Genomic DNA, 57,671 nt, shown 5'->3' on the forward strand with positions numbered 1-57,671 from the left:
TTGGGGGACGGACAGCTGAAGCGCTGAAGCTTTCGGTTGAGCAGATGAAAGGACAGGTGGAATTCGTTGGCATCGGCGAATTGGCGATGGAACGTTCCAGCTGGAGACCTGGTACCGTCCCTATTTTCTAAGACAAAACACAGAACCTCTCTCGGCTGTCCTTGTGACATGAGGGAGGTTCTTTTTGTCTTAGTAGCTCCTGCATTATGCGTATACAGTAAACAGGCCTGCCTTTGTCACAGGGCAGCAAAATAACTGATAATACCGTTCGCTACTGCCTCGGCAATCGCTGCTTGTCCTTTACGGGTGGTCAACATCAGCCGGTCTTCCGGATTGCTCATAAATCCGGTTTCTACAATTACAGCAGGGACATCGGTTGTGTTAAGCAGATAGAAGGGCTTGCCAACCGTCACTCGGTTGGTTCGGCTGTATAGCTGATTCAACTCGCGCTGGATCGATTCAGCGAGCAGTGAGCTTCTGCCTTCGGCCTGATGCAGCACAATTCCGCCTCGGCTTCTCGTATTTTTACTCCAGTTGACGTGAATGCTGACAATGACCTCTGTCGGGATTTCCTTGCTGAGCTGTTTACGCTGAGCCAGATCGCGCTGATGCCTGGACCTGCTGCGATGCCAGCGATTGTCGTCACTGAGCGCGTAATCTCCATCCCGATTCAGTACGGCGTGGAAGCCTTCTTTGCGAAGCAGCATGAATAACCTTCTGGAGACTTCCAGGTTGATGTCTTTTTCCAAAATGTCGCCATGCGATGTTCCTCCGTCAATTCCGCCATGTCCTACATCAATCAAAATGACATCATACGGAAAGGGATGCAGACCATGGAGCGGATACGCATCCTCCCTTTTGTTTGCTTCCGATGCGGAGGCGGGATAGGGAGAAGAAACGGTATCCTTGCTTGTCCCGGGCTGAATGCGTGGAGGCGTGTAGGCAGAGCTTCTCGAAATTTCAGCCAGCCGCAGCTTCAAATGGGCTGACTTTAGCCTTGATGGCCTGTCAGATATCTGGTGTATGGTTAATGGGAACTGCTGGGTAGCGACCGAGGCAATATCCAGCAGCGGGACTGCTGCAATGGTCCACGCAAGCATGGTTAGGATGGCTTTAATCAAGATCGATTCCTTCCTTCGATTCAATATCTGTCACGATGGGCGAAGATCCGCCTTACGCTCTTAGAATGTACACTTTCGGGAAAAACATGCCGAGTGGGTCAAGTCCGTCTAAAAGCGCTTGAAACTGCGCAAACTGATATTAGGGATGCGGAAAAACCAACAAGGAGTTGAAGACGATGGCCAGCGGTGATGAGTTGATTAAATACATTACGGAGCGTTTTGTCACCTATATGGATACGCCCCGGGAGGTACGCCGGCAGGAAAAAGGGAAGGTAAAGGAACCCTGGACGAAAAAATGGTTCGGAATGATACCATTTTCGGTCTCTTTATGGAAGGATGACATCAAAACCAGACGAAGTGGCAAAAAACATAAACAGTCTCAAGGATGAGATGATAACCATTACTCGTTATGTTCATGATCGGGAGGGGCGTTGAACGATAATACCCCGTGTGTGGCGATATCCGGCATGTGGTTGATACCACCGTGGGGCTGATTCGCCATAGATGTAAATTGGCGGTTCTGTAAGCTTGTGGGAGTCGTGGATTTTAAAAAAAGGGCGCTGACTGCAGTACAAAGTCAGCGCCCTTTTATGGTGAAAATAAAGATCATTCCGAATTCCGAACGTCACTCAATGCCGTGGAAGCGCGTGAAACACCCCATGTCCGGCAAGGCTTGAGGCTGGAAGAAAGCGCATGGTATCGGCTCCTTCCAGCGTGACTGCAGTATAAATCACAGCGGCTCCATTGTCTGCATCATGCCATCGCTGCCAGCCGTTCAAGGCGAAGGGAGCTTCATAGGCTGCGTTCCGAGAGCCGGCTGAGAATACTAGCGATGAGTGGGCCTGGAGAAGCTTCCGAAGCTCACTGCTGCTTCGGGCCTGCAGGCTGGGCGTGGTCACCCACAGCAAATTGCTGTATGAATCGCTCGCCTGATTGGCCAGCGAAGGTGTCTCCGGGAGCCAGACCTGCCGTGCATCGAATTTTACTTTTGCTTGGGCAGGGGGAAGGGCAGATTCGTGCGAAGCCGAGGCGGCTTGGCCTTTGCTTAGACTATCATCGGGTTCGACCGGCAACGCTTGCCCGGTAAAAGCGCTGATATGAAGCACCTTCTTGTCCGGCAGCCTGATATCCCACACCGGTAAGACACCGCTGTACCCTCGTTCGATGACGCTTCCTTCGGGCAATCCCGCGTTGCCTTTGAGCAGCCCTTCGGCTGCGAGACGCTCATATAACGGCGCCTGACTGAACGGAAGCGTAGAGCCGATTCCGTATTCAGTCAGACTGTAGCCGCCGTCTTCCACAGCGGTAATAATTAGATAGCCTTGCGGAAGCCCGCCTTCGGATAGCGTCACCAACCAGCCATGCGTTCCCGGACCGAGCGGGGTAAATTCAAGCTCGGCTTCAGACCAGGCTGTGAATGGAGCATGGCCGGATAAATGGTCAACGGTCTGTTCAGCGAAGGCAACAAGGCTGTCCGGCACTGCCGCAGCTAAATCGAGTCCGGACTTGTCAGCGATCGGGAGGTCAGCGATCCGGAGGTCAACGGATCGAAAGTCAACGGATCGAAGGTCAGCGGATCGCAAGTCAATGGATCGCAAGTCAGCGGATCGTGGCTCGACAGTCTGGCGATCAGGGGTTCGGATATTGGCAGTCGCTTGGTGAGCAGTCCAGAGTGAAAATACCGGGTTATCCGCAGGAATGACTTGCCCGGTCGATGAGGTGCCGCCTGCGGCGTGCCCTTGGGCAGCGCCTGTGCCTGTCGCTGCCGACACCTCGCCTGCGATCGGGGATGCCAGCAAGGCGGGCGCGAGGGTGACAGCGCATAGCAGCATCCGCCCGAAATAGGATTTAAGCGTTCGAGACAGCATCATGGAAGTCGGTTGCCTCCTTTTGTCGTCAACAATTGGATGTTGCGTACCTTAGGATGGAGTTAGACGATGAACCCCTCTATATACGCCCAGTATATCGGACAAGCTGTGCAAAGGCTGTTACAAGCTGTCGGGGTACCGTCTCAATATGAGGTTCTAAATTTGCCTTGATTTGTAGAGCGTGGTCAGGAAGAGGCGCTCACGGGCGAACACAGATGAAACAGCCCGCTGGTTATGGCGGATAAGCTCACTTTAGGCTCGTACTGCCACTGCATCTCCGATTTGCGGTTCTCATACTGCTCGGCAATCAAGGCTTTTTTCTCCTCATCTTCTTCCTTGAGCAGGTCTTCATAATAACCGTCAATGACGGCCAATTCCTGCTTAAGCCGCTCGCGCGCCTGAGCGGCCCATCCATAGTCGAGCCTGCTTAATTTCTCAATCAGGTAGTCTTCAAGCAGCGCAGCAGCTTCCGTCAGCGTCAGGACGGCTGGCTTGACATGGACACGCTCCGGCAATCTGGGATGCAGCTCCCGGCCCTCAAGCACGGCCGGAAAATGCTCAATAATCGCCCGGCTCGACATAGAAATGCCGAGAAAATGCAGCTCCTCCCGCTTCAAGTCACAGCTGAATTCCACCTTGAAGCAGACGCCCAGCCACTGCTCATAGGCGGTCGAGCGTCCTCTCTGTGCCGCCGGGGCTGATGGCTGCTGGAACAGATAGACGCACTTTCCTTCCTCGCGGGCCGCGTTCCATATTTGCGCCAGTCTGCTGCTTCCGTAAGTGACATCCTCGCGCTGGATTCGTCCCGGGCCAAGCACAGGAAGGAGAGGCGCTGTGCCATAGTACCGTGACAGCACCGGGTCCTGGCCTTGCCCGGCGGGCGAAGCGCTGTTCTTCTGCTGCTTGGCCAGCGCTTCGTCATACTTGGTCGGATCGAATACAAAGGTAAAGGACAGCGTCTCCGCCGGAGCGCCGGTACGTTCCACGAAGCCCCAGTAATACGGGCGATTGGTCAGCATTTTGTCGGCCTGGGGAGACAGCTTGACGGTGACATGCTCAGACGATTTCTCGATCACGCTGCACTCGGTGGCCTCCAGATACGTCATGAAGTGTTCCTGAACCTCCTGCGGCGTCATGGTCATCTTTAGGCTTCCTCCTCTCGTAATGGCTCCGATATGTTTTGCTGCTCCAGATCTCTGCGGATGTGCTCCAGCGAGTCGCCGAGGCTGTGAAGGCGCTGCCGGATCTCGTCGTCGTTGCCGGACTCCAGCATAATTTTGTAGAGGCTTTTCTCAATCGATTCCTTCTTCTCATACCGCTCCAGAATGACATCCAGGCCGCCGATCACCATCTCGAACATGTTGATCTTCTCGTGGAGCAGGTTCAGAATATGCTCCTCAATCGTCCCAGAGGTTGAAAGGTTGAATATTTTGACATCATTCGTCTGGCCGAGACGATGCACCCGCCCGATCCGCTGCTCTACGCGCATCGGATTCCAGGGCAGATCGAAATTGATCATATGGTGGCAAAATTGCAGGTTGATGCCTTCGCCGCCCGCTTCCGTGGCAATCATCACCTGTGCGCGTCCGCGGAACAGGTCCATCATCCAGTCTTTTTTGCCCCGGTTCATCCCGCCGCGATAAGGCACGGATATCAGTCCGTGATCCCGGAAATAATTAAGCAGATATTCCTGAGTGGCCCGGTACTCGGTGAATACGATCACCTTTTCGTTCATCTCGCGGATCAGCTCAATCGTTTTTTCCGCTTTGGTGTTGGCTTTAATGTTCTTGATCAGGTAGACAAGCTCCCAGATCTTATCGCGGAGCGGTGAGTCCTCAGGCAGCTTCTTCGACAGGTTCACCAGCGTGACAAACACGGCATCCCTGCTGCTGCACACCTCCCGCTGCAAGGTGACAAGCGACAGCATGCTGCTCAGATTGCCGCCAGCTGCCTGATACTGATCTTTAACAAAAGAGGTGACGCCGTCATACAGCGCCTGTTCGTCAGGGGAAAGATTGAGTCCGACGTTGCGGACGGTACGTTTCGTGAACGCTACGTCGCTCTCCCCGCGGCGGTTGCGGATCATCACTTTGGACAGCTCGTCCTTGAGCTGATCCTGGTTCTTCGGCTTGCGCTTGTCGACGACGAAGTTGGCGGCGAACTGACCCTGCCCGCCGAGCTGGCCGGGCTTGAGCAGAGTGATGAGATTAAACAGCTCGCTGAGATCGTTTTGCACAGGTGTCGCCGTGAGCAGCAGGCAATATTTTTTGCGCAGCTTTTCGATGAATTTATAGTTGGACGTTTTTTTGTTCTTCAGTTTATGCGCCTCATCGATGATGAGCATGTCGTATTCCCGATTGAGCAAAATTTCCGAATGCGGATCGCGCTTGGCGGTGTCCATGGAAGCGACCACAATGTCGTTTTCCCAGGAGTACATTTTCTTCTGGGCCACGGCCGGAATGCCGAATTTGGAGTTCAGCTCACGGACCCATTGCAGCACGAGGGAGGCGGGAACGAGGATCAGCACTTTGGATACGAGCCCGCGGACCATATATTCTTTTAAAATAAGACCGGCTTCAATCGTTTTCCCAAGTCCTACTTCATCGGCCAGAATCGCCCTTCCAGACATTTCGAACAGGACGCGTCTGGCGGTATCCGTCTGGTGCGGGAGCGGAGACAGATCGCCGATATGTTTCAAGCATTGCAGCTCTTCAAAGCTTGTAACGAGACGCGATTTCTCTCCCTCGACGGCCAGCTTGGATAGACGCCAGTCGCCCCAGGGGCCTCCCTTGTCGAGGCGGCTCTCCAGATCCTCCAGCCACGACCGGTCATGGTGTATGGGAACCGGAAGGCGATTGTCCGGATGGCTGCCGACAGGTTCGGCAGGGCGGTTATTCATAGGATTCTCCTCCTCATGATGAAAGTTTCCAAGACAGCAGTACCCCTAGTATGGACGAAAACAGAAGGGTTCATAACTGTGGCGCCTTTTTGGCAGAAGGGAGGGGCCCAAAATTCACAACTTCGGCATAGCCTGACCATATATAGTGTAGTATAATGATTCATACCTACAATATATGGTGTGTACGGCCGCAGATTTACGTTTAGCCGTATACATACTAGGGTAAGTTGTATTCGAATCAGGATAACCGGATTTAGATCATACTAATGTAGTCATGGGAGGTCGTAGCTCTTGGGTACTTTACAGAATAATCGGCTTGAAGGACTTAGCGAGAAAATCTTTTTGGATCGATATGCGTGGAAGGATGCGGATACTAGTCATGCCAAAGTCGGCGATGTCGTGCTGGTGCTGACAAAGGATGATCCGAAATTTCCGACGAAGGAAGTCGGAGAGATTGTGAAGCGGGAGGGGCGCTCCGTCACCGTCAAGACGCGGAAGGGCGAGCTGGTGGAATCGGATGTCGAGAAACTGACACTAACGATTGAGAAGACGCCGGAAGAGATGTGGGACCGGCTGGCATCGGCGATGGCATCGGTGGAGGCCACACCGGAGCTTCAGGATGAGTGGCGTCAGAAGTTCCGTCATGTTCTGGATGACTGGAAGCTTGTGCCGGGCGGCCGGATTGCGGCCGGAGCGGGTGCGAGCGATGAGCTGACCCTGTTTAACTGCTACGTCATCCCGTCTCCGAAGGATAGCCGCGGCGGCATTATGGAGACGCTGACCGAGATGACGGAAATTATGGCACGCGGTGGCGGGGTTGGCATTAACCTGTCGTCCTTGCGCCCTCGGCGGGCCATTGTAAAAGGGGTTAACGGTTCATCCAGCGGCGCCGTATCCTGGGGCGGACTGTTCAGCTACACAACCGGGCTAATTGAACAGGGCGGCAGCCGCAGGGGCGCATTGATGCTGATGATGAATGACTGGCATCCGGATATTCTGGATTTTATTACAGTCAAACAGACGATGGGGCAGGTGACAAACGCCAACCTGTCCGTGTGCGTCAGCAATGACTTCATGAAGGCGGTCAAGGAGGATCTGGACTGGGAGCTTGTGTTCCCGGACACGACTTCTCCGGATTACGATGAGGTGTGGGACGGAGACCTGGACAAATGGAGAAAAGCCGGACGTCCCGTCATTTCGTATCAAACGGTGAAAGCACGCGACATCTGGCATACGATCATTGAGTCGGCCTGGAAGTCCGCTGAGCCTGGCGTTGTATTCATGGAATATTACAATCAGATGTCCAACAGCTGGTATTTCAATCCGATTATTTGTACCAATCCATGCGGCGAACAGGGGCTTCCGGCTTGGGGCGTCTGCAACCTGTCGGCCATCAACCTGTCGAAGTTCTATGACGAAGACAAGCATGATGTGGCCTGGGATGAGCTGGCCACGACGACCCGTTATGCGGTGCGTTTCCTCGATAATGTGATCGACCGGACACCGTACCATTTTGAAGAAAACGAACAGAATCAGAAAAAAGAGCGCCGCGTCGGACTGGGCTCGATGGGATTGGCCGAGCTGATGATCAAGCTGAAGATCCGTTACGGCAGTCCGGAATCGCTGGAGTTTCTTGATAAGCTGTATGGCTTTATTGCCAGAGAGGCATATCTGTCCTCGGCCGATATTGCGGCAGAGAAAGGTTCGTTTGAGGCGTTTGATGCCGAGCTGTACTTGCAGAGCGGCTTCATGAAGAATATGACGGAGGTGTACCCGGAGGTTGCGGATGCTATCAGGGAAAAAGGTATTCGCAACGTCACCGTCATTACCCAGGCGCCGACAGGCAGCACAGGAACGATGGTGGGCACGTCAACGGGCATCGAGCCTTACTTTGCCTTCAAATATTACCGCCAAAGCCGGCTTGGCTTTGACGAGCAGTTTGTGCCGATCGCACAGGAGTGGCTGGACAGCCACCCTGGGGAGCAGCTGCCGGACTATTTCGTAACGGCGATGGATCTTTCTGCGGAGGATCATATCCGGGCGCAGGCGGCTATCCAGCGCTGGGTGGACAGTTCCATCTCGAAGACGGCCAACTGTCCGGCTGACTTTACGATTGAAGATACGAAGCGGCTGTATGAGCTTGCCTTTGATCTCGGCTGTAAAGGGGTTACGATCTACCGCGACGGCAGCCGGGATGTTCAGGTGCTTCAGACGGAGAAGAAGGATGACAAGGGCACAGCAACGATAACGGCAGCTTCTCCGGAAACAGCGCTGGAGCAAGGAGCCGTAGGTCAGGGCAGCGAAGAGGCCGGCGGGGTGAAGCCTGCGGCAGCGGCCACGCCGGAACCGGGTTCAGCGGCGGAATCAGCAGACGCAGCCTCCGCGGGATCAGAGGCAGCGCAGACCGCATTCCTCGCTTCGTCCTCAGCTTCAGATCAAGCTCCGGGCAAGAGCGGTCTCGACAGAAACTACCAGAAGCGTCCGCAAGTGCTGCGCGGGGCGACTTACAAGATGAATACGCCGTTTGGCATGGCTTATATTACGATCAACGATTTGAACGGCACACCGGGTGAAATCTTCCTGAATGTGGGCAAGGCGGGCTCGGATGTGTTTGCGATGGCCGAAGCTTTGGGCCGCGTCTGCTCGCTGTTCCTCCGCTATGGTGAACATGGCAACAAGGTTGAGCTGCTCATCAAGCACTTGAAGGGCATTGGCGGTACGGGCGCGATCGGTTTTGGTGCGAATCGTGTGGAATCGATCGCTGACGCCGTGGCGAAGGCGCTGGAGACCCATGTTGCAGCCGGAGCGGATACCGGGCATGACCCTGCTCCGGTAGCAGCAACCACCGAGAGCGCTCCAGGGACGGACAGCGAAGAGAGCTTGGCTGGGGGTGCAGCAGCATCGTCCGGAGCAGGCTACAGCGGCGGATATCCGTCCGGCAGTTCCATGTCGCTTGACCTGTGCCCATCCTGTGGCGGCGCCTCCTTGATCAACATCGAGGGCTGCAAAACCTGCAGCAATTGCGGATACAGCAAGTGCTCGTAAGGACAACCGCATCCGAGCCTGTTCGAGGCTCCTGTGAGGTGTCAGAATGTTTACGTAGATTTTCAGAAGTAAAGAGAAGATGCATGAAGATAGTTATAAGTAAAGCGACTAAGTGAATGACTAAGTGAACCAAGTGAATGACATTCGGGTTTAAACGAAGAGGGGCTGTTTCATCGTCCCTCTTTTTTTATTATTGTCGCTTTTCAATCATGCCGCTTGTGACGATGATATCTGTTGGCGATCCCGGCTCTACCGTGCTGAAATGATATTTGATGCAATGGCCTGTTCAGATTCTGTCCGGCTCGGAGCTTCGTTTGCTCATCCGTAAGGAATTGTACCCCGAGGCAGGGATTGTACCTTTCCCTTGCGAATAGTGAAGTGTATCATCAAGTTACTTATATTTGCAAACGCTTTCTTTTTTGAGGAGGGTACATATGCAGCGTTTATGGTCCAAGTTCTCCCCTGTGTTCCGAAGATTTCTAATTTCTTACCTGATTGTGTTGCTGATCCCGCAAGTCGCTGGTTATGCATCCTACAAGGCCTCGATTGAAGTCGCGAAATCAAGCTCCATTGAAAACAGTTTAAGTTCCTTGAATTTGGGAAAAGAAATCATCGAGCGCCATCTGGTGGAGGTGGAAGCCTTCACGAAGCAGCTGGCGATCAACCAGGATTTGTACCGGCTAATCGCTGATCCGAAGCCGCTCGACAGCAACAACGTTTACGGCTTGGGGCGCATGCAGCGCAGCTTGTCCATGTACAGCAGTACAAACGACTACCTGTCCAATTTCTTTATCTACATCCGCAATTACAATGCCATTATTACGCCGAACACCGTCTATTATCGGCCCGAGCATTATTACGCTGAGAATCGGCTTGAAGGATGGACATTCGAGGAGTGGGAAGAGGCCGTATTGAAGAAACCGCATCTGAATGAGCTGATGCCGCTCAAGAAATATAGGAGGGAAATCCGTGATTCGGTGTTTGTCGAGACGCCAGCCATCACGTTTCTCCAGTCCATTCCACTCAACAGCTTCAACAATCCGCAGGCGATGATCGGCGTTCTGATCGATGAAGATCATATGGGCAGCCTGCTGCAAAATATCGTAGACCAATACGGCGGTTGGGCGCTGGTTGCGGACCGGGAAGGCAGCCTGATCTTATCACGGGGAATCGACGAAAGTGAGGCCAGACGCTATATAGGGGCCCCGGCAGGCGAGAATGGCGAAGTCAGCCCCACAGAAGACGGCCGGCTGTTGATGTCGATCCGGTCTGACCTGAACGGGTGGACCTATATGGCTGGAATACCCGAGCAGGCGCTGATGACAAAGGCCGATAGAATCAAGCAGGTGACGATCACGTTTACGCTGGCCGCGCTGGTCATCGGCTTGCTGATCGGACTGCTGCTTGCTTATCGGCACAGTGCTCCCATCCATTCACTTCTGTCCGTGTTTCGCGAACAAAACCACGCCTCCCGGGAGAAGATCAACAACGAGTATGATTTTCTGGCCGGCAACATCGCAGCTCTGATTGCAAACAACAAATTGCTGGAGTCCTCCCTGAACGATCAGCTTCCGCTGCTTAGGGACGCGTTTATCAAACGGCTGTTGACAGGCGACTTCTATACGATGCGTGAGCTTGAGGCGGCTTCCGGCCAAACGGGTGTCCCGCTCCGCGGCGAGCGCGGCCGTGCAGGTATTCTTAAAGTGTCCGGATATGGAAGCGCTGACAGTGAGGAAATCATCCAGGAACTCAGCGTGGCGCGGCTGATCGTTCGTCAGGCCTTTAGCCGGCTGGATCACGACGTGCTGGTTACGGATTGGGGCTCAGACCAGATCGCATTCGTGCATCCTTTGGGCGAAGAGCCGATAGACGACATGAATGATCATATGGAAGCCGCTTTGCTTGAATTAATGGACTCCGTATATCGGCAACATCGATTGTCGATCACGATCGGGCTCGGTTCACCGTACGATGCGTGGAATGACGTGGCTGACTCGTTTAATGAAGCGCAGCAAGCGCTGGAATACGCCATCCATACCGGAGCGTTCGGCATGATCCGGTTCGAGGATATGATGAAAGCGACGGAGCTGTACTACTATCCGATTGAATCCGAACAACGGATGCTCAACATGCTGAAGGCAGGTGAACTTGAGGAGGCAAGCCGCCTTCTTGACCAGCTGTTTAGCCGGAATTTTGAAGAAAGGGAGCTGTCGTACGAAATGACACAGCAGTTTGTCATGGAGCTCAGGGGCACCTTTTTGAAGCTGGCGGAACAGAAGATATTCCATGACGAGTCGCTGACCGATCATATCAAGCACCAGATTACAGCCGTTTCAACGACAGATGGGGTCAGTCAACTCAGGGACAGGTTCGGAAGGCTGGTTCATGATATTTGTACAGACATTCGTAAGAAAAGAAAGGACATGTCTGCCGAGACCGTGGGCGAGATCATCCGTTACATCCATGAGCGCTATTCCGATGCGGAGTTGACGCTTTACCGGCTCGCGGAGCATATCGGTAAGCCCGAAAAGTATATCTCCCAATTGTTCAAGGAACATACGGGAAAGAATCCTTCGGACTATGTTGAACTGGTGAGGATCGGCAAGGCAGTTGAACTGCTGCAGCAGAACCATTTGACGATTGACGAAATTGCTGCACAAGTGGGGTATAACAGCGCCCATTCATTTCGGAGAGCCTTCAAGCGGGTTCGCGGCGTGTCTCCGAGCGCATTCCGGCAAATGGCCGAATAGGGAGACGACGGTTACGCCAGCCTAGGAGGCAGTCCTTGCTCTGACCACCGGATCGACGTGTTGGCGGATGTTTTTTATAGAATTCGGTAAGTGAAAAAACGAGTGAAATCAAGGGTTTGAGGGCATCCATATCCGGAATTGTACGCTGTGGAAGTAAGTGTGCCTTTACGAAGTCTAGCGTGCAATTTTATGATTACGCACAAGAAAGCGCTGTCAAAAAGTGTTCTCACTTTAACGGCAGCAATTACATCGAGGGAGGGATGGAACTGAGTACCCTATTTTCCAAGTCCAAAACAGCCGGAACTCCGAGCAGCAAACGCTCGGAAATCAGGAGAGTCGCTTACCGAAGCTTCAGAAGACATTGGCAGCTGTATCTGCTGATTATTCCGCCGGTGTTGTACTTCATCATCTTCAAGTACTTGCCGATGGCAAACGCCGTGCTTGCTTTCAAGAACTATAACGTGGTGAAAGGGATTTGGGGGAGCCCATGGGTCGGCACGCAGTATTTCGAGATGTTTTTTCGCAATCCGGCGTTTGCGACACTGATCAAGAACACGCTGTACATTTCGTTCTATCAGTTGATCGTCGGGTTTCCGGTCCCCATTCTGCTGGCGCTGGCTTTGAATGAGGTGAAAAGTGCAAGGTTCAAAAAAACCGTGCAGATGGTCACCTATGCGCCATATTTCATATCCACGGTCGTCATGGTGTCCATCATCATGCTGTTCCTGTCCCCACGACTCGGGATCGTGAACACGATCGCGGGTGCGCTAGGCTTCGAAGCGATCAATTATCTTGGAGAGCCCGGCATGTTCCGCACGATTTACGTGCTGTCCGACGTGTGGCAAACGATGGGCTATTCCGCCGTCATTTATCTTGCTGCGCTGGCAGGGGTTGACCCGTCATTGTATGAAGCGGCGAAGGTGGACGGCGCCAATCGGTTCCAGAAGATTCTGAACGTCGATCTCCCCGGCATTATGCCGGCAGCGGTCATCATCCTGATTCTTAGCGTAGGCAACATCATGGCGCTCGGCTTCGAGAAAATGTACTTATTACAAAATCCGCTGAACTTGTCCACGTCGGAAATCATCTCCACCTATGTGTACAAAATCGGATTGCTAAACGCGAACTATAGTTTCGCCACGGCGGTCGGACTGTTCAATTCCTTAATCAACCTGGTTCTGCTCCTGGTCGTCAACACGATTGCCAGGCGGGCTTCCAATACCAGTCTCTGGTAAATTTTGTGAAAGGGGTTGAGTGACATGAAAACATGGCAAACCCACTCTGGAAGCCGGCAGCGCACAAGGATCAAGGAGTCGCTAGGGGACCGCATCTTTCTGACTGTGACCTACATCATGCTGACCTTGGTATTAATCGCTGTCTTGTATCCGCTTATTTACATCGTAAGCTCTTCCCTGAGCAGTCCAAGCGCCGTCTCTGCGGGCAAGGTGTGGCTATGGCCGGTCGACATGACGCTGGCAGGGTATGAGGCGGTGTTCCGGAACGGCCAGGTGCTGACCGGTTATGCCAATTCATTGTTTTATACCGTGGCCGGTACGTTAATTAGCGTATCCCTGACGATTATGGTCGCCTACCCGCTGTCGAAGAAGTCCTTCTTCGGCCGCACGCCGCTTATGATTTTCATCACCTTTACCATGCTGTTCTCCGGCGGCTTGATTCCGACCTATCTGGTTGTTAAATCAATGGGCCTGATCGATACCCGCTGGGCACTGCTCATCCCGAATGCTGTTTGGGTATGGCAGGTCATTATCGCCAGAACCTTCTTTCAGACCTCGATCCCGGATGAGCTGTCTGAGGCGGCGGATATCGACGGGTGCAGCGACATCCGCTACATTTTCAGCGTCGTTCTTCCCCTTGCCAAACCGATCATCGCCGTGCTTTCGCTCATGTATGCGGTGGGGCAGTGGAATGCGTATTTCGACGCCTTGATCTACTTGAAATCGCAATCGCTCTATCCGCTTCAGCTCATTCTCCGCAGCATTCTCATCCTGGGCAGCGGAACAAGCAATATAGATGCCGGGGAGATGGTGAGGCAGCAGCAAATGGCCGAGCTGATGAAATACTCGCTCATTGTGGTGGCCAGTCTTCCGGTACTGGTGATCTATCCGTTCGTGCAGCGCTATTTCGTGCAAGGCATGCTGATTGGCTCTGTAAAGGGCTAAATCGAGGGCAGAGCCCGTTACATTTCATTATCCATTCATGAGGGGGAGATTGATTTGAGAAAAACAGGAACTCGTCTGCTTGTTCTCATTCTGACGCTTAGTTTCGTGCTTGCCGGATGCTCCGGCGGAAATGACCGTGCAGGGAGCGAAGAAGGCGGCATGCCGGATGCCGGACAGAAGGTAACAATTAACGTATTTGCCCATCAAGCATCGGATGTGGACCTAGGGACCAACAAGTTTACGAAAAAAATGGAAGAGCAGTTTAACATCAAATTCAACTGGACAACCGTTCCATTCGACGGCGCGGCCGAAAAACGGCAAATCTCGCTTGCGTCCGGCGATTATCCGGATCTGTACTTGCTCATTCCATGGGTAGACCGCTTCTCGCAGACGGACTTGCTGAAGTTCGGACAGCAGGGGGTAATCATTCCGCTGAACGACCTTATCGACGAGCATGCTCCGCACATTAAGGAAGTGCTGGAGAACAACGAATATTACAAGGCGATGAACACCGCGCCGGACGGCAACATTTACGGATTGACCGGCTTAAACGAATGCTTCCACTGCTCCTATCCGAATAAAATGTGGATCAATACGAAGTGGCTGGATCAGCTCGGGCTTGAGCAGCCGAAGACGCCGGAAGAATTCAAAGCGGTTCTCGAGGCCTTCAAGACGCAGGATCCGAACGGCAACGGCAAGGCGGATGAAGTGCCGCTCAGCGGATCTGTCGAGAATTTCGGAGTTCACGTGATCCCGTATCTCATGAACGGCTTTATATACAACGACGACAGAACATACCTTATCATGAAGGATGGCCAGGTGGACACCGCTGCCAACAAACCTGAGTGGCGGGAAGCACTGGGCTACATCAAATCGCTCTATGATGGAGGGCTTATTGACCCAGGGGCTTTTACACAAAATGCAGGCGCATATAAAAAAATCGGGGATAACGCGGACGCACAGCTGCTAGGTGCCGGGGCAGGCATGCATCCCGCCTTGTTTATGACTACGGGAGAAGACGCGCCGTACAGCAGGGATTACAATCCGCTTCCGCCCCTGCAAGGCCCGCATGCCAATTATGCAACATTCAACTATCCGATTGATCCGGGCGCATCCTTCGTCCTGACGAATAAAGCTAGCAAAGAGACGCAAATCGCCGCCATTCGAATGCTGGACTATTTCTATACGCAAGAAGGCGCGATGCTTTCCTATCTTGGTGAAGAGGGCGTAAGCTGGCGCAAGCCTCAGGATGGAGAAATCGCACTGAACGAAAAAGTAGAGCCGCTTTATAAATCGATTCCGCTTGAATCCGGGGAGCAGCCTCGCAATGACAATTGGGGCGCACTGACTCAATATAACCACCATCGGGATTATCGTGATGCTGAAGTCCAAGGCACGGATATTTTCGCTGATGACGGCTACGAACGCCGTCTTTACGAGGCAACGCTATTGATGGAAGGCAAGGAGCCGCAGGAAATCTTCCCGCACTGGGCGCTATGGGTCGACCCGTTGGTAGCCGACGAAGCCAGCATGATGCAGACGAACATCAAGGACTATGTTGACCAGAACGCTTTGCTGTTCATCACCGGCGCTAAAAGTCTGGATAAGGATTGGGATGATTATGTGAAAGGGCTGGAAGGTCTCAACATGCAGCGTTATATTGAAATCATGCAGGCTGCCTACGATTCATCAACCATATCGAAGTAAATGGTTGTAGCGGGATAAGCTTGGGTTCATGGGGACAGGAGTCTTCGCTCAGCATGCGGGGGCTCTTGGTTCCATTATGCGGAATTTGGTCATGGTTATTCTTACGGTGAGATGTTATAACAAGGAGGAATGGAGGTGGTGTTCGATGCGCATTGACGCCCATCAGCATTTTTGGAAGATCGAACGCAACGATTACGGTTGGATTACGCCTGAAATTCCGGTGCTTTACCGCGACTATCTGCCCTCTGACCTCAGGCCGCATTTGCAGAGGCATGGCATCGGCCAAACGATTCTGGTCCAAGCGGCGCCGACGATCGAGGAGACCGAATATATTCTGAAATTAAGCGAAACGGCCGATTTCGTCGCCGGCGTGGTCGGCTGGCTGGATCTGGAGAACCCTGCGTTTATGGAACAGTTCCGCCGGTTTAACAGGCATCCGAAATTTATCGGGTTTCGTGTCATGATCCAGGATATGGCGGACCCGAACGTCATTTTGTCGCCCACTTGGATAGAAGCGCTTTCATACTTTGCGGAACAGGACGTTCCGGTCGATTTGCTGGTACTGGCTGACCAACTGCCACAGCTGGCCCAATTGCTGGAGCGGGTGCCTCGGCTTCGAGGCGTTGTCGACCATTTGGCGAAGCCGCCGATCGCATCTGGGATCATGGAACCTTGGAGAAGCCATATGGCGGAAATCGCCCAATATCCGAACATCTTCTGCAAGCTGTCGGGGATGGTAACGGAGGCCGACCGTCAGGGCTGGCGCAAGGACGATTTTGCCGCATATGTCCATGAAGCGCTTGACCTGTTCGGACCCGAAAGGGTGATGTTCGGCAGCGATTGGCCCGTCTGTCTTCTGGCAGCCACCTATGACGATGTCGTTGATGTGCTGCAGCATGCCCTTCGGGATCGTCAGCTGCCACCGGCAGCGATTGAAGCCGTTTTCGGCGCGAACGCCGCCAAATTTTATAAGTTGAATGAACATGAATAATGGAGGAACCAGGTGATGAAATACAGAAAGTTGGGGAACACGGGGCTGGACGTATCGGTGTTAAGCTTTGGAGCATCTTCACTGGGCGGCGTTTTCCGGGACGTTCGGAAGGAGGAAGGGATCCGTACGGTTCATACCGCCATCGACATGGGCATCAATCTGATTGACGTTTCGCCCTACTATGGCTTGACGAAAGCGGAAACGGTGCTGGGCGAGGCGCTAGGGACGATTCCGAGGGACCGGTATATTTTGTGCACAAAAGGGGGGCGTTACGGACAGGACGAGTTTGATTTTTCGAAGGAGCGGCTGATCCGCAGTGCGGAAGAGAGCATGCGGCGACTGGGAACCGATTATCTCGACATTTTGCTGCTGCATGACATTGAGTTCGGTTCGCCGGCTCAGGTGCTGGAGGAAGGACTTCCAGCGCTGGAGCAGTTGAAGTCATCGGGCAAAGTTCGCTTCTTCGGCGTATCCGGCTTGCCGCTCAATGTCTTTGAGGCGGTGCTGTCTCATAGCGCTCCGGATGTCGTTTTATCCTATTGCCATTATTCTCTGAACGATACCTCGCTGCTGCAACTGCTGCCGCTGCTTGAGCGTAACGGAACCGGACTGATCAATGCGTCACCGCTGTCCATGGGTCTGCTGAGCAACCGGGACGTGCCGGAGTGGCATCCCGCTGGGGAACACATCAAGGCCGCCTGCCGGCGTGCCGCGGAACATTGCCGGAGCCGGGGTGCGGATATCTCGAAGCTTGCGGTCCAGTTCTCGACGGCCGATGAACGAATTCCAACGACGCTCGTCAGCACGGCGAATCCGGACAATATCCAGCGCAACGTGTTGTGGACGGAAGAAGCGATGGACGAACAGCTGCTGCAAGAAGTGCTGGAGATTCTGAAGCCAATCGATGGCGCAACTTGGCCGAGCGGGCGTCCCGAGTGGGGCGGGGAACTGACCTTGCAGCGCGGGGAGCGATCCTGATGAAGGGGGTCATCTGCGAGAATGTGGGGCGGTTCGTCGTTCGGGAGGATTTGCCGGAGCCGTGCATGCGGGAGGACGAGGCGATCATAAAGGTTCGGCGCATCGGTATTTGCGGGACCGATCTGCATGCATACCAGGGCAATCAGCCTTATTTTACGTACCCGCGCGTGCTCGGCCATGAGCTTTCCGGGACGATTGAGCAGATCGGCGACAACCGGGAAGGGCTTCAGGCGGGAGATCTGGTCAGCGTGATTCCGTACCTCCATTGTGGTCATTGCCGGCCTTGCCGCCAGGGAAAAACGAATTGCTGCCAGAACATGAAGGTGCTTGGCGTCCATGTGGACGGCGGATTGCGGGAGCGGATTGCCGTGCCTATCCGCAATCTCATCAAGCCGAAGGGGCTTACCCTCGATCAGGCGGCGATGCTGGAGCCGCTGGCCATCGGCGCACACGCCGTCCGTCGTTCAGGGATGGGCGAAGGGGAACAGGTGCTGGTCATCGGTGCCGGACCGATCGGGCTGGGTGTAATGGCAATGGCCCGCTACGCCGGCGCGAAGGTGATTGCGATGGACGTGAACGACGAGCGGCTTGCCTTTTGCAGGTCCTGGGCAGCGGTTGAACATACGGTAAACGCGCTCCGGGAGCCAAGGGAACAGCTGGCTGAGCTGACGGGCGGCAGCTTTCCGGCATGCGTGATCGACGCCACTGGCAACGCTTCGTCGATGGAAAGCGCCTTTGGGCTCGTCGGCCACGGCGGTTCCTTGACGTTTGTAGGGTTGGTCAAAAGCACGATCACCTTTAACGATCCCGAATTTCACGCGCGCGAAATGACCGTGCAGGGCAGCCGAAATGCAACGCGGGAGGACTTCGAGCGGGTAATTGCAGCTATAAACGGCGGCTACGTGGACATTGGCGCTTACATTACCCACCGCTGTGCACTTGAGGATATGATCGACCGTTTCGACAGCTGGCTTCTGCCGGAATCGAAGGTGATCAAGGCGATGGTGGAGCTGGGCGGGTTCGATAAATAACGGATTGGAGGAGAAGCATGACTAGTTGGACTGACATGGAGCAAGGGTCTCGATTATGGTACGGCAAACCGGCTAGCGAATGGAATGAGGCACTGCCGATCGGAAACGGACGTCTCGGCGCAATGATCTTCGGGGGCACGGCTGAGGAGAAGCTGCAGCTTAATGAGGATTCGGTATGGTACGGCGGTCCGCGTGACCGCAACAACGAAGATGCGCTGCCCCATATGCCTGAGATTCGTAAGCTGATTATGGAAGGAAGGCTGCGGGAAGCGGAGGAGCTGGCGGCGATGACGATGGCGGGGCAGCCGGAAGCGCAGCGACACTATATGCCGCTCGGCGATCTGCTGCTGTCCTTCGGCCAGCACAGTCAGCCTGTCAATGATTACGTGCGTGAGCTTGATTTGGAGAAGGGTGTATCCCGGGTCAGCTATCGCATCGGCGAGATCCGGTATACGCGCGAGCTGTTTGCCAGTTATCCGGATCAGGCGATTGTCATTCGGATAACCGCCGACAAGCAGGAGGCAATCTCGTTAAAAGCCCGGTTCAATCGCCAGAACTGGCGATACCTGGAGAAGACAGACAAATGGGGGACAAGCGGACTGCTCATGCGTGGGCACTGCGGCGGAGAAGGAGGCAGCTCCTTCAGTGCCGTTTTGAAGGCGGTTCCGGAGGGCGGCGTTTGCCGCACGCTGGGAGAGTATTTGCTGGTGGAAGGAGCCAGCACAGTCACATTGCTGCTCACCGCCGGAACGACGTTCCGTCATCCCGATCCGGAGATTGACGGCAAACGGCGGCTGGATAAGCTAAGCCGGGTTCCGTATGCCGAGCTATTAGCCGGTCATGTCGCCGATTACCGCGAGTTGTACGGACGGGTCGAACTGAGACTGCCCGGGAATCCGGACAAAGCCGCGCTCCCGACCGACGAACGGTTGCGGCGATTCCAACAGGGCGAAGAAGACCACGGCCTGATCGCGACCTATTTTCATTTCGGACGTTATCTGCTTATGGCCTCCAGCCGGCCAGGCTCTTTGCCCGCGAATCTTCAGGGCATCTGGAACGACAGCTTCACTCCGCCGTGGGACAGTAAATACACGATCAATATCAACGCACAGATGAATTATTGGCATGCGGAAAATTGTAATTTGGCCGAATGCCATGAGCCGTTGTTTGAGCTAATCGAAAGAATGCGCGAGCCCGGTCGCGTCACTGCCAGCGTCATGTACGGCTGCCGTGGCTTCACGGCGCATCATAATACGGATATATGGGCGGATACGGCGCCGCAGGATACGTATCTTCCCGCCTCCTTCTGGCCGATGGGCGCCGCCTGGCTATGCCTGCATCTGTGGGAGCATTACCGGTTCGGTCAAGACCGATATTTTCTGGCACGGTCTTACGAAACGATGAAGGAGGCAGCGCTGTTCCTGCTCGATTATCTGATCGAGGATGATGAAGGGAGACTCGTCACTTGCCCTTCCGTTTCTCCGGAGAACCGGTATAAGCTGCCAAACGGAGAGACGGGGGTACTGTGCGTCGGGGCCACGATGGATTTCCAGATCATTGAAGCGCTGTTCAATGCCTGTATGCAGAGTGCGGAAATGATCGGGCGAGATGAGGCGTTCCGTGAGGAGCTCAGGGACGCGCTGAAGCGGCTGCCCAAGCCGCAAGTCGGAAAATACGGCCAAATTCAGGAGTGGATGGAAGATTATGAAGAGGTGGAGCCGGGGCACCGACATATCTCCCACCTGTTTGCCCTTTATCCTGGTGAAAGCTTTAGTGTGGAGCGCACACCGGAGCTGGCTGAGGCTGCCAAGACGACATTGGAACGCCGGCTGGCTAAAGGCGGGGGACACACCGGCTGGAGCCGGGCGTGGATCATTAACTTCTGGGCCCGCCTGCAGGACGGGGCCAAAGCTTACGACAACGTCAGAGCGCTCCTGGCTCATTCCACACTGCCTAACTTGTTCGATGATCATCCGCCGTTTCAAATCGACGGCAACTTCGGCGGTACGGCGGGAATTGCCGAGATGCTGATCCAAAGCCACGATGGAGTGATTCGGCTGCTGCCCGCACTGCCTGATAGATGGAGCGATGGAAGCGTCAAGGGGCTTCGGGCCCGCGGCGGTTATACGGTAGATTTCGTCTGGGCGCGGGGACAGGTAACGGAAGCGGTTGTGAATTGCACAGTTTCCGGTCCTTTCCGACTGGAAGCTCCCGGTCTTGATCACCTATCGTTTGAGGGCGAGGCCGGACGCTCCTATACGTTTGGCAACAAGGCGGTTATAGATCGTTAAGTGAGCCACTTCTTCGAGGTTGCTTCATGCCACAAATGGCGCAGCGTCGATCGAACAATATGCCGAAGCTCCCGGTTAGCTGGCGTAGTTAAGCCTGGTAACTCCCGCAAAATCAAGCTAGTAATGCACAAGATAGGATGAGAAAAAGCGGAGAAATCCGGCTATACTGAGGTTGCTTCGGCATATTAAACGTCAATATAGGAGTGGTAAACATATGACGAATTCATTGCGTATCGGAACGCTGGTCGGCGGAGGGGACGCCGTCCGCGTCATCCCCCAGATTGCGCCGCACGGATTTGAATCGTTCAGTCTCACCTTCTGGCAAACGACAGGCGAGACCGATCTTGCGGAGACGGCCAAGCGGGTTCGTGAGCTTCAGGCTGAACACGGTTTCATCGTGTCGACGCTCGGCATCTTTGGCAATCCGCTGACGGGAGCAGGCGATAGCGCAGATACTCTGGCAAGCTGGGAGCGTCTGATCGATCATGCTCATCTGTTCGGCACTGACATCGTATCCGGATTTACGGGGCGGCTGACAGGGGAATCCATCGACGCCTCTATTCCTCAATATGCGAAGGTGTTCGGCGAGCTGTCCAAAAGAGCGGCGGACAAGGGCGTCCGAATTGCGTTCGAGAACTGCGACATGGGCGGAACATGGGCGACAGGGGACTGGAACATCGCTCATAACCCGACGGCATGGGAGATGATGTTCAACGCGATTCCGTCAGATCATATCGGGCTGCAGTGGGAGCCCTGCCATCAGATGGTGTCCTTGATTGACCCGATTCCGCAGCTGCGCAAGTGGGTAGATAAGGTATTCCACGTACATGGCAAGGATGCGACGATTGCTTGGGACGTCGTGAGGGAATACGGCATCCACGGGCCGAAGCCGTTTGTATGGCACCGTACGCCAGGTTTTGGTGACACGAACTGGACCGACATCATCACGATTTTGCGTCAGGCGAATTATCAGGGCACAATCGATATTGAAGGATGGCATGACCCTGTGTATAAAGGGGATCTGGAAATGACGGGACAAGTGCATGCACTTCATTACTTGAAGCGGTGCCGCGGCGGAGAATTCGTACCGAACCCGGTGTGAATCCCGGGCGCAGCATAGCATCTTCTTCAACGTCAGCTCGTACCTTAGTGGTACGAGCTTTTTTAGTTTAGTCATCCTCCTTTTGACTTTGTGCTGCCGGAACACTTAACGCTGGAAGGGACTTTTTTTAAAAAAAATGTGCATATAGACCTATATATAATCGGAAAGTATTGAATCACGACTAAAGTCGTACTATTAGACTTATCGTATGGGGAAATTTTCAACTAGAGTAGGTTCTTGTTGAAGCAGACCTTCGCAACATATCAGCAATTAAACCTCTGTAGTCTCCGGGTGTCCGGGTGAATTTTTTTATCTGTACTTGCCTGCGTGCCCATAACGGACGATAGTCGCTGGCACGATCCGGGACTAATTTCGCGATTTTAAATTATGGGGAAGGAATTTAAGCCTATATTTGTTGGGTGAATCGAGATAAGATCAAGGCTGGAAAGGGCTGAGCGCTTGTAGCTGCGGGTTTGACAAATTTTTCTTCCCGATGATAGGATCGAAAAGGTTGCCAGTTAAATTCTGTAAAGCAATGAAAGGGGAGGCGTAACGGAATGAAAAAGAAATGGATCACGGCTGCTCTATGCTTCGCATTCATGATGTTTGGCATGAGCATCAGTGCATGGGCGAACACACAATTGCAGGAAATAAAAGCTTATCTCAATGGGGAACTGAAAATCAGAATGGATGGACAAATCGTTCAATTGAAGGACGCCAATGGTAAAAGCGTTCTCCCTATTTCATATCAGGGAACTACATATCTTCCGGTCAGAGCGGTCTCCCAATTGTTGGATGTAGATGTGTCTTATAATGCCCAACGTAAAGAGGTTGTCATTGGGGAGGGATCTCAAACGGGAAATCCTTCAACACCGGCACAACCAGCACAACCAATAACACCGCCGGCACAGCCGCAACCAAGCCCTGCGGTGCCAGACGATACGGTGAAACTCGTATCCTGGAGTGATAAGGCCGAGAATGGGAAACTCGAGGTAACCGCCTCGGTTCAGAATACGGCAAGCTCAGGGAAAACCGTCGGCATCGTAGCCACCGGTTATGATAAGAACGGGAAAGCGGTTGAAACCCAAGGCACAAGCGGTTTTGTGGTGGGAGGCCATGTCCGTAATTTCAATGTTTCGCTGAATGCTGTGGATGTCATTGATTCTGTCAAGGTCGAGCTGACAGGCCATCGTCAACAGGTCGAACTCATTTCTTATGCTGATCGTCTTCATCAAGGCAAGCTTGAAGTTACCGGCGTCGTGGAGAACGGCAATGAGAAGGGCGCTACGACCGGAATCGTGGTAACAGCCTATGATAAGAATGGAAAAGCTATTGAAACTAAAGGCACGAGCGGCTTTGTTGTTGGTGAGCATGTCCGCAATTTCAAGGTCAGCCTGAACGCGGCTTCACAGATTGCACGCATCGAAGTGAAAGCAACGGGGTTCGCGGATGCTGTTCAGGTGCTGTCAGAAGCAAGCCGTGTTGATAATGGCAAGCTTGTCGTGGAAGCGGTGCTGGAGAATGGCTATGAGAAAGGGAAAACACTTGGCATCGTCGTCACCGGATATGACAAAAACGGCAAAGCGGTAGAAACGAAAGGTTCGAGTGGATTTGTCGTTGGTGAGCATGTGCGAAACTTCTCCGTTTCTCTGTCCTCTGCCTCCAATATTGACAAGGTGAATATCCAGATTACAGAAGAAGACTAAATCTACATCGATTAGGGTTAACCGAGCAAACCGTTTGTTCGGTTAACCTTTTATGTTTCACCAGGTCATGTGGAAGAGCGGCAGTCTTCGTACCGCATATAATAGGTTCATCAAAGAGATTTTAAGCGTTAGCCATCATGAACAGGAAAGGATGTTCTATGGGTTATATAATGGAGCTTCGCAAACAAGTCGGAACCCGGCCGTTAATTATGACCGGGGCATGTGTGCTGGTATTGGCTGACGATTCCATGCTGTTAGTCAAACGGACAGACAATGGCGCATGGGGCCTTCCAGGCGGGTCCATGGAGCCGGGAGAGCGGCTGGAACAGGCCGCTGCAAGGGAACTTTATGAAGAAACGGGGTTCACGGCAGGGCCGCTGAAGCTGTTTGATGTATTTTCCGGCCCGGAGCTGTACTACAAATACCCGAATGGTGATGAAGTATATAATGTTGTGACGGTCTATGTATCCGCTCAGGTGGAAGGAACTGCGGCGCCGGATACGGAAGAAGTGTCGGAGCTGAAGTTTTTTGGCCTGGAGCAGCTGCCGGAGGCGATCAATCCGCCCGACCGTCCGATTATTCAGGCAATGCTCGCGCGGTATGAAGAAATTGAGGGGATCCTAGGGAGAAACAGCACTTTTTAAATAAGGATAGCCTATAGATATCGATTCCGTTCCATCATAGGTTGCATCAACTGGCATATGCCTTAATGCATTCAGACTCTTGCTCATGCAAGAGTCTTGTTTAGGCTGAAGCCCAACCTCCGAGGTTGCCATCATGAACGTTTCAGAAAGGAAGAGGAAGGGGGACTGAGAAGCGAGGAAATCAAGAAACCAAGGAGCCTCGTCTTGTCCTAGGAGTCAACCGCTGAAGCGGTGAATGCAGACCTTTCTTATATTCATTCTATACCTGACGCATAGCTGTATTCGACTACCATTGTATGAGATAATAGGCGAAAGTTTATAATCAACCATTTGTGCGGGGGGAAGAGGATGAGAGCACGCTGGCTGACAGTTGGTCTATGCCTTGGTTTATGTCTGACCGGATGCACCGCTGAAGGGGCCAAGAAGCCGCCCGTGAGTCTTGAATCGGCGATGCAGCACGTATACTCCTATTCATTGAATGAGATTGAGCCGGAGCATGTGGAGGAGGTCACTCAATGGCTTGCCGACGCTCAGGCCGAGGGAGCGGAAGGGCAGTTTTTTATCAAGAACTTTCAGGATGATACGAGCGAATATGCGTATACCTATGGTTATGCCGGCGGTTACGCTGATTACGAAGTAAGTTTCATTTATACTCCGAAAGATCCGGTGAGCACAGGTAAAATCCATATCGCCGGCACCCGAAAGGATTCGCTTGCCCATCATTTCGTTCAAATCAAAACGGTCAACGACCTATCCATCATGTATATCGTTGCGGATGAACGACTGGAAGAGCTGCTTGGGTTTTGAATCGAAGCGGTTCTTACTCTACAGGGCATAGGCCAGGGTTGGCTTCACGCAGCTTCTCGCTGAATTGAGGGTCGAGCTTGGCGAGCTCGGCATAATAGCTGCCGATGACATGATTGCCTGATATCGATCCTTTCAGGAAATCCAACGGAATGAGCGTGGGAACATGGCTGTAGTAGTAGGACTTGTCGCGTTTTGGCAGCTTATAGATGCTCGGCGGCGCGTACGTTACCGGATCAAATGTGCTTGCAATTCGGTAGCTGTTCGGAACATAGCGTTTGAAGGCTTGGGCGAATGCGGGATCCCCGATACGCGGGGAACCATAAGTAAACAGCACAGGCACCCGAGCCGTGTTCGCTGCCACATCCACGGCGCACAGCACCGCTAGTGCAGCGCCGAGACTGTGACCAGTAATGAACAGCGCCTTATCCTTGGACAGCCGCCTTAAAGCGGACTTGATCTGTTTGCGCGCAGAGTTATAGATGCCGGTAAACCCGGCATGTGTGAGCACATTTTCTTGTACATACTTGAATTTGCGCTGGGAAGCGATCACATCAGCAATCCAATTGGGGGCCGAGCTGGTCCCTCGAAAGGCAATAATGATCTCTTGATCGGACTGAATAATATACCCGAACCGCTCCCATATGCCGATGAGAGACTGGGCTTCAATCGTATCAAAGAGGGTGTAGTTGGCTGGAAGAACAAAGCGGCCGTCTTGATTGGAGAACTGCATATAAGTTTGGCCGCAGACAGCAGCCAGAAAGATGGCTCTCTGCGTTTGAGCCGTGTTTAATTTCATGCTGTGCCCCTCCCTCGTTACTTTCACTATATTCGGTCTGGGCGGGATTGGTGCCTATGGGGCGGGATGTAAGCGGACATAAGAGCGTAGAGCATGAAAGCATATCGCGTTAGAACGATTAGGAGGGAGCGCAGTGCTGTATCATTTCAGCGAGAATCCGGAGATTCATATATTCGCACCGAGACATCCTGCGGGTCGGGATGATGAGCGGGCGGTCGTATGGGCAATCGATGCTCATCATGCTCCGCACTACTATGTTCCGAGAGATTGTCCTCGCATCTGCGTAGAAGCAGGAAGGGAGACGGCTGAATCGGATGTGGAGAAGTTTTTTGGTTTGTCTGGCGTGCGGAGAATGATCGCAGTCGAAGCGGGGTGGGACTCACGTATCCGGGACGGGAAGCTGTACCGGTATGTTTTCCATCCGGAAGGCTTTGAGCTGCTGGACAGCAATGCGGGATACTACGTTTCTCCCCATCCGGTGACGCCGATTGCTGTGGAGCCCATGGATGATCTGATCGGCGCCATTGTCGGCGCCGATATTGAGCTGCGCGTGATGCCGTCCTTGATGCGGCTCAAGGAACAGGTGCTGGCCTCTACGCTGCATTATTCCATGATACGCATGAGAAATGCCGTGCCGGACACCTCTCTAGAATGAGAAAAACACAGGGAAGATCAGGCTGCTGCTTGTTCTAACCATGTGGATATTGAAAGGATGATGACGATGTCAACTCTGCTGGCAACACTTAATCAGACGATCCAAACGGCGCAATTTTCAGGGGCGGTCCTTATTCGGCAGAATGAAGAAACGCGTTATGAACAAGCGTATGGTTTTGCCAACCGCAGCGAAGAGATGCCGAACCATCCCCATACCCGGTTTGCCATGGCTTCCGGCAGCAAGCTGTTTACAGCGGTTGCTGTATGTCAGCTTGTCGAACGGGGGCATATCACCTATAACACGAGGTTGCAAGAATGGCTCGAGCTGCCAGAAATTGAAGGTTTCGGCGATGTGACGGTGCATCATTTGCTTACCCATACCTCGGGAGTTGCAGACTATTTTGATGAAGAGGTGATGGATGATTTCGAGCAGCTTTGGCTGACGACACCGATGTATCATGTTAGGGAACCGGAGGATGTGCTGGCTTTATTTCAAGACCAGCCGATGAAATTCAAGCCCGGCGAGCGTTTTTCCTATTCCAACTCCGGCTACGTGCTGCTCGGACTTCTGATTGAACGCGTGACGGGTGAATCCTTCCGAACCTACATCGAGAAGCACATTTTTCAGGCTTGCGGCATGGAATCTACCGGCTATTACCGCATGGATCGGCTGCCGAAGCAGACCGCCCTCGGATATATTGACGAGGGGGGAGGCCAGTGGAGAACCAATATTTACTCGGTGCCCCTCATTGGGCAGCCGGATGGCGGTGCATATACAACGCTGTACGATCTTGATCTGTTCTGGCAGCATTTCCTGAAAGGCAAGCTAGTTTCCGAGGAAACCGCAGCGCTTATGCTCACGCCACAGGTTGAGCCAGATGACGATGACAGTTACGGATACGGGATTTGGATTGACATCCGCGACAATGAGATCTTCAGACATTACATTATGGGCTGCGATCCCGGAGTCAGTCTTATTTCGTTCATATATGCCGGAACAGGGATCCGCTCCCACGTGCTCAGCAATCAGACCGAGGGGGCGTTTCTACTGGCTCAAGAGCTGGACAATATCGCCGTTTCCGGTGTCTAGGTCTTGGTAGGAGGTGGAATGGATGTCGAGTACGGAACTATTTGATATATATAATGCGTCTAATATTCATATCGGTGTGGACAGCAGGGAGAATGTTCATGCCAAGGGACTGTGGCATCATACATTTCACTGCTGGATCGTCGATCGCTCCAGCGGAGAGGACCGGTTGCTGCTTCAGCTTCGCCATCCGGACAAGGACACGTATCCCGGTTTGCTCGACATCTCCTGTGCAGGTCATCTTCTGGCCGGGGAAACGGTGGAGGAGGGGGTGCGCGAGCTTGCAGAAGAGCTAGGCATCGTGGCTGCCTTTGATGAGTTGACCTACTGCGGGATGGTCCCTCAAGAAAGCATCATCTCCAGCGATCTGATCGACAGGGAGTTTAATCATGTTTTTCTATACGAGAGCAGCCGGCCAGTCGATGAGTATTCATTTCAGAAGGAAGAGATTACAGGGTTGTTTACGGTTGGTTGCGACGAGTTCCGGGAGCTTGTGCTCGGACAGACGGAGGAATGCTGGGTGGACGGTGTGGTGACCGATCTTCAGGGAGAAGGGCTGATACGGGAACGAAGAAGGATCGGCCTGCATCAGGTGACACCCAATTCTGAGGAATATTACAAGCTGTTGTTCGACAATCTGAAAGCGGAGTGAAATGATTTATTTCCTGGGCAATCAGAGTGCAAGGTTAATCAGGTTTGCGGGTCAGGGCGTGCACAACCCAAGCATCTGTCCTTACATTATCATCATACGGGGCAGAGGGAGGCAAGAGGGACGCTGGAGAAGGAATATGCTTGTCTTTGCCTCCGGATTCCATCGCTGTAACGGTTGAATGCAGAAATCAGGGGAGAGCCGTGGCGTAAGCCCCCCTGATTTCCAGGGAGCGGCATGCTTTGCTGGATGTGAAGTCAGCGTTGATTTCTAAGATGAGCCCCAAACTTTATGTAAAATCTGATATAATACCTTCTAATCCTATCGGAAGCTTCGCAAAAATGAGAATTATACAACGAGATATCGTGTCTATGGAGCACGGTTTCTCAACCGACACGGGAGTCTGGCGATAACGGCAATCTGCACTGGCTGTGTCGTCTCGTGCGACAATGAAATGTCGAGCAGGAAAGGAGCAGACAATGGAGCAGACAACGATAGAACTGCATAATGTGACTTGGCGAAGAGAGCAGAAGACGGTGCTGACGGATGTGAACTGGACGGTCAGGAATGGAGAACACTGGGCGGTTCTAGGCCTGAACGGGTCGGGGAAAACGACGATTCTGAATATGATTAACGGGTATATCTGGCCTACGAGCGGCATGGTCTCTGTCCTGGGTCACCGCTTCGGGACGGTGGATTTGCGCGAGCTGCGCAAATCGATCGGATGGGTCAGCTCCTCGCTTCAGGAGCGGATCCGCCCGAATGAATCTACGCTGGATGTTGTGATTAGCGGCAAGCACGCCTCGATCGGCCTATACCAGAAAGTGGAGGAGTCCGACCGCGAGAAGGCCGAGCAGCTGATGAAGGAATTCAATTGCCATCATCTGCTTGGACGCACGTATGAGACCTGCTCGCAGGGGGAGAAGCAGAAGCTGCTGATCGCCCGCGCCTTGATGGCGTCACCGCGGCTGCTGATTCTGGATGAAGCCTGCAACGGGCTCGACTTTCTGTCGAGGGAAGCGCTGCTGTCCAGCATTACGGCGCTGGCAACAAGACCCGATGCGCCTACACTGCTGTTTGTCACCCATCACATTGAAGAGATACTGCCGGTATTTTCACATTCGCTGCTTATTCGGCGCGGAAGCATATTCGGTCAAGGCCGTTCCCGGGACATGCTCACCAGCAACAATTTAAGCGAATTTTTCGAAACGCCGGTTGAGGTTGCCTGGCAGCAGGAACGGGCCTGGTTATCCATTCCGGATCAGGGCGATCAAGGGGATTAGGGGTAAATTCTCTTCTAGCTTAGCTGGGGAACGGATCGGAATTAGTTTTAATTTAAGGAATTTCCCAATCGGGGCAGGAGAAATGCAATAGGATATCGAATTAACCATAGGTCGAACAATTGACGGTTTACCATGATTTATTATGGAAAGGACAGATGCGCAATGAAATTTAATGAATACCGCTACGAGCGCCCGGATGTCAAAGCATTCGAGCATAAGTTCAAGGAGCTGCTTCAATCTTTCACGTCAGCTGGAAGCTATGATGAGCAGGATCAGGCAATGACAGAAATTAACAAACTTCGCAGCACGTTTGAAACGATGCAGCAAATCGCATACGTGCGCCACTCGATTGACACCAACGATGAATTGTATAAGGCTGAGCAGGATTTTTATGATGAGAATGGTCCTGTGGTGCAAGAATACATAACCGAGTATTATCGGGCGCTGGTGGATTCGAAATTCAGAGAACAGCTTGAGGACAAGTGGGGCCGTCAGCTGTTCCAGCTTGCAGAACTGTCCTTGAAAACATTCAGTCCTGAGGTGATTGAGGATTTACAGCAAGAGAACAAATTGACAACCGAATACTCGAAGCTGATCGCTTCGGCGAAAATCCCGTTCGAAGGGGAAGAGCGCACCTTGTCCCAGCTCGTTCCGTTCCAGCAGTCAACCGATCGCGCGATGCGGAAGCGGGCGGCGGAAGCTTCCAGCGGCTTCATGGCCGCGAATGAAGAGCAGTTCGACCGGATTTATGATGACTTGGTAAAGATCAGAACGAAAATTGCCAAGAAGCTTGGCTTCAACAATTTTGTAGAGCTCGCTTACGCCCGGATGGCGCGCACAGATTACAATGCCGAGATGGTGGCTAATTTCCGCAAGCAGGTGCTGGATTATATCGTTCCAGTGGCTAGCAAGCTGAAGGAGCGCCAGAAGAACCGGATCGACGTGGATCAGCTGCTCTATTATGATGAGAATTTTGCCTTCAAGTCCGGCAATGCCACGCCGAAGGGTGATCCGGAGTGGATCGTGAACAACGGCAAGAAGATGTATGAGGAGCTGTCCCCGGAGACACATGAATTCTTCAGCTTCATGCTGGACAACGGACTGATGGACCTCGTCGCCAAGAAGGGCAAAATGAGCGGCGGTTACTGCACGTATATTAGCGATTACGGAGCACCGTTTATTTTCTCCAACTTTAACGGCACGTCTCATGACATCGATGTGCTGACGCATGAAGCCGGTCACGCCTTCCAGGTGTATGAGAGCCGAAGCCTGACAGTGCCGGAGTACAGCTTCCCGACGATGGAGGCGGCTGAAATTCACTCCATGAGCATGGAATTTTTCACATGGCCTTGGATGGAGCACTTCTTCCAGGATGAAGTGGATAAATACCGCTTTGAGCATTTGGCAAGCTCGCTCATCTTTATTCCGTACGGGGTAACGGTAGACGAGTTCCAGCACTTTGTGTATGAGAATCCGGATGCAACGCCTGCGGAGCGCAAACAGGCTTGGCGTGAAATCGAGAAGAAGTATTTGCCGCATCGCAATTATGAGGACAATGCGTACTTGGATAACGGCGGTTTCTGGCATAGACAAGGGCATATTTTTAATTCGCCTTTCTATTATATCGATTACACGCTGGCGCAAATCTGTGCCTTCCAATTCTGGAAGAGAATGCATGAGGACCGTGAAGCGGCCTGGGCCGATTATTTGCACCTGTGCCGCCTAGGCGGAAGCAAGTCCTTTACCGAGCTGGTGAAAGAAGCCGGGCTGATCTCACCATTCGAGGACGGCTGTGTAACCTCGGTGATCGGTAGCATTGAGAGCTGGCTGGACAGCGTGGACGATAAGGCGCTGTAATCCGTTCTCGGATACAGTAGATGCTGTAACAGCAGGAAGAGAACGAAGGCTTGTGATGAGCCCGGGGCTCTTCCTGCTATTTTTATATTATGAGGGATAATGGATGGATATCTTATATAAACGATTAAGCGAGCTGCCGGTGACGGTGGTCTCAGACTTGTGGAACGCTTCTTTCGAAGGGTATATGGTGAATGCCTCGATGCCGCTGGAGCGCTTCCTCGCCCGGGTGACGAATGATGAGTTATGCCTAAAGCGTTCTCTGGCTTGTTATGTCGATGGACAACCGGCCGGCATTATCCTGAACAGCTTCCGTGAGCTGGAAGGAATAACGATTGCGCGCAACGGGGGCACGGCGATTGGTCCTGATCATCGCGGCAAAGGCCTTGGCAAGACGATGATGGAATACAATTTGGCCCTGTATAAGGAAGAGCAGGTCAAACGGGCTTATCTGGAGGCGATCAGCACGAATGCGCCGGCCATTCGTCTGTACGAAAGTGTCGGATACAGCATCGTGGATCGCTTGCTTATTATGACATGCGAGCAGCTGCGCCTGGACGATGGTGGCAGCGGACGGTCCGCTTACTCGGTCGTGCGGGGGCATGCGGCGGAAGTGCTGGCGATTCCGTACTATAGCTCGGGTGTGGTATGGCAGTCGGATGTTCCTAATCTGAAGGATGCGGAGTGTGTGAAGGTATATGACGGGGACGAACAGGTCGGTTACGGACTGTTCAAGCGAACCTTCGATGATAAGGGAGTACTGGCAGGCATTACGCTGTTTCGCTGTGAGGCCGCACCTGGACGAAGGGATGCCGGCGATGTGATCCGAGCGGCGCTGTATGCAATACTCCAGCCGAAGGATCGCTGCAGACGGACCGCCTTCAACATTCGTGCCACACAGGAGGAATTGGTTCGTATCCTGCAAGAAATCGGATTTACAGGATCGATGGAGCAGGTATTGATGCTGTGGGAGCCTGAGATTTAAGGGGAAGTCATCATCGAAAAAGGACCGGGCAGGATATCCTTGCCCGATCCTTCCAGTATATCGGCCATGTTCTCTCCTATGTGCTGCTCATAGCAGCAGGAGGGCAAGCCAGTGGATCATGGCCGACTGTGGCTGTGACGAACCCTCTTATTGTGCGGAAAAGCCGATTTTCGGCTGCTCGCGCACCTTCCTGTCAGCGGCGACGGCGCGGATGGATGAAATCGGGACGTACAGCATTTCGAATTCGTCCTTGTATTTCACATAGGCCTCGTTCACCTCTTCCAGCGTTCCTCCGCGAACACAGCTTCCGTCGAGAAAATAAATCGTAACCGCCTGTTTCTCCAGCCCCTTCAGCATCGTAAACCACGCTCCTTTATCGATCTTGCCTAGCTTGTTAGCTGCTCACATCGACGTAATAATCTCGTCGATGATTCCATACGCCAGCGCTTCCTCGGCGGTCATGAAATAATCCCGGTCCATGTCCTTCTCAATGCGCTCCGGCGACTGCCCGGTCCGCTCGGCTGTAATCTGCACCAGCTTCTCCCGCGTCCGGAGAATGCGTTTGGCGGTAATGGCGATGTCACTGGCCTGGCCCTGAACCCCGCCCAGCGGCTGGTGAATCATAACCTCGCTGTTGGGCAGCGCCATGCGCTTGCCCTTGGCGCCAGCCAGCAGCAGTACAGCGGCGAAGGAAGCGGCCATTCCGGTGCAGATTGTGTTCACTTGCGGCTTGATGATCTGCATCGTATCGTAGATGCCAAATCCGGCGGAGGTGGAGCCTCCCGGACTGTTGATGTACATATGAATATCCTTGTCAGGATCCTCGGCTGCCAGGAACAGCAGCTGGGCAATGATGCTGCCTGCGGACGTGTCGTCAATCTGCGTGCCGACAAACACGATCCGATCCTTCAGCAATCGGGAATAAATATCATAGGAGCGTTCCCCCCGCTGCGTCTGCTCCACGACGTAAGGAATGTAATTCATCGCGATACCTCCTGCGTGCTTATTTTGGATTTCACCGGGTAAACGAAGCGATAGCGCGAAAGGATACGCGAAGCAGGTCCCGAAATAATGGCAATGGCAGGGCGTAACCGTTCCGGACCTACAATCGTTTACTTCATATAGCTGTTTCAAATTATCCGGAATAAAGGTTCTGCGGATCAAATATAAGAAAGACGGGATCAAGCGAAGAAAGGAGCTGGCCAACATGACGATCATTCAACCGGAATCACATATCCTCATGCTTTCGCAGCAGCGTGTGGAGGAGCTTCACGCCCTGCTGCACCGATACTGCCTGTCCTTGACGGGCTGCCCTTGGGACACGGAGGATCTGGTTCAGGATACGTGGCTCAAGGTGCTGGACAAATTTCAGAAGCGAACGCACAGCAATCCCGAGGCTCTTCTGCTGCGCACGGCTAAAAATACATGGATCGATCGGGTTCGCAGAAACCGCGTGTATCGGCGCATCGTGAACGAGTGGCTGGTCCAGGGAGATGAGATGCAGACGGAACAACTGGACAGAAAGCTTCAGACCGAGGCTGTCTTTCAATTGCTGCTGCAGCATTTGTCCCGGGCGCAGTGTACGGTATTTGTACTAAGGGAAGGATGGCAGTTCTCAGTCGCCGAGGCGGCCTCGCTTCTGGACACCACGCAAGGGGCTGTCAAAGCGGCACTGCACCGGGCGCGCAAGGCGCTTGAAGCAGCTGAGCTGGAAGAGGACGCCGCGTGGACCGCCATGACGGAGGCAGAGGTTGAGGAGGTGGACGGCCAACTATTACAAGCGCTGGCAACCGCCTATCTGGCAGGCGACGTGGACGAGGTAGTAAGACTGATTCAGACGAGCGGACAGCCGCGAGAGTCGGTCATGGCGGTGGGCATGCTGCTGCCGCAGCACCGCATCCAATCCGGCTATGGGGGCACGCTTGAAGGGAGCTTTGCCGTGTCGTGCATGGGCATCGTTATGGCAGCTTGACGATAACTGGCCTGGAACCGGCTCTATTCCGCCGAAGCCTGATCATTATATAATATAAGCATCTACAGCAGGCTGGGAAGGAGTGGTTGTCATGAGCCAGAATATTACATATAAAATCTATACGATGTGCATGGTGCAGAACGGCTCGAAGGTGCTGCTGATGAACAGGCCCGACAGCAAGGGGTTCCCGGGCTACATTGCGCCTGGCGGCAAAGTCGAGTTTCCTGAAAGCATTGTCAACGGCGCGATCCGGGAGGTGCGGGAAGAGACCGGCCTGGTGGTGAACGATATTATTTATAAGGGGCTGCAGGAATGGTGCGAGCCGAGCACCGGGCTGCGCTACATGGTGTTTAATTATTTGGCCACATCGTGGGAGGGAGAACTGCTGCAGGACCCGCCCGAGGGCGAGCTTTTGTGGGTAGATATTCAGGACGCGCTCAAGCTGCCTATGCAGGATTGGTTCAGGGAGCGGTTTCCGCTGTTCTTTGAAGAAGGAACGTTCGAGCACAGCGATGTATGGGATCGTGAAGCGGATCTCGTGCTGGACAGCACCCGAAGGAAGTATCGGGACAAGGCGCTTGAAATCGGTATGTGAGAGGAGGCTGTTCCGTATTGATTCCCCATCCGATCAATCATCTCTGTTTTTCCGTCTCCAATCTCGAACGGTCGATTGCTTTTTATCGGGATGTATTTGAGGCGAAGCTGCTCGTGAAGGGAAGAAAGCTTGCTTATTTCGATCTGCAAGGCTTGTGGATTGCCCTGAATGAGGAGGATGTGGACCGCAGCGGCGAGGCAGGAAGCTATACGCATATTGCCTTTACGATTGAGGAGGATTCATATGAAGCGGTTCTCGAGCGGCTGAAGAAGCTGAACGTTCAGGTGCTGCCCGGGCGCAGCCGGTCGGAACAGGACAGGAAGTCCATCTATTTTCTTGATCCCGATGGTCACAGGTTTGAGTTCCACACAGGAACCTTGGCCGATCGGATGGCCTATTATCGTGCCGAGAAGGACCATATGATCTTCTATGATCAGGAGGCATAGGAGCTTTAATAGTGCATGATCCACGAGACTCGTTCCCGTTATCGGTGAACGGGTTTCTTAGGTTTCAGCCACTCAGATGGCAGTTGTTGAGGCATTCTTTAATCTACGGATGGTTCAACCTTGGCGTGCTAGAAATATTATCCTACTTTGTACTCAATTTAGAGAGATCGTTAACGAATTGGCAGCCATGTGCCGATATAAACATCAAGACTGTAAAAAAACGACTGAGACCGTAGTACAAAGGAGAGAAATACATGAGCGTAAACAGAAAGACAACGAAGTTGTTCCTCATCGTTGTGATGATGTTGGCGATGGTATTCCCTACCAGCGTATTCGCCGCTGCCGGCGATGTAACTTCCATCGAATTTGACACGAAAGAAAGCACGATTCAACTCATAGTAAACGAGAACACAAAGCAGTTGCGCGTATTGGCCAACATCGAAGGCTCCGCCACCAAGAAGGATGTGACCAATGACTCGACCTGGACGTCGTCCAATACGAGCATCGTCCGGGTGGAAAGCGGTTTGTTGACCCCGCTGAACAAAGGTACGGCTACGATTACAGCAAGATACAAGGGCGCTGTCAGCACCATTGACGTTAATGTCAGCTACCTGTATGACGAGCTGAAGCTGGACCTGCCGGATAAAGTGGAATACAAGCTGGGAACCGAAGGCTTGTCTGTCAAAGCGCTGGCGGACGGCATGAATGATGTGACCAGCGAAGCAAGATGGACAAGCTCGGACAGCAGCGTTGTCAAGGTTGACAAAGGAAGCCTGACGCTGGAAGGTCTGGGTACAGCAACGATTAAAGCAGAGTACAAAGGGCTCAGCGCTTCTGTTACCGTTAAGGTTGTTGCTCCGTTCAAGAAGCTTGCGATCATCCCTGGAGATGACCAGGAGCTTCTGGTTGGCGATGCGCCGGTGGAGCTGAAGGTGTATGCGAAGCAATCTGAAGCGGACAGCGGGCTGGGAACGGATGTGACGGATGAGGTTAAGCTCGTATCGTCGAACAGCTCGGTTGCGGTCATTGAGGACGGCAACAAACTGAAGCCGGTGGCTCTAGGAAAAGCAACGATCAGCGTAAGCCATTTGGGCAGCCATGCCCAAATTGACGTATATGTTCGCAATCCGTACGAAGCGATTATTCTGGATCAGACCGACTTCATCAAGAACCCGATTCTGTTCATGAATGAGTCGGTTGCGATCAAGACGAAAGTGAGAAACGCAGCGACACAATCGATCGAGGTCAATGGCGAGTGGACGTCTTCCAATCCGCTTGCGGTTACGGTCAATAACGGTGTCGTGACAGCTAGAGGCACAGGAACGTCCACGGTCAAGGTCAGCTACATGGGCATCAGCCGTGAATTTACGGTTACGGTGCTTCCTACCGTGACCAGCTTCGAAACGGAGGAGACAGAGCTTGAGCTGCTGAAGTCCCAGTCCCAGTCTTATCCGAAAGTAACAGGCACTTTGCTGAGCGAAGAGAAGCAGGATTTCACCAAGTCGGTCACCTGGACCTCCAGCGACGATACGATTGTTTCGACTGAGGACGGCAAGATCAAAGGGCTCGAATCCGGGGAAGCCGTTATTACCGGGAAGATCGGAACACGGGAAGTGGCGAATATTCGCGTAACGGTAAGCGAAAAGGTACTCGTTCTGCTGCCGGAAGTTGAATCCTATCAGCTGGTTATCGGCAAAACAACCGAGCTGCCAAGCGTCACCGCTGTATTTGAAGACGGCGAGGAGAAGGATGTGACCTCGCTGGTGAAATGGTCCTTGTCCGGCTCCCAGGCAGTCATTAAGGACAACACGATCAAAGGTCTGGTGAAGGGATCGGCTACCCTGCGTGGGGAGTACCTGAACGAGTCGTTGAAAATTCCTGTCTCGGTGGAGCAGGAAGTCGTCAAATTCGTAGTGGAGCCTCAGAACATTGAGCTGAACATCAAGAAATCCAAATCGATCAAGGTAACAGGCTATTACAGCAATGGCAGCACCGTTACCCTGTCCACGAAGATGAACTGGGTATCGTCAGATACTTCGGTTGCAACAGTGTCAAGATCGTCTGTCAGGGCTGTGGGCGAAGGAACAGCGACGCTGACGGGCTCCTATCAGGGCAAAGAGCTGAAGGTGGATGTCAAGGTGGTGCCGAAGCTGAGCAAGCTGACCGCTAGCGAGAAGAAGCTGAGCTTGAAGCCAGGCGATATTAAAACCGTTACGCTGACTGCGCTCTATGATACCGGTCTGCAGACGAATGTAACGAGCAGTGCGGAGTGGACGACGAGCAAGGCAAGCGTTGCGAAGGTAACGAACGGAAAGATTGAAGTTGTTGGCAAAGGCACAGCCAGAATTAAAGCAAAATTCGATACCAAAACAGTGACGATTACGGTGACTGTTAAATAGGATCATAGACATTAGAAGCCCTTCTCCGGTTGAACCGGAGAAGGGCTTCTTTACTATGCCTACCGGAAAGGCAGCTGCGTTGATTTCTCCAAAGGGGCCATCGATATAGTTACCTGACGTGTCCCCCTGTGCAGGCAACGAATATACTGGGACTAGGTTAGTTGGAAAGGCGGGGAGATTATGACCAAGGTCAACATGAGCTCCGCATTGCCAGACGGAATTCTGGTTCGGGGAAGCGATTCTTCCGTCTATTTAATAGAGCGGGGAACCAAGCGCCCGATCGCCGACCCGGAGTCGCTCTATCATTACAAGCTCAGCCTCAAGCACATGATTAGGATCGAGGATGGCTTTCTGAACGAAATGGTCAACGGAGAGATGATTAGGCGGTGCGGGGATTATGTCAGACATAGTCCCTCCACCCTGCTGGTGAGAGGCGGTGATTCGGCGGTTTATGTGTGGATGGGAGGGCGGCTGTTTCCGATTGCGACCAGCGGCATGTTTCGCAGGCTATGTTACCAGGCCCATCAGCTTGTCAATTTGCCGGATTCGCTTATTGCTTCTTTGCCACGCGGAGAGCTCATTGATGATTCGTTCTTTCTGTCTCATTCTGCAATCGACGGCAGGCTGTATTCCGGGCCGGACGGATTTATATATTATGGTGAACAGCGCAAGCTGAGAAAACTGGAAGTGCCGTCGCTGTTCTCATATTTTCGTTGGGATGTCGGGCAATTGATTTATTTCACGGGCGAGGAGTTTGCCAACAGCCCGATTGGCGAGCCGATTGCCGACTTCCGGTCGACGTTGTCTGCCTGACGTTCTAGGGCGCGTAGTTTCGGCTAACGAGGAAGGGGGAAACCCGTTGAAGGTGTTGCTGGTCACCATTTTTTTAATCCCGTATGTCGGTGGCGTATGGAAATATATGCAGCAGGTCAAGCAAGGGCTGGAGGCTGACGGACACGAAGTGGACATGATCGGGGACGGAATTGATGGCTTTTATGTATACGGGGGCGGTGAACACCGGAAGGTGCTCAAAAGTCATTTCAGACCGATGCTGCAGCACAAGCTGAACCCTGCGAGCGCTTCGCCGATCACCGCCGATCCTTGGGTCAGAGATGCGGAAGTGGAGCGTCTGACGCTGGAGCTGTCTTTATCCTATCTCGGACTGGAGCAGTACGACATCATACATGCCCAGGACGTGCTGGCTGCTTCGGCCGTAAGCCGCGTCAAGCCGGCGCAGACGCCGCTCGTGACAAGCATCCATGCATCGGTTGCCCTCACGATTCGGGATGTGCTGCAGGCGGATCCGAAGTATGCCGACCCGCTGAATTCCCTCGTATGGAAGTATTACAAAACGATTGAATATATCGGTGGCAACGCCAGTGACCATGTGCTGCTGGCCTCACGCTGGCTGCGGGACGTGATGGTCCAACAGTTTGATATCCCGGGCAACGGCATCAGTCTCATTCCGTATGCGATGGATATTCCCGCTTTTGAGCACAGGCTGAACGCCGAGCATAGGCTGCAGCGGCCGACAGACCGCAAGGTTCTGATCAGCACGTCGCGGCTCAGTCCGGAAAAGGGGGTTCATGTGCTGATTGAAGCGCTCGGACAACTGCACAAGCAGCGGCAGGATTGGGAATGCTGGCTCGTTGGCGATGGAGACAAGCGGCCGGAGTATGAGCAGCTCGTTCACAAGCTGGGGATTCAGTCCTCCGTTCATTTCTGGGGGACGAGGGAGGATGTCCCGAGTTTGCTGACACTGGCAGACATATTTGTTATGCCAAGCATGATGGAGACCTTGTCCTATTCCGTCATGGAAGCGCAGCTGGCCGGGCTGCCGATTGTCTCCTCCGATGCCGGGGGGCTGAAGGAAGCGGTGAGGCATGAGGATAACGGGCTGCTGTTTCCGGCAGGGGATGCAGGCAAGCTTGCCGAGTCACTGGCGCTGCTGCTTGCAGATGAAACGTATCGGAACCGGCTGGGGAAACGGGCCAGGAAATGGGCGCTCGTCCATCGGGATCTGGAGACGATGATCAAACGCTTGCTTCAGGTCTACCGCCGGGAGCTCAAGCGAAAGCAAGCCTAACGTTGTATGGGGAGGGAATCGTATGGGTACAGAGCTGGTAAGCGGCGATCAGTATAATGATCTTTTTCTGGCTCCGGCGTCACATCCCTTTCTGCTCGTTGACAAGGCGATATGGGAGCGAGTGAAGGCGAATTTGCCGAAGGGTTATTTTATTCCCGATTATAGAATTATTAATCACTTGAAGCATATGTGACTGAATATGTGGGGAAAGGCTGGGGTAGGGATGGGAACATCGAATTGGCAAAATATATCGTTCTGCGTGGAGCTGCTCCGTCAAACCGCACCGAAATCGGTGCTGGACGTCGGCGTCGGCTTCGGCCGCTGGGGCGTGCTGTGCCGCGAGTTTCTGGACGTATGGGAAGGGCGTGTATTCCGCGAACAGTGGACGACCAGGATTGAAGGGATTGAAGTGTTTCCGAAGAATATCGACGCCTATCATGCTTACTTTTACAATCAGATTCATATTGCCGAGGCGGCTGCATTCATTCATACCGCTGTACAGCCCGGACAGTTCGATATGATTATCCTCGGGGATGTGCTGGAGCATTTTACTAAGGAAGCGGCTGTTCCCCTGCTGCAGGCGTGTATCGGAAAATCGCGTTATGTGATGCTGAACGTACCGATCGGTACGAATTGGCCGCAGGGCACAACGTATGGCAATGCGTATGAGACCCATCGCAGCACCTGGACGCGCGAGGAGCTGGATCAGTATCCGGTAGCTGCGAAGCAGCATTTCAAGGATTATATCCAGCGCGATTTCTCAACGTATCTGTTTGCTGCATCCATGAAGACCGGTTGATCCGAAAAAATGGGGAGGTGCTGAGCCCAATGAACGCTGCTTACATCCATACGAGGGTACCTGTGGAGCTGCTGTTTACTGAATTTATACCGGAGGAGAGACGCTCGGTCATTGACCATTTCACGGAAGCTTGGTATGACTACCACAAGCGATATGCCAGCCGGTCCATCGCCCGCTTGACCCCGCATATTCAGCTGTTCCGCTATTTCATGGGTCAGGAGCAGAGCCCGGCACTGTATCTGGAATGGTATCGCATGATTCATACGACCCGGCAGCTTCAGCCGCCGCTGACGGATGCAGCGCTTCTTCAGGAGCGGCGAGCGGTATACGATCATATGCTGGCCATGCTGAAGGACTCTCCGGCCCGATTCGAACAATTCCCTGCGCTCGTAAGATATAACCGGGATCGCGGTTATTTCAACATTGCGGACGGACATCATCGGATCGTCTTTCTGTATTGCCACGGCATTCGCCATATTCCGGTCCGAATGACCCGCGAAGATTATGCGGACTGGATGAATGAACGCGAGCTTGGGGCCGTCGCCGAGGTGTTCAAACGATATCATCGGAGCCTGATCTATACGCCGATCCTGCATCCGTCTTATATGAACATGCGCAGCGAGCGTGATTCTAAGTATCCGACAAGATTGGATAAAATACTGGATTGCTTGCAAACGCTGCCCTTGCCCGGAAAAAGGGTGATTGATATCGGCTGCAACATCGGCTACTATGCCCGTTACTTCAGCAGGGAAGGCGCGATGGTAACCGGAATCGATCCGATGCCGGAACATTATGAGCTGGCCCAAGCGCTCAATAAGCTGGAGCGGGTCCCGTTTGATCTGCGGCTGGAGCGGTTTGAATCGGCCCATCTGCCGGAGAGCTATGACATCGGGCTGCTGCTGACTGTGTTCTACCACATCATGAACATCGACCATGTCCGGGAAGCCTTCCTGCGTCAAATCAACCAAACGGTGCATGGCTTGTTGTTTTGGGAATCCGGCGGAGCGCCCGACATGGAGAGATCGGTGCTGCTGAACGGAACGCATTTTAACCGATATGAAAAGCTGGCGGTCACGGAAGGGACAGGAAAGCGGCGGGAACTGGGTGTTTTTTTTACCGCCTAGTGGAACCGAGGCGGGAGGGGGGCGGCTTCACTGGCTGATGTTTTCAGCTAGGCGAGGGCGCTCCCCCCTATTACATATAGGAGTGCTGCTGCTTGTCAAAAATTTACCAGAAGGTATAATTTTTATAGGATAACGAAGAGAAGAGGAAACCGCGATGCTGATGCGAAACGAGGAGAAATGGCTGGAAACATGGCCACGAATACGAAGCAAGGGCAAGGCAAGATATATTGTGACAAGAGGGCTGCTCCGGGGGCTTCTCATCTATCTGGTGTGGGCAGCCGTCACCTGGTTTTGGGATCGGGAGCGGTTTTCACCGGAACATTTTATGGACAGATATTATATCTATTTTGTGCTATTTCTGTTGTATGGCTTCTTGATCTCCGCCAGTTCGTGGAAGGGGAACAACATGAAATACGATAATCTGATCAAGCACGGGAAGGCGAAGAAGGATACTTCGAATTAGGCTGTTCTGGTGCGGGACCTGAAGCGGATCGAGTTGAACTTGATATGGCGGCGGCAATCCCGGCCTTGGCATTCTATAGAGCGGCAAGCCCATGTGCAGGTTTCAGTTAAGCCTTCGAGGGATGGTATAGTGATCTGGATACGACATAAGGAAGGACAGAGGGCATGTGGGTGCAGCGAATGAGTCGAAGAAAAGAATCAATGAACGGAGGATGGACATGAGCGGTGGTCATGATCCGGCTGCTGACAGCATGCTGGAGCTGTTCAGTCCGTCTGCCAGGCCGCGTATAGCGGCGGCGACCCGCTTTGACATGCGCAAGGTGATTGAGGTCGAGTTTGTGTGCAGGCTATTTCACGGGGACGATCAGCGGGCGATGCTGGGGCTGGAGATGCGCGTCGGATTGAAGCGGCTCTTTACGGTGCAGCGGCTGCGCGAATTTCTGGTCAGTGTGGAGCTGGGAGAGCCATATGAAGTGACAAGGCATTTTACATATGATCCGGAACAGCATAGTTTCAAAGCGGAGGATGACAAGCTGATTCGGGAAATGATCCGCATTCATCGCAATGACAGCATGGTGATGGAGGTTATTCGCGGCTCGGCCGCGGCCCGCAAGAAAGCGAGCGGGCTTGACCGAATGCTGCTTGTCACACCGATGGCATGGCCGCTTATACAACCGCTGCTTGCAGAAGTGCCCGCTGCGTCATTCACAGACAATGGGCTTCTCTCCGAGCCGCTTCAGTTCAGCAGTGAGGCATTGCCGGTCCGATTTGCGCTCGACGAGGAAGGGGATGAGCGATATGCCTTAAGGGCGGAAGGGCTGGACAGGCTGATTGTCATGGACAGCTACGGCATGGCTCTGTCCGGGGGCAAGCTGATTTCGATGGAAACGGAATCCTGCCGCCGGTTGTCTGCGCTGAAGGCAATGCTTGAATCGGCGGAGGGAAGCCGGCTTTCTATTGCGCCTGAGCAGGTCGAGCCTTTTATGGAGAACGTGATCCCGGGATTGATGAAAATCGGACAGGTGAAGGTAGGACAAGCGATTGCGGATCGGGTGATCAAGACGGAGCTGTCTGCCAGACTGTACCTGGACAGAGTCCGGGGCAAGCTCCTTGCCGGACTTGAATTTCAATACGGCCACATCGTCATTAATCCGCTGGATGGGCATCGAGTGAAGCGGCATCCCGGCTCCATCCTTGTTCGGGACGGAGCGCGGGAGCAGCGGATTCTGGAGCTGATGGAGGGCGCGGGCTTCGCCCAGACCGAGAGCGGATATTTCATGGAGGACGAGGACAGCGAGTTTGAATTTCTGTATGAAATTGTGCCCCAGCTGGAAAGGCTGCTGGTCGTGTACGCCACCTCGGCGGTGAAGGAGCGGATCCTCCCGGAGCATGCTGTGCCGAAGGTGAGTATTGATGTGGATGAGCGAACAGACTGGCTGGAGCTGCGGTTCGAAATGGACGGCATCTCCGAATCGGAAATTCGCAAGGTGATAAAGGCGCTGGAAGAGAAGCGGAGGTACTACCGGATGCCAAGCGGCGCCTTCATGCCTCTGACCGGCGGAGAATTCAAGGCATTGGTCGATGCGATGAACCGCCTTGGCGCATGGGGAGCTGAAGTGCAGGGGGATCGCTTGCGGCTGCCTGCGGTCCGCGGCATGCAGCTGATGGATATGCAGGATCGTTCTTCGTCCGTACAGCTTGGCAAATCGCTTCGCAAGCTGCTGGCGAACATCCGGAATCCTGACCATCTTGACTTTGCGCTGCCGCCTGCGCTGGAGGGTGTGCTTCGCGAATATCAGCAATACGGATTCCAATGGATGAAGACGCTGGCTGCATATCGGTTCGGCGGCATTCTGGCTGATGATATGGGGCTTGGCAAGACGCTGCAGAGCATCGCCTATCTGCAATCGGTGTTGCCGGACATTCGGGAATCCGGACAGCCCGCGTTAGTCGTAGCCCCGTCTTCCTTGCTGTATAACTGGCTCCATGAGTTTCAGAAGTTCGCACCGGATATGAGGGCGGTTGTGGTCGACGGCGCGTTGAAGGAGCGGCGGAGCGCTTTGAGCGGGCCGATGAAGGCTGATGTGCTGATTACTTCGTATCCGCTGCTGCGCAGGGATCTGTCCCGCTATGCCGGACTTTCCTTCCATACCCTCATCCTGGACGAAGCGCAGGCGTTCAAAAATTACACGACGCAAACTGCCCAGGCCGTCAAATCCCTCCAGGCCCGTAACCGCTTTGCCTTGACCGGAACGCCGATGGAGAATCGGCTGGAGGAGCTGTGGTCCATTATGGATGCGGTGTTTCCGGAGCTGTTCGGCGGCAGGAAGGCGTTTCAGGAGCTCTCGCCGGATGAAGTGGCCAGACGTGTGCGACCGTTTGTGCTGCGCAGGCTCAAAAGCGATGTGCTAAAAGAGCTTCCCGACAAAATTGAAATGACCCAGACGTCGGAGCTGATGCCGGAGCAGAAAAAGCTGTATGCTGCTTATCTGGCCAGGCTGCGCCAGGAGACATTGAAGCATCTGGATTCGGACGGCTATGGCAAGAGCCGGATACGAATTCTGGCCGGGCTGACCCGGCTTCGTCAGCTGTGCTGCCACCCGGCTTTGTTCGTGGAAGGATATCGTGGCGGCTCGGCGAAGCTTGAGCAGCTGATGGAAACGCTGGAGGAGTGCCGCAGCGCCGGCCGCAGAGTGCTCGTATTTTCGCAGTTTACGCAAATGCTGAAGCTGATCGGACAGGAGCTTGGCGACAGGAGATATCCATATTTCTATCTGGATGGCGAAACCGAAGCGGCAGAGCGAATGAAGCTGAGCACCCGCTTTAATGAAGGGGAGGGCGACATCTTCCTCATCTCGCTGAAGGCTGGGGGAACCGGGCTGAATCTGACTGGCGCCGACACCGTTATTCTATATGATCTGTGGTGGAATCCGGCCGTGGAGCAGCAAGCGATGGACCGGGCCCACCGGATCGGACAGACGAAGGTGGTCCAGGTCATACGGATGGTCGCCCGGGGCACGCTCGAAGACAAAATGCTGGAGCTGCAGCAGCGGAAGCAGCATCTCATTGACGAGGTGATTCAATCCGGTGAGGATAGGCTGGCAACATTGACGGAAGAGGATATCCGGGATTTGCTGCAGCTGTAGCGCAGTCATCCGTGCGTTCGCATCTGGTTAGCGGCAGCTATCCGTGCGTTCGCACCCGGTTAATGAGCTGTAACCTTGTCCTGATCCAATATATGTTATTATTGTTGGCATGATGGAATATAAGGTGGAGGTGGAAACATGTCATTAAAGTGGCTGGATTGGGCGAAGGAAATGCAGGCGATTGCGCAAGCGGGACTTGCCTATACGAAGGATGTATATGATGAGGAGCGGTTTGAGCAGCTGCGGAATTTAAGCATAACGATTATGCAGGAGTATACCGATGCGGGCAGCGATAAGATCCGGGAGTTGTTTGCAGATGAGCGCGGATATCCGACGCCGAAGGTGGACATTCGGGGCGTAATTTTTCAAGAGGACAGCGTATTGCTGGTCAAGGAGAAGGCTGACGGTGCCTGGGCGCTGCCGGGAGGATGGGCGGATATCGGGCTGTCTCCGGCTGAGGTGGCTGTGAAGGAGGTCCGGGAGGAGTCGGGATATGAAGTTCAGGCTGTCCGGTTGCTCGCTGTGCTGGACAAGAAGTTCCATGCACATCCGCCTTCGCCGCATCATGTTTACAAAATGTTTATTCTTTGCAGCATCGTTGGCGGCGGTGCAAAGACCGGCGTAGAGACGTCGGAGGTTGGATTTTTCAAGATGGACGAACTGCCGCCCTTGTCGGAGGAACGCAACACGAAGGCGCAGATTGCCCGGTTGTTTGAATATGGGAAGAACCCTGAGCTGCCGGTCTGGTTTGATTAATGTAATCCATAGGAGAAGGACTTGATGTGTTGTGAAGGCATTTAAACCATCTATCCGTGAACAAGAACAGCAGGATGACCGAAGATTCAAAACGAGGGTGAACCTGCTCTTTTTTACAGCTTTTATACTGTTTAGCGCCATTATTATCCGGCTGGCTGTGCTGCAATTCGTGCACGGGCCGGAGACTGCGGCCCAAGAAGGCGGGGGGCAGGTCCGCACCTTTCCGCTTCAGCCGATGCGCGGCAGCATCTGGGATGCATCCGGGACCCCGCTGGCCTACTCGACCTCGTCGAGTTCGCTATATATGACATTGATGAAGGATTACAGCAATAATACCGAGAGCGGGATGGAGAATCGCCCGGAAATACTCCGCATCGCCGGGGAGATGGCGGAGGCTTTTCAACAATACGGTGATCCGAAGGCACCGGTCATGACGCTGGACGATGTGATCACTGCGCTTGATCTCGAATACCGAAAGCAGCTTGGCTATGAGCCGAGGCTGGTGAAGTCGAATCTGTCGCATGAGGAGATTGCGTTCTTCCTGGAGCATCGAGGTCAATTTCCCGGCATTCAAATCGTGGAGGAAAGCGACAGGCATTATGATCCCGATACGGTTGCCGTGCAGACGATCGGATATTTGAAGCGGTTTGAGGGCGCCAAGTCTCTGAAGGAATATGAAGCCCAGGATGCAGCTAACAAGGAGGAAAGCGACCCGGGACTGATCTATTCGGAGAAGGAATATGTCGGTTACGACGGTCTGGAGCGCATGTTCCAGAAGGAGCTGCGAGGAAAGAGCGGGTATATCAGCATTCCGATTAATCCCCGTAATATGATTGACGGAAATCCGGTGATGGTGCCGCCTCAAAAAGGATACGATATCCACACCACCATCCACCGGGACATTCAGCTTGCGGCCGAGAAGGCGATTAAGGACCGTCTGGACTGGCTTCACACCCATCCGGTGTCCGGCAAGCTCCATCGTGATGCGCTGAACGGCTACGCTGTGGCGATGGAGGTCGAGACGGGAAATGTCGTAGCGATGGCGAGCATACAGGATTACGATCCCAATGTGTGGGTGAATGGCGGGCCGATTCCGGAGTCTGCGGTGAACGCTATGGGCAACGGAACGATCTCGCCGTACAACTCGGGCAGATCGGGCAGCGGCTTTGATTCAATTCTGCTGCTCGGCTCCACGATCAAGCCGCTTTCCGTACTTATCGGGCTGAATGAAGGGTTCTTCGGGCCGAATGATGCTTATTTGGATCAGGGGGGAGCTTATTTCGGCCGCGTAGGCAGCGAGTCGTATGTCAGCAATTCCGGCGGGCACAGACTCGGATATATCAAGCCGCATGAAGCGATTGAGAAATCATCCAACGCGTTCATGATCGATTGGGTCGGAAAGAAACTGTATGCCAAGTATGGCGGCGAGAAGGGTGTCAGCGTCTGGGATCAGTACATGAAGGAGTTCGGACTTGGGGTATCGACCGAAAGCGGTCTTCCCGGTGAGCATCATGGCGTGATCAACTATGACAAGACGGCCGCGACCGGAAGCAATCTGTCCTCGCTCGTGTACGCTTCCTTCGGACAGCAGGGCAGATACAGCACACTTCAGCTGGCGCAGTATACGGTGATGCTGGCGAATGAGGGCAAGCGGATCAAGCCGAACCTGGTCAGCAAAATTACGGATCAGAACGGGAATGTGGTCCAGGCGTTTGAACGTGAAGTGCTGAATGAGGTGGAGTTCTCCAAGGAGCACTGGGCGGTCATCAAGCGCGGCATGAACACGCAGGGACTTGCCGGCTTCGAGGGCTTCCAGTATGACTTTGCCCGCAAAACCGGCACCTCCGAGCAGGAAACAAGCAAGGGCATCATCAAGGATAACGGCATCTTCATCGCCTATGCGCCGCGAGAGAACCCGAAGCTTGCGGTGGCTGTGGTGATCCCGGAGGGCGGCTTCGGCTCCCAGAGTGCGGCGCCGGTTGCCAGAGCGATTTTTGATGCTTACGACGAAGTCTATGGCCTGGACGGAACACCGCATCCGAAGACGAAGACAGAGGAAGAGTGAAGATATAACGAAAGAACGTGGGACAAGGGGCACTTGCAGAGGGTGCCCCTTGTTTTTCATATCAGGAATGTTTCGTACCGGTGCGGCAAGGCAACACGCTTGCTGCCGATGCCTGAACTCTGATTATAGTTTTAGTAAGGATTCTGCTTTACCTTGAGCACTTCCGACAGGAAGGCGAGGGCAAGCCCCTGGCCCCAGCCTTGTATCCGTTTGTCGGGAACGCCTTTATATCCTTCGGCATCCTTCATAACAGCCGTTCCGGCCGACACGCCGGTAACCGCACCATCCTCGGTAATGCGGGCGAGGATGCCGTCGATGGATCTTTGCGTATATTTATGGTAGATGCGCCCTTTCGTAAGCAGGGCGGTGGCGATGCCGGCCGAGCCCGATGTTTCCAGCGGGGAGTCCGGATCGTTGACAATGGTGTGCCACAGCCCGGATTCATGCTGCAGTCTGACAAGGGCGCTTAGCTGGTCCCGGAGCGATCCTTCGATGATCATGAAGGAAGGATGTGTGACCGGCACCAGCTCCAGCGCCCGGGCCATCGTGACCGCCGCCCAGGCGTTGCCGCGGCACCAGAATACGCCGGACATGTGATTGCCGGCTATATTGTCCCAGCCGTGATAGTACAGGTCGGTGACCGCATCCTGGAGACAGTCTTCATGTCCATGGTATTGGCGCAGGCCGTCCTCCAAATAATCCTCCTCGTTCAGCAGCGAGCCGATGCGGAGCAGGAAATAGCCGGCCATGAACATCGTATCCACCCATGCCTGCTCCGGGAAGTTGTATGTCTCCGAATTGACGGTATGCTGGAAAATTCCGTTTCCGAAACGGACGGCGTCATGCTTTAAATATTCGGCCATCGCTTTCGCGGTTTCGATATAGCGCGCATCCTCATACACCTCATACAGCGTCAAGAGCGAATGACCAATAGAAACGCCGTTGACCGACAGCTTCGGCAGCCCGTCCTCCATATTGTCATCTACCCACGCTTTGAGCTTCTCCATATATTCCATATTGCCGGTAGCCTCATAAGCTTGGCAGACACCGTAGAAGGCGACGCCCCCTGGCCAATCCCAACTGAAATCCATCCGAAACGTCCGATCGACAATCTGATGAATCGTCTGACGAATCCGATCTTCATCATATACAAGTGCGGGCATGGAAAATTCTCCTTTCATGATAACGAACTCCATGTGTACTGTAGCTGAATTGTAGCCATAGCAAGTATTATCCTTTCAAACCGGTGGTGCTGATGCCTTCCACGATATATTTTTGAAAGATAAAAAACACAATCACAACCGGCAGCAGCGACAACGTCGCCATCGCAAACATCCCGCCCCAGTTGTTCAGCGATTCGCCGTCCAGGAACAGCTTGAGCGCAAGCGACACCGGATATTTCTCCGGATTGTTCAGATAGATCAGCGGATTGATGAAGTCGTCCCATCTCCAGTAGAAGGAGAAGATCGAGCAGGTGATCAGCGCCGGTACGATCAGCGGAACGACGATCCGGAAGAAGATGCCGTACTTGCTGCACCCGTCAATCTTGGCGGCTTCGTCGAGCTCCCTCGGAATGGTGCGGATAAACTGCATCATGAGAAAGATAAAGAACGGCGCTCCGAAGAAATGCGGAACGATCAACGGCTTAAAGGTCGACAGCCAGCCGAATTTGGCAAACATGACGTACTGCGGCACGATAATGACATCATGCGGCAGCATCATCGTGACCATCATGCAGGCGAACCAGAATTTCTGGCCGAAGAACCGGGTTCTCGCCAGCCCGTAAGCGACGAGCGCGGAAGAGATCACGGCACCGATGGTGGAGATGATCACGATAATGAACGAGTTTTTGAAAAAGGTAGCAAACGTCGTGCCGGCAAACCCCTGCCAACCGGTGACATAGTTTGCGAACTCCAGCCGGCTTGGAATGAGGCTGTAGGCCGTGGCGAAAATTTCGTTGTTGGGCTTCAGGGAGCTGGCAACCAGCCACAGGATCGGATAGGTCATGCCGAGGGCCAGCAATCCGACCAATATGTGGTACGTGAAGCGTCCGGACTTGGTCATCGGTCAGTCTCCTTTCGATTCGTAATGAACCCAGGCGGTGGAGGATTTGAAGATCAGTGCGGTGAAAATCCCGACAATCAGCAGCATGATCCATGCCATCGCGGAGGCATATCCCATCTCGAAGTGCGAGAACGCCTTGCGGTACAGATACAGCGAGTACAGCAAGGTCTGATCCAGCGGGCCGCCTTCCCCGCGGGAAATGATGTACGCTGGCGTAAAGGTCAGAAATGCCGAAATCGTCTGCAGCGTCAGGTTAAACAGAATGATCGGGCTCAGCAGCGGGATCGTAATTTTGAAAAACCGCGAAACCGCATTGGCGCCGTCCACGCTGGCGGCCTCGTAATAGTCCCTGGGGATATTTTTCAGACCGGCCAGAAAAATAATCATCGAGGAACCGAACTGCCATATCGACAGGGCGACCAGCGTCCACAGTGCCGTGCTCGGATTGCCGATCCAAGAGGTGGAGGAGGGGATGCCGATCAGCGACAGGAACGAGTTGACCAGACCCTTGTCTCCAAAAATCTGCTGCCACATAATCGCCACCGCCACGCTTCCCCCGATCAGGGACGGAAGATAGAAGGCGGAGCGATAGAGGCCCACCGCCCGGGTGGAGGCGTTGAGAATCATCGCAACGAACAGGGCGAAGATGAGCCGGAGCGGAACGCTGGCGAAGACATAAGTGAAAGTCACCTGAAATGACTTGGCGATCTTCGCATCTTCCATGAACATCCGTTCATAGTTGGCGAGGCCGAGCCATCGCGGCGCTTCCATCAGGTTATAGTTGGTGAAGGAGTAGTACAGTGACGAAAGAATGGGATACAGTGTAAAAATCAAAAAGCCGAGTATAAACGGAGCGGAGAATACGTACCCGGTGATGTGCTCGTTCTCCCTGAGCTTCTTCATAAGCTTCAACCCCTCAGTTTCAAGTATGACAGCCTCTCACTCACTTATGCCGAAGAAAGAGGGCATTCCCGGCGGCTTGGGAACAAGCTCAAGGAAATGCCCCGTTGTTCAGCAACGATAAACGTATATGGCTATTGCTGCGATCTTGCCAGGATAGCATTCGCCTCGCTGCGGAATTCGGCAGCCGCATCCTCGATAGAGATCTTCTTGAACAGAATCCGCTCGCTTAAATCGCGCAGCAGCTTCTCGATTTCCACGGCGCCGATCGGATTTGGCGGATCTCCCGGACTGCTGTTCTCTTCAGCCCAGGTGACATACTCGAATATCTTGGCCTCATTCTCGGACAGGAGCGGAAGCAGCTCTTCCTTGACCTTGGAGGATACCGGCACGCCGCGCTCGCCCATAATCAGCTTGTTGGCCTCGATGTCGTTGACGAAGAAGCTGATGAATTTAGCAGCCTCCTCCTTGTTCTTGGAGGACTCCGTCACCGAGAAGTACATGGAAGGCTTGAGGAACAGCCCTTCCTTGATGCCGGGACCCGGCATCGGGTGGAGCTCAAGCGGACGGTCAGGCACCAGATTCGCTACAGCAAGGAACTGGTTCGACCAGCCGGTACCCGAGATGGAGTTGCCGAGCACGATTTCATCCTCCTCGGCTACGCCTTTTTTCTGCGCTTCCTTATCGAGCGAAAGTATATAGCCGCTGTCATACCAGCGCTGATATCTTGTGAAATAATCAATGAAGGCCTGATCATCAGGATAGCCGATTGTCTTTCCGTCTTCGCTGTACATTTTTTGTCCAATCGTTCTCAGATAGTAAGGGAAGAAGACGTCATGGCGGTAAGCAAACCCGCCGATCTGATAGCCTTTCTCCTTGGCCTGGGCTCCTAATTTGTCCATGTCGTCCCAGGTCCAGTCCATCGGCGGCATGTCGATTCCGTTTGCTTTCATCGTCTCTACGTCAAACGTGGTTTGAAGAGCATTAACCCCGAGGTTCATGGCGACCAGCTTGCCGTCTACCTCGCCGCCGCTCAGGGCGTTCTCGCTGATGTCGTCCACATTCAGCGATCCGCTGTCCATGAAGGGCTTCAGATCGGCTAACTGGTTGCGGCCCGCATATTGGTTCAGATAGGAGATATCCATCTGAATAATGTCCGGCAGCCCTCCGGCCACCGCTTGCGGTGCAAGCTTCTTCCAGTAGTCGTCAAACGGGGCGTATTCAGGCTCAATCGTGACATGAGGATTCTGCTTCTCGTACATTTCAATGACCTTTAGCGTGTAATCATGCCGCGATTGGCCACCCCACCAGGCGATGCGAAGCTTGACGGGGGTGTTGGCATCTCCTGCGCCGGCGGCAGGCGCCGCATCGGTGCCGGTTGCTTCCGGCTGCTCGGCGGCTCCTCCACCCGCACAGCCGATCAGGCTTCCGATCAGAGAAAACAACATAATCCAGGTGAGCACTTTTTTCATTCCATTTCCTCCCCTTGTTAGAACGTTACCGACAGTTTTTTTGATAGTGCTTACATTACCAATTATTAAATGCCGAAGAGGAAAGGGTAAGGAAAAAAACCGTGCTGTTTGTTTAAAAAGCAGAGATTTCCTCCTTATTTCAAACCTCTTTTTTCATATATTCGGAAGGGGTGCAGCCGATCTGTTTCTTGAACACCTGGCTGAAGTACTGGGGATTGTCGCCAAAGCCGAGCCGCTCTGCCATTTCAAATATTTTAATGTCCGGGTTCTCTTTCATCAGCACCGTGGCCTGCTCCATGCGGCGTTTCATCACATAGTTGGAAAATTTCTCACCGGTTTCCTTCTTGAACAGCTTGCCGAGATAGTCGGGATTCATATATAGCATTTCGCGGGCCACAACATTTAGCGACAGATCCGAGTTGCCGAGCTGGTCCTCGATAATATCGAGCACCTTGCGGACGATGGCATTATATTTGAACGAATTCCTGTCATAGTTGCGTCCGGCAATCTCCTTGACGGTGTCATCGAGGACCGCTTGAATGGCCTGAAGCGTGTTCCCTTCGGCGAGCTCGGAAATCCGTTTATACTTCTGGCTCATCTCAGCAGGGTCGGCAAGCCGAATGAGCGCTACGTATTGCTGGATGGCATAGGACTTGGTCAGCTCAATGCCAAGCTGGGCTTCCTTGAGCTCCTGGATGAAATCGGCCAGCGCTTGCTGCGCCTCCTGCAGATGGCCGGATCGGACGGGCATGCACAAGCGTTCCTCATCCAAACTGAACGAGCTGGCAGAGCGATCGGTATCGAGCGTGTCCCTCGCCGTAATGATGCCGCTCTCGTCCAGATAGAAGCGGTAGTTCAGACACTGGAGGGTGTCGCGGTACAGCTTCCTCGCTCTAGTGATAGGGCCCGGATCACTGATCGCGATCGTCAGGTCCAGCTTGTAATATTGACGGAAGGTGCAGCGGATATCCTGGATGCGGTCATGCAGGGGCTCTTCCGCCGCATCTTCGGTCAGAACAAGGATATGCTGCCCGATGGTTGTGCTGAGCAGCGGTCTGTCGAGAAGATCCTCGGCAATGTTCTTGACGGCGAACTGATGCTCGAAGTCGGCTTCCCCTTCCGGCTGGAACAGAAGCAGTCTGACAGGATGGTCGAAATCGTATTGGAACAGGCCGCGGTATTCCTCCAGATCATGGCGTCCGTAGGTTTTGTTGGTCACGAACTCTTTGAGGACCTGTTCTTTTACATGCGGGAGCACTTTATGGAGCCTTCGTTTCATATCGAGGATGAAAGATTCTGTCCGCCTGCGCTGGGACAGCTCTCCAATGACTCCCTGCAGCGCTTCTCCGATCTTGGACTCGTCGGTCGGTTTCAGCAGATAATGCTTGACGCCATACTGCATGGCCCGGTTGGCATATTCAAATTCACCGAATCCCGACAGCAGGACAAATTGAATGTGGGGGTGGGTAGCATGCGCCTTGGCTACGAGCTCCAGCCCGTCCAGTCCCGGCATCCGAATATCGCAAATGACGATATCCGGGGATTCGCTGACGATGATGTCGTATGCCGCTAGTCCGTTCTGAGCGGTGCCGATCAGTACGGTTTGGTAAGCCGCCCAGTCCACCATGCGGGAGATGCCATCCAGAATGATGCGTTCATCATCTACCAGAAGCACTTTGTACAATCGTCATTCCTCCGTTTCCTTAGGGAGTATAATGATGATGCGGGCGCCCCGCCCGGACACTGGATCGATCTGCAGTCCATAGTCCTCGCCATAGGCCAGCTTGATGCGCTCATCAATGTTCAGCAATCCGATGCCGTTGCCGGTTGCTGCAGCTTCGCCTGTGCGAAGCTGCTCCAGCATATTTGCAGGGATGCCGGGACCGGTATCCTCCACGATGATGCGAAATGCCCCTTCGTCCTCGTCTGCGTGGATCGAGATATGGCATGGGGTCATGGCAGGCTCAAGGGCATAATGTATGGCGTTTTCCAGCAGCGGCTGGATCGTGAGCTTCGGAATTGTGCGACGGTCGTATCGCGTGTCCACATTCATTGAAAATTCAAGCCGCTCCTCGAAGCGGAATTTCTGAATAATGATATAATGCTTCACGATTTCAAGCTCCTCCCCGAGCGTGATCATCGGCTGTTTCAGGCTGACGGAATGACGCAGAAGGAAGGCGAGCGCCTGGACCATATCGGAGATTTGGGTTTGTTTATTCATTTTGGCAATCCAGTTGATCGACTCCAGCGTGTTATACAGAAAATGCGGGTTGATCTGGGCCTGCAGTGCCTTGAATTCCGTCTCTTTGATCAGCAGCCGGTTGGCGTAGTTTTCCGTAATCAGCCCGTTGATGCGCTCAATCATAAGGCGGAAGGTGCGATGCAGCAGTCCGAGCTCATCCATGCCGACCGGAGCGGCATCGGGCGGAAGAACACCGGCCTGTGCGAAATTGCCTTTCTCCGCGAGCTTCATCCGTGCGATCAAATATTCAATCGGGCGGGTAAGGCCGCGGCTGAACCGGATGCCAAGCAGGATGGCCACCGCAAAAATGACGATAAATACGATGATCACCAGCTCCTTGATGAAGATGACCTGGCTGAACGTTTTGTTAAACGGGGTGAGGCTGATATAGGTCCAGCCTGTATTGCCGGATCGGCTGTGAGCGACAAAAAAGGCTTGTCCTTCAAGCTCTTGCGTGAAGTACCCGTTATCGGATGTTATCGAATGCAAAATTTCGTCCGGGTTAAGTGGCGGAACGGCAGGAAAAATAACGTCGGAGCCCGAAATCATAATCAGATCGCCGTCTTCGGAGGCTGATTTTTTAACAATTTTATCGATATTGATGCGGATAATGAGCGTTCCAAGATAATTCAGATCGAACAGGGTGCCGGAGTAGGAGCGAATCTCTCTGGCCAGCACCAGGGCGGCATCCTGGTCATCCGGGTAGATCCAGGCCTGGGCGCCCTGAGCATCACCGGCGAGCTGCACGATATGCTGCTTTTTGGCGGTATCGATCGGAATGACATTGCCGGCATCATGCGTGTGACCCTGCTTGTCGACCAGCTGGACGGAATGAAGCATCGGCTCGGAACCGGCGTAATTGAGCAGGAGGTCCACGAGCCGCTGGCTGTGGATGAGCCTGTCATAATCCGATTCACTGCCGGAAATCGAGCGCAGCAGACTCTGGATTTGGGTATCGGTCATGATGGTGAAGGATACTTGCTCGATGCGTTCAAGCTCCGCCTCGATGGCGGAGGAAGACAGGTGGAGCACCTGCGATGATTTGAGGTAGAGCTGTTCATCATAGATGGAGAAAGCATATTGCTGGACGATGACCGCAAACGTAAACGCCATGACAACAATGAAGGTGATGAGCAGCGACAGCTTGTTTTTGATTTTCATATTTTTGTAGAGAGCGATCCATCGATGCACGGCAACCTCTCCTTGTGGCAGTGGAATATGAGACGACGGCAAGGTGAATGCGATGTTGTTTACACATTATGTACTCACTTGAAAACGCTGTCAATATAGCGCGGTATGAACGGATTTTCTGTTATTGATGAGACGCCGGGTGCCGCGAAAGGAAGCTTGGCCGCTCATGACCGTGCTTGACATCATCTCGTCGGTTTTTTGAACAAGGTGATCGGTTTAGGCCATTCATGGGACAGGAGGGGTCAGGCATAATGATCTTAGACGTTATGGAGGGATACGCATGGAGTCTGTAGTGCAGGTGTGGCAATTTGATTTTGGAGCGGTGAAAGCAGCTGCGGAAGGCTATATTCCGGTAAGTGCAGACACCAGGTATGAGGAGGCGGCAGGTTATGGCTTCACGAACGCGGGGAGCGTAACGAATATTTCGCGAGATGAGGAGACCGGGCTACGCTGCACCTCGCTGATTCCGGTGAATGCATCGTTTCGGATCGATGTACCGGACGGCAATTACAGAATTGATCTGCTGATTGGTGATGCGAGATTCGAGACGGAGACAAGTGTAAGAGGCGAGGAAGGGCAGCTGCTGCTGCACCGGCTGCATACGCCGGCGGGGCATTTCGAGCGTTACAGCTTCGCTGTGCAGGCTGTGGATGGCACCATCATTCTGACCTTCTCCGGCCGGGCTCCGCGCATCGCTGCGCTGGAGGTGAGGTCCGTTCCGTCCAGCTCGATCTATATCGCGGGGGATTCGACGGTGACGAATCAGCCAGCCGAGATGTATCCATACGCAGGGTGGGGGCAGATGCTCCCCCTGTATATCAAGCCTGATCTTGTCGTGCGTAACTTCGCTCTGTCCGGCCGCAGTTCCCGCAGTTTTATTACAGAGGGGGTGCTGGACCGGATTGTGAAACGGCTGAAGCCAAATGACTATGTGCTGATCCAGTTCGGCCATAACGATCAGAAGCTGGATGAGGCCCGGCATACCGATCCGTTCACCACGTATAAAGAGCATTTGAAGGTTTACATCGACGCTTGTCGGGAGAGGAAGGCGACGGCTGTCCTCATTACACCTGTGCATCGCCGGCATTTTGACAGCGAGGGTACGCTGATTGACACGCATGGCGATTATATCGCCGCTGTGCGGCAGCTGGCGGAAGAGGAGCAGGTGCCGCTGGTTGACCTGGCAGCCATGAGTGCGGAGCTGTTTGCCAGGCTGGGACCGGAAGGGACCAAATCAATTTTTATGTGGGGGGCGCCGGGGGAATTTATTCGGTTTCCAGACGGGGTACGTGATGATACCCATTTTCAGGAATGGGGCGCGATCCGGCTGGCCGAATTGGTTGCACAAGGTTTGAAGCAACAGCAGCTTGAGCAGCTGCATATGTATCTGAAGTAAGTGGGAATCCAATCGAGCAGGGAGCGATGTTAGATGTCGAAAGCTGAAACGCTATGGATCATTCCGGACGGATACATTCCGCCGTCAAGCTGCGGGGAACTGGTCAGCCATGAATCGGTCTGTGTGCT

At 53.5% G+C, this 57,671-nt stretch carries 49 protein-coding genes (2 of these 49 cut by a window edge); 36 read left to right on the plus strand and 13 right to left on the minus strand.

Annotation, left to right across the window (positions count from 1 at the left end; translation table 11 throughout):
* Positions 1 to 131: the 3' end of a divergent polysaccharide deacetylase family protein gene (locus CHH75_RS06315; protein ID WP_230875674.1), read on the plus strand. 853 nt of this gene lie to the left of the window's left edge; only the last 131 of its 984 coding nucleotides appear in the window; the start codon falls outside the window, past its left edge; the stop codon is at positions 129 to 131.
* 105 nt (positions 132 to 236) lie between these two features.
* On the opposite strand, the gene CHH75_RS06320 is transcribed toward CHH75_RS06315, so the two are convergent.
* On the minus strand, positions 237 to 1,100 hold the full coding sequence (locus CHH75_RS06320; RefSeq protein WP_095397876.1) for an N-acetylmuramoyl-L-alanine amidase: 864 nt from the start codon (positions 1,098 to 1,100) through the stop codon (positions 237 to 239).
* Between the two features lie 197 nt (positions 1,101 to 1,297).
* Between CHH75_RS06320 and CHH75_RS06325 the strand changes: the two genes are divergently transcribed.
* Positions 1,298 to 1,510: a YqzE family protein gene (locus tag CHH75_RS06325; protein WP_095264210.1), complete on the plus strand. Its 213-nt coding sequence runs from the start codon at positions 1,298 to 1,300 to the stop codon at positions 1,508 to 1,510.
* 240 nt (positions 1,511 to 1,750) lie between these two features.
* On the opposite strand, the gene CHH75_RS06330 is transcribed toward CHH75_RS06325, so the two are convergent.
* The 3 genes from CHH75_RS06330 to CHH75_RS06340 form a co-directional block, all read right to left on the minus strand.
* On the minus strand, positions 1,751 to 2,992 hold the full coding sequence (locus tag CHH75_RS06330) for a pentapeptide repeat-containing protein (RefSeq protein ID WP_095397756.1): 1,242 nt from the start codon (positions 2,990 to 2,992) through the stop codon (positions 1,751 to 1,753).
* Between the two features lie 182 nt (positions 2,993 to 3,174).
* Positions 3,175 to 4,131 (minus strand): YqhG family protein, encoded by a 957-nt coding sequence (locus tag CHH75_RS06335; RefSeq protein ID WP_095264197.1) that lies wholly within the window; start codon positions 4,129 to 4,131, stop codon positions 3,175 to 3,177.
* Between the two features lie 2 nt (positions 4,132 to 4,133).
* Positions 4,134 to 5,888: a DEAD/DEAH box helicase gene (locus CHH75_RS06340; RefSeq protein ID WP_095397757.1), complete on the minus strand. Its 1,755-nt coding sequence runs from the start codon at positions 5,886 to 5,888 to the stop codon at positions 4,134 to 4,136.
* A 291-nt stretch (positions 5,889 to 6,179) separates the two neighbouring features.
* On the opposite strand from CHH75_RS06340, the gene CHH75_RS06345 reads away from it, so the two are divergent.
* The 13 genes from CHH75_RS06345 (at position 6,180) to CHH75_RS06405 (ending at position 25,120) form a co-directional block, all read left to right on the plus strand.
* Positions 6,180 to 8,933, plus strand: coding sequence for an adenosylcobalamin-dependent ribonucleoside-diphosphate reductase (locus CHH75_RS06345; protein ID WP_095397758.1), 2,754 nt, complete (start codon positions 6,180 to 6,182; stop codon positions 8,931 to 8,933).
* 434 nt (positions 8,934 to 9,367) lie between these two features.
* Positions 9,368 to 11,683 carry a helix-turn-helix domain-containing protein gene (locus CHH75_RS06350; protein ID WP_095397759.1) on the plus strand — a complete coding sequence of 772 codons (2,316 nt, stop codon included), beginning with the start codon at positions 9,368 to 9,370 and terminating at the stop codon, positions 11,681 to 11,683.
* A gap of 380 nt (positions 11,684 to 12,063) precedes the next feature.
* Complete coding sequence (locus CHH75_RS06355) at positions 12,064 to 12,918, plus strand: ABC transporter permease (RefSeq protein WP_095264211.1); 855 nt, start codon at positions 12,064 to 12,066, stop codon at positions 12,916 to 12,918.
* A gap of 24 nt (positions 12,919 to 12,942) precedes the next feature.
* Positions 12,943 to 13,863, plus strand: coding sequence for a carbohydrate ABC transporter permease (locus tag CHH75_RS06360; RefSeq protein WP_095264201.1), 921 nt, complete (start codon positions 12,943 to 12,945; stop codon positions 13,861 to 13,863).
* Positions 13,864 to 13,917: 54 nt separating this feature from the next.
* Entirely contained in the window at positions 13,918 to 15,570 is a 1,653-nt protein-coding gene (locus tag CHH75_RS06365; RefSeq protein WP_095397760.1) for an ABC transporter substrate-binding protein, read from the plus strand.
* A gap of 145 nt (positions 15,571 to 15,715) precedes the next feature.
* A complete protein-coding gene (locus CHH75_RS06370; RefSeq protein ID WP_095397761.1) occupies positions 15,716 to 16,561 on the plus strand; it encodes an amidohydrolase family protein in 846 nt (281 codons plus the stop codon).
* Between the two features lie 15 nt (positions 16,562 to 16,576).
* The gene (locus CHH75_RS06375; RefSeq protein ID WP_095397762.1) at positions 16,577 to 17,539 is read left to right on the plus strand and encodes an aldo/keto reductase; all 963 of its coding nucleotides are present in this window, start codon (positions 16,577 to 16,579) and stop codon (positions 17,537 to 17,539) included.
* Positions 17,539 to 18,570 carry a zinc-binding alcohol dehydrogenase family protein gene (locus tag CHH75_RS06380; protein WP_095397763.1) on the plus strand — a complete coding sequence of 344 codons (1,032 nt, stop codon included), beginning with the start codon at positions 17,539 to 17,541 and terminating at the stop codon, positions 18,568 to 18,570. The genes CHH75_RS06375 and CHH75_RS06380 overlap by 1 nt, the downstream gene beginning before the upstream one ends.
* 17 nt (positions 18,571 to 18,587) lie before the next feature.
* Positions 18,588 to 20,861, plus strand: coding sequence for a glycoside hydrolase family 95 protein (locus CHH75_RS06385; RefSeq protein WP_255222979.1), 2,274 nt, complete (start codon positions 18,588 to 18,590; stop codon positions 20,859 to 20,861).
* Between the two features lie 214 nt (positions 20,862 to 21,075).
* On the plus strand, positions 21,076 to 21,963 hold the full coding sequence (locus CHH75_RS06390; RefSeq protein ID WP_095397765.1) for a sugar phosphate isomerase/epimerase family protein: 888 nt from the start codon (positions 21,076 to 21,078) through the stop codon (positions 21,961 to 21,963).
* A 557-nt stretch (positions 21,964 to 22,520) separates the two neighbouring features.
* Entirely contained in the window at positions 22,521 to 23,669 is a 1,149-nt protein-coding gene (locus CHH75_RS06395; RefSeq protein WP_095397766.1) for a stalk domain-containing protein, read from the plus strand.
* A gap of 158 nt (positions 23,670 to 23,827) precedes the next feature.
* Positions 23,828 to 24,313 carry an NUDIX hydrolase gene (locus CHH75_RS06400; RefSeq protein WP_095397767.1) on the plus strand — a complete coding sequence of 162 codons (486 nt, stop codon included), beginning with the start codon at positions 23,828 to 23,830 and terminating at the stop codon, positions 24,311 to 24,313.
* A gap of 348 nt (positions 24,314 to 24,661) precedes the next feature.
* A complete protein-coding gene (locus CHH75_RS06405; protein WP_095397768.1) occupies positions 24,662 to 25,120 on the plus strand; it encodes a hypothetical protein in 459 nt (152 codons plus the stop codon).
* A 13-nt stretch (positions 25,121 to 25,133) separates the two neighbouring features.
* On the opposite strand, the gene CHH75_RS06410 is transcribed toward CHH75_RS06405, so the two are convergent.
* The gene (locus CHH75_RS06410; RefSeq protein ID WP_095397769.1) at positions 25,134 to 25,916 is read right to left on the minus strand and encodes a lipase family protein; all 783 of its coding nucleotides are present in this window, start codon (positions 25,914 to 25,916) and stop codon (positions 25,134 to 25,136) included.
* Positions 25,917 to 26,049: 133 nt separating this feature from the next.
* Between CHH75_RS06410 and CHH75_RS06415 the strand changes: the two genes are divergently transcribed.
* The 6 genes from CHH75_RS06415 (at position 26,050) to CHH75_RS06440 (ending at position 32,428) form a co-directional block, all read left to right on the plus strand.
* Positions 26,050 to 26,571 carry a DUF6886 family protein gene (locus CHH75_RS06415; RefSeq protein ID WP_095397770.1) on the plus strand — a complete coding sequence of 174 codons (522 nt, stop codon included), beginning with the start codon at positions 26,050 to 26,052 and terminating at the stop codon, positions 26,569 to 26,571.
* A 66-nt stretch (positions 26,572 to 26,637) separates the two neighbouring features.
* On the plus strand, positions 26,638 to 27,660 hold the full coding sequence (locus tag CHH75_RS06420) for a serine hydrolase domain-containing protein (protein ID WP_255222980.1): 1,023 nt from the start codon (positions 26,638 to 26,640) through the stop codon (positions 27,658 to 27,660).
* Between the two features lie 22 nt (positions 27,661 to 27,682).
* Positions 27,683 to 28,309, plus strand: a complete 627-nt coding sequence (locus tag CHH75_RS06425; protein WP_095397772.1) for an NUDIX hydrolase — start codon at positions 27,683 to 27,685, stop codon at positions 28,307 to 28,309.
* Between the two features lie 476 nt (positions 28,310 to 28,785).
* The gene (locus CHH75_RS06430; RefSeq protein WP_095397773.1) at positions 28,786 to 29,589 is read left to right on the plus strand and encodes an ABC transporter ATP-binding protein; all 804 of its coding nucleotides are present in this window, start codon (positions 28,786 to 28,788) and stop codon (positions 29,587 to 29,589) included.
* A gap of 162 nt (positions 29,590 to 29,751) precedes the next feature.
* Positions 29,752 to 31,446 (plus strand): M3 family oligoendopeptidase, encoded by a 1,695-nt coding sequence (locus tag CHH75_RS06435; protein WP_095397774.1) that lies wholly within the window; start codon positions 29,752 to 29,754, stop codon positions 31,444 to 31,446.
* Between the two features lie 103 nt (positions 31,447 to 31,549).
* The gene (locus CHH75_RS06440; RefSeq protein ID WP_095397775.1) at positions 31,550 to 32,428 is read left to right on the plus strand and encodes a GNAT family N-acetyltransferase; all 879 of its coding nucleotides are present in this window, start codon (positions 31,550 to 31,552) and stop codon (positions 32,426 to 32,428) included.
* 147 nt (positions 32,429 to 32,575) lie between these two features.
* Here CHH75_RS06440 and CHH75_RS06445 read toward each other — a convergent pair whose 3' ends face one another.
* Both CHH75_RS06445 and clpP read right to left on the minus strand, forming a co-directional pair.
* Positions 32,576 to 32,785, minus strand: coding sequence for a hypothetical protein (locus CHH75_RS06445; protein WP_095397776.1), 210 nt, complete (start codon positions 32,783 to 32,785; stop codon positions 32,576 to 32,578).
* 45 nt (positions 32,786 to 32,830) lie between these two features.
* The gene (gene clpP, locus CHH75_RS06450) at positions 32,831 to 33,412 is read right to left on the minus strand and encodes an ATP-dependent Clp endopeptidase proteolytic subunit ClpP (protein WP_095265874.1); all 582 of its coding nucleotides are present in this window, start codon (positions 33,410 to 33,412) and stop codon (positions 32,831 to 32,833) included.
* A 223-nt stretch (positions 33,413 to 33,635) separates the two neighbouring features.
* Here clpP and CHH75_RS06455 point away from each other — a divergent pair, with 223 nt between their 5' ends.
* The 13 genes from CHH75_RS06455 to CHH75_RS06510 all read left to right on the plus strand — a co-directional run bounded on the left by CHH75_RS06455 (position 33,636) and on the right by CHH75_RS06510 (position 48,278).
* Positions 33,636 to 34,400 carry an RNA polymerase sigma factor gene (locus CHH75_RS06455; protein WP_095397777.1) on the plus strand — a complete coding sequence of 255 codons (765 nt, stop codon included), beginning with the start codon at positions 33,636 to 33,638 and terminating at the stop codon, positions 34,398 to 34,400.
* A gap of 91 nt (positions 34,401 to 34,491) precedes the next feature.
* A complete protein-coding gene (locus tag CHH75_RS06460) occupies positions 34,492 to 34,995 on the plus strand; it encodes an 8-oxo-dGTP diphosphatase (RefSeq protein WP_095265872.1) in 504 nt (167 codons plus the stop codon).
* Positions 34,996 to 35,015: 20 nt separating this feature from the next.
* Positions 35,016 to 35,441 (plus strand): metallothiol transferase FosB, encoded by a 426-nt coding sequence (gene fosB / locus CHH75_RS06465; protein WP_483310921.1) that lies wholly within the window; start codon positions 35,016 to 35,018, stop codon positions 35,439 to 35,441.
* Between the two features lie 254 nt (positions 35,442 to 35,695).
* On the plus strand, positions 35,696 to 37,840 hold the full coding sequence (locus tag CHH75_RS06470) for a hypothetical protein (RefSeq protein WP_095397779.1): 2,145 nt from the start codon (positions 35,696 to 35,698) through the stop codon (positions 37,838 to 37,840).
* Positions 37,841 to 38,020: 180 nt separating this feature from the next.
* The gene (locus CHH75_RS06475) at positions 38,021 to 38,653 is read left to right on the plus strand and encodes a hypothetical protein (RefSeq protein ID WP_095397780.1); all 633 of its coding nucleotides are present in this window, start codon (positions 38,021 to 38,023) and stop codon (positions 38,651 to 38,653) included.
* Positions 38,654 to 38,705: 52 nt separating this feature from the next.
* On the plus strand, positions 38,706 to 39,926 hold the full coding sequence (locus CHH75_RS06480) for a glycosyltransferase family 4 protein (protein WP_255222986.1): 1,221 nt from the start codon (positions 38,706 to 38,708) through the stop codon (positions 39,924 to 39,926).
* Between the two features lie 22 nt (positions 39,927 to 39,948).
* Positions 39,949 to 40,119 carry a hypothetical protein gene (locus CHH75_RS24795; RefSeq protein WP_155617955.1) on the plus strand — a complete coding sequence of 57 codons (171 nt, stop codon included), beginning with the start codon at positions 39,949 to 39,951 and terminating at the stop codon, positions 40,117 to 40,119.
* A 30-nt stretch (positions 40,120 to 40,149) separates the two neighbouring features.
* Positions 40,150 to 40,725, plus strand: a complete 576-nt coding sequence (locus tag CHH75_RS06485; protein WP_095397782.1) for a methyltransferase domain-containing protein — start codon at positions 40,150 to 40,152, stop codon at positions 40,723 to 40,725.
* 29 nt (positions 40,726 to 40,754) lie between these two features.
* On the plus strand, positions 40,755 to 41,849 hold the full coding sequence (locus CHH75_RS06490; RefSeq protein ID WP_095265866.1) for a class I SAM-dependent methyltransferase: 1,095 nt from the start codon (positions 40,755 to 40,757) through the stop codon (positions 41,847 to 41,849).
* A gap of 154 nt (positions 41,850 to 42,003) precedes the next feature.
* Positions 42,004 to 42,312, plus strand: coding sequence for a hypothetical protein (locus CHH75_RS06495; protein ID WP_095397783.1), 309 nt, complete (start codon positions 42,004 to 42,006; stop codon positions 42,310 to 42,312).
* A gap of 217 nt (positions 42,313 to 42,529) precedes the next feature.
* Entirely contained in the window at positions 42,530 to 45,457 is a 2,928-nt protein-coding gene (locus CHH75_RS06500; protein WP_255222981.1) for a DEAD/DEAH box helicase, read from the plus strand.
* Between the two features lie 138 nt (positions 45,458 to 45,595).
* A complete protein-coding gene (locus tag CHH75_RS06505; protein ID WP_095397784.1) occupies positions 45,596 to 46,213 on the plus strand; it encodes an NUDIX hydrolase in 618 nt (205 codons plus the stop codon).
* Between the two features lie 31 nt (positions 46,214 to 46,244).
* Complete coding sequence (locus CHH75_RS06510) at positions 46,245 to 48,278, plus strand: peptidoglycan D,D-transpeptidase FtsI family protein (RefSeq protein ID WP_095397785.1); 2,034 nt, start codon at positions 46,245 to 46,247, stop codon at positions 48,276 to 48,278.
* 131 nt (positions 48,279 to 48,409) lie between these two features.
* Here CHH75_RS06510 and CHH75_RS06515 read toward each other — a convergent pair whose 3' ends face one another.
* The 6 genes from CHH75_RS06515 to CHH75_RS06540 all read right to left on the minus strand — a co-directional run bounded on the left by CHH75_RS06515 (position 48,410) and on the right by CHH75_RS06540 (position 56,147).
* Positions 48,410 to 49,441: a glycoside hydrolase family 88/105 protein gene (locus tag CHH75_RS06515; protein ID WP_095397786.1), complete on the minus strand. Its 1,032-nt coding sequence runs from the start codon at positions 49,439 to 49,441 to the stop codon at positions 48,410 to 48,412.
* A gap of 67 nt (positions 49,442 to 49,508) precedes the next feature.
* Positions 49,509 to 50,285 carry a carbohydrate ABC transporter permease gene (locus CHH75_RS06520; RefSeq protein ID WP_425320444.1) on the minus strand — a complete coding sequence of 259 codons (777 nt, stop codon included), beginning with the start codon at positions 50,283 to 50,285 and terminating at the stop codon, positions 49,509 to 49,511.
* A 60-nt stretch (positions 50,286 to 50,345) separates the two neighbouring features.
* Positions 50,346 to 51,245, minus strand: coding sequence for a carbohydrate ABC transporter permease (locus CHH75_RS06525; RefSeq protein WP_095265860.1), 900 nt, complete (start codon positions 51,243 to 51,245; stop codon positions 50,346 to 50,348).
* A 131-nt stretch (positions 51,246 to 51,376) separates the two neighbouring features.
* Positions 51,377 to 52,714, minus strand: a complete 1,338-nt coding sequence (locus CHH75_RS06530) for an ABC transporter substrate-binding protein (RefSeq protein WP_095397787.1) — start codon at positions 52,712 to 52,714, stop codon at positions 51,377 to 51,379.
* A 139-nt stretch (positions 52,715 to 52,853) separates the two neighbouring features.
* Positions 52,854 to 54,398 carry a response regulator transcription factor gene (locus tag CHH75_RS06535; RefSeq protein ID WP_095265858.1) on the minus strand — a complete coding sequence of 515 codons (1,545 nt, stop codon included), beginning with the start codon at positions 54,396 to 54,398 and terminating at the stop codon, positions 52,854 to 52,856.
* A gap of 3 nt (positions 54,399 to 54,401) precedes the next feature.
* On the minus strand, positions 54,402 to 56,147 hold the full coding sequence (locus CHH75_RS06540) for a cache domain-containing sensor histidine kinase (RefSeq protein WP_095397788.1): 1,746 nt from the start codon (positions 56,145 to 56,147) through the stop codon (positions 54,402 to 54,404).
* 280 nt (positions 56,148 to 56,427) lie between these two features.
* On the opposite strand from CHH75_RS06540, the gene CHH75_RS06545 reads away from it, so the two are divergent.
* The gene (locus CHH75_RS06545; protein ID WP_095397789.1) at positions 56,428 to 57,543 is read left to right on the plus strand and encodes a rhamnogalacturonan acetylesterase; all 1,116 of its coding nucleotides are present in this window, start codon (positions 56,428 to 56,430) and stop codon (positions 57,541 to 57,543) included.
* 33 nt (positions 57,544 to 57,576) lie between these two features.
* A protein-coding gene (locus CHH75_RS06550) for a sensory rhodopsin transducer (protein ID WP_095265855.1) crosses the window boundary here: on the plus strand, positions 57,577 to 57,671 show its 5' end (the start). Its footprint extends 274 nt past the window's final position; the window shows 95 of its 369 coding nt (coding positions 1-95); it begins with the start codon at positions 57,577 to 57,579; the stop codon falls past the right edge of the window.

Origin of the sequence: Paenibacillus sp. 7541 (assembly GCF_002276395.1) — a bacterium.
GTDB lineage: Bacteria > Bacillota > Bacilli > Paenibacillales > Paenibacillaceae > Paenibacillus_AQ > Paenibacillus_AQ campinasensis.

Excerpts from the sequence above, each read along its gene's own strand:
- CHH75_RS06495 (WP_095397783.1), top strand. The coding sequence starts at position 42,004 with ATGCTGATGCGAAACGAGGAGAAATGGCTGGAAACATGGCCACGAATA.
- CHH75_RS06370 (WP_095397761.1), top strand. The coding sequence starts at position 15,716 with ATGCGCATTGACGCCCATCAGCATTTTTGGAAGATCGAACGCAACGAT.
- CHH75_RS06530 (WP_095397787.1), bottom strand. The coding sequence starts at position 52,714 with ATGAAAAAAGTGCTCACCTGGATTATGTTGTTTTCTCTGATCGGAAGC.
- CHH75_RS06390 (WP_095397765.1), top strand. The coding sequence starts at position 21,076 with ATGACGAATTCATTGCGTATCGGAACGCTGGTCGGCGGAGGGGACGCC.
- CHH75_RS06485 (WP_095397782.1), top strand. The coding sequence starts at position 40,150 with ATGGGAACATCGAATTGGCAAAATATATCGTTCTGCGTGGAGCTGCTC.
- CHH75_RS06375 (WP_095397762.1), top strand. The coding sequence starts at position 16,577 with ATGAAATACAGAAAGTTGGGGAACACGGGGCTGGACGTATCGGTGTTA.
- CHH75_RS06490 (WP_095265866.1), top strand. The coding sequence starts at position 40,755 with ATGAACGCTGCTTACATCCATACGAGGGTACCTGTGGAGCTGCTGTTT.
- CHH75_RS06350 (WP_095397759.1), top strand. The coding sequence starts at position 9,368 with ATGCAGCGTTTATGGTCCAAGTTCTCCCCTGTGTTCCGAAGATTTCTA.
- clpP (WP_095265874.1), bottom strand. The coding sequence starts at position 33,412 with ATGAATTACATTCCTTACGTCGTGGAGCAGACGCAGCGGGGGGAACGC.
- CHH75_RS06385 (WP_255222979.1), top strand. The coding sequence starts at position 18,588 with ATGACTAGTTGGACTGACATGGAGCAAGGGTCTCGATTATGGTACGGC.
- CHH75_RS06320 (WP_095397876.1), bottom strand. The coding sequence starts at position 1,100 with ATGCTTGCGTGGACCATTGCAGCAGTCCCGCTGCTGGATATTGCCTCG.
- CHH75_RS06340 (WP_095397757.1), bottom strand. The coding sequence starts at position 5,888 with ATGAATAACCGCCCTGCCGAACCTGTCGGCAGCCATCCGGACAATCGC.
- CHH75_RS06405 (WP_095397768.1), top strand. The coding sequence starts at position 24,662 with ATGAGAGCACGCTGGCTGACAGTTGGTCTATGCCTTGGTTTATGTCTG.
- CHH75_RS06425 (WP_095397772.1), top strand. The coding sequence starts at position 27,683 with ATGTCGAGTACGGAACTATTTGATATATATAATGCGTCTAATATTCAT.
- CHH75_RS06335 (WP_095264197.1), bottom strand. The coding sequence starts at position 4,131 with ATGACCATGACGCCGCAGGAGGTTCAGGAACACTTCATGACGTATCTG.
- CHH75_RS06400 (WP_095397767.1), top strand. The coding sequence starts at position 23,828 with ATGGGTTATATAATGGAGCTTCGCAAACAAGTCGGAACCCGGCCGTTA.
- CHH75_RS06440 (WP_095397775.1), top strand. The coding sequence starts at position 31,550 with ATGGATATCTTATATAAACGATTAAGCGAGCTGCCGGTGACGGTGGTC.
- CHH75_RS06460 (WP_095265872.1), top strand. The coding sequence starts at position 34,492 with ATGAGCCAGAATATTACATATAAAATCTATACGATGTGCATGGTGCAG.
- CHH75_RS06325 (WP_095264210.1), top strand. The coding sequence starts at position 1,298 with ATGGCCAGCGGTGATGAGTTGATTAAATACATTACGGAGCGTTTTGTC.
- CHH75_RS06430 (WP_095397773.1), top strand. The coding sequence starts at position 28,786 with ATGGAGCAGACAACGATAGAACTGCATAATGTGACTTGGCGAAGAGAG.
- CHH75_RS06515 (WP_095397786.1), bottom strand. The coding sequence starts at position 49,441 with ATGCCCGCACTTGTATATGATGAAGATCGGATTCGTCAGACGATTCAT.
- CHH75_RS06360 (WP_095264201.1), top strand. The coding sequence starts at position 12,943 with ATGAAAACATGGCAAACCCACTCTGGAAGCCGGCAGCGCACAAGGATC.
- CHH75_RS06330 (WP_095397756.1), bottom strand. The coding sequence starts at position 2,992 with ATGATGCTGTCTCGAACGCTTAAATCCTATTTCGGGCGGATGCTGCTA.
- CHH75_RS06545 (WP_095397789.1), top strand. The coding sequence starts at position 56,428 with ATGGAGTCTGTAGTGCAGGTGTGGCAATTTGATTTTGGAGCGGTGAAA.
- CHH75_RS06500 (WP_255222981.1), top strand. The coding sequence starts at position 42,530 with ATGAGCGGTGGTCATGATCCGGCTGCTGACAGCATGCTGGAGCTGTTC.
- CHH75_RS06380 (WP_095397763.1), top strand. The coding sequence starts at position 17,539 with ATGAAGGGGGTCATCTGCGAGAATGTGGGGCGGTTCGTCGTTCGGGAG.
- CHH75_RS06420 (WP_255222980.1), top strand. The coding sequence starts at position 26,638 with ATGTCAACTCTGCTGGCAACACTTAATCAGACGATCCAAACGGCGCAA.
- CHH75_RS06470 (WP_095397779.1), top strand. The coding sequence starts at position 35,696 with ATGAGCGTAAACAGAAAGACAACGAAGTTGTTCCTCATCGTTGTGATG.
- CHH75_RS24795 (WP_155617955.1), top strand. The coding sequence starts at position 39,949 with ATGGGTACAGAGCTGGTAAGCGGCGATCAGTATAATGATCTTTTTCTG.
- CHH75_RS06475 (WP_095397780.1), top strand. The coding sequence starts at position 38,021 with ATGACCAAGGTCAACATGAGCTCCGCATTGCCAGACGGAATTCTGGTT.
- CHH75_RS06520 (WP_425320444.1), bottom strand. The coding sequence starts at position 50,285 with ATGACCTATCCGATCCTGTGGCTGGTTGCCAGCTCCCTGAAGCCCAAC.
- CHH75_RS06525 (WP_095265860.1), bottom strand. The coding sequence starts at position 51,245 with ATGAAGAAGCTCAGGGAGAACGAGCACATCACCGGGTACGTATTCTCC.
- CHH75_RS06435 (WP_095397774.1), top strand. The coding sequence starts at position 29,752 with ATGAAATTTAATGAATACCGCTACGAGCGCCCGGATGTCAAAGCATTC.
- CHH75_RS06505 (WP_095397784.1), top strand. The coding sequence starts at position 45,596 with ATGTCATTAAAGTGGCTGGATTGGGCGAAGGAAATGCAGGCGATTGCG.
- CHH75_RS06445 (WP_095397776.1), bottom strand. The coding sequence starts at position 32,785 with ATGCTGAAGGGGCTGGAGAAACAGGCGGTTACGATTTATTTTCTCGAC.
- CHH75_RS06410 (WP_095397769.1), bottom strand. The coding sequence starts at position 25,916 with ATGAAATTAAACACGGCTCAAACGCAGAGAGCCATCTTTCTGGCTGCT.
- CHH75_RS06395 (WP_095397766.1), top strand. The coding sequence starts at position 22,521 with ATGAAAAAGAAATGGATCACGGCTGCTCTATGCTTCGCATTCATGATG.
- CHH75_RS06455 (WP_095397777.1), top strand. The coding sequence starts at position 33,636 with ATGACGATCATTCAACCGGAATCACATATCCTCATGCTTTCGCAGCAG.